Source organism: Bacillus sp. FSL M8-0071, assembly GCF_037975455.1.
GTDB classification, from domain to species: domain Bacteria; phylum Bacillota; class Bacilli; order Bacillales; family Bacillaceae; genus Bacillus; species Bacillus subtilis.
In genome coordinates this window covers 517,449-574,018 of the sequence record NZ_CP150256.1, presented here as the reverse complement: position 1 = coordinate 574,018, position 56,570 = coordinate 517,449, and the positions used below count along the sequence as shown (strand labels likewise).

Genomic DNA, 56,570 nt, shown 5'->3' with positions numbered 1-56,570 from the left:
CCAATGATGTAATAACAGTTTTCAGCTGTACGCACATCCAGCACCTGATGCAATCTGTAATCTAATAAACAAGCCATGCCTGTCGACTCTATAAAATGATCCATTAGCGAGGTAATTCTTTCTTTTAAAACACCGATTTCTTCTGATTTGCTGCGGAGATCGTCAATAGCTGAACGTGCATCAGCTAATGTGCTTTTCACTCTTTTCATCGATTGTTGTATGATTTCCTTCGCTCTCTCTGTGTTGCCTTTGGCGAGATGAACATGAATCGCATCCAGCTGCATATTTAAACTGACAAGACCTTGAGCAAGCGTATCGTGTAAGTCTCGGGCCATCCGCTGTCTTTCGTTCTGCAGCGTCAGCTGTTCTACCTGCTGATGAGCCAGCTCCAGCCTTTCAAGAGTCAATTGAGCTTTTATTTTTTCATCGACTTGGGCAAAAAATGTTGCGGCATAAGTGATGATGACAATCATGATCGGCGCAGCAATAACAATAAAATGCAAAACTTCACCTTTATGAAGGTGATACGCCGAATTTATGACCAGCAGCAGCAATAGATAAAGAATGGGAATCGTCCTTCTTCTGTCTGCCATTCCTAAAATCTGTCCAATCAAAAATGCATAAAGGCCAATGATGACCAGCATAAGGTAGCCAGTCATGAGATTAGCAAGTGTAAAGGTGATCAAACCTTGTATCACAAAATACAGAACCACCCTTTTCTTAACCCAGCGATATGAGTGCCAATGAAGCAAAGCAAAAATGGCGATTAATATGGTAAACGCATAAAGCAATAAAATGGACCAGCCCCCAGAAACAAATTGCAGCACGATAGAGGCTATATAGATCATGAGAATAAAAGCCAGGCCCGGCACTCTGAGTGCAAGCATGTTTAATGCCCGCCTATCATGTGAGTAATATTTATCTTTAAAAGGATTCCTTATAAGCAAACCTTATCCACTTCCTTTACCTGTTTCACCGAATAGAGATTCATGAAAATCGAACCCATATTTCAACGTGCAAACATACATGTATCCAATCATTTTATAGGAAGAGAAGGAACACAACAATATCAGGTGCAGGGAAACATTAGAGTTTCCAACAAGTGATCATTGCCCAAACGTACATGAACGTTCTGCCTCTATGTACGTTTTATCTTTTCAAATTTACCTTTAAAATCATAAGGAACTTACTATTCATTAAAGGAATGATCATCATTGAAATCGATTGATCTCACAATTTTATCATTAAAGAGAAAAGGAATCCGGACCGAAAAGGTATTAAAAAATCAGAACCCTGATCGATTAAGCCATATGACAGACAAAAATGCGCAACCAAAAAGCAAGGAAAAAGAGGAATGAACATGTATTGGTTTCTAGGTGCTTTATTATATTTTCTGATCGGTACTTATATATTCATTAGAGTCACTAGAGACAGCCAATCAGGCTCATGGATACTGCTTGCATTAGCAGCCCCACTCATCATTGCTGGCTACCCTTATTTTTATTCAAAGAAACTTCTTTCCAAAAGACGCTGAAACAGCTGTCATTCAAACCGCACATTGGTAAAATGATCAATACCGGGATACAATCTAGGTATTCAATGGAAAGGAGTCTTGCCTTATGAGTCAAAGAGTGTCCTACTATGAGATTGCACCTGAAGGTATGAAAATCATGATGGATATGGAGAAATACACGAAACAATCCTCAATTAGCCGAACGACGAGAGAACTAATCAAAATCAGAGTCTCTCAAATCAACGGCTGTGCCTTCTGCATAGATATGCATACGTCCGATGCCCGCAAAATGGGAGAAACTGAACAGCGAATTTACTGTTTACATGCTTGGAATGAATGTGATTTTTACTCACCTGAAGAGAAAGCGGCTCTCGAACTATCTGAACACATCACGCTCATTCCATCTAAAAGGGTTCCTGATGAGCTATATCATCGGGTGCGGGAACATTATGATGAAAAACAATATGTTGACCTTGTTCTCATCATTAATCAAATAAACAGTTGGAACCGCATCTCTATTGCAATGGGGAATCGAGCTGCTTCAAAATAAGAAGAAGGAGTAAGATTAGAACAAATCTTACTCCTCCTAGATATCGTGCCTCATCATCTGGTGTTTCCGCTTCAAAGTCCTAAATCTTCACGTTTAGGTGCTTTTCAAACGCGATTTTCCCGCTTTGTGTAATCCTAATCGCTCTCGTTTTAGGCATACGAACGATCCATTCTTCTTCTAACATGCGCACCAATAGGGCGTTTCCTAATGCTCCTGCAATATGATGCTGCCGTTCACTCCAATCCAAACAGCAGCGGGCAAAAGCTCTCCTCTTATTCCGTTGTTGCTCTTCATTGATGCCTAACTTCGAAAAGAATAAAGCCCCCTCTGAGGTCACTTTAAAGTTTAAATCAACTTTTTTTAACATCCCCTTCTCAACTAGTGAATGTGCCATTTGCACGCCCACATAACCTGCCAAATGATCATAACAGGTACGGGCGAAATGCAAGTCCTTTTTCTCTTTTGACTCTTTTAAAGATTTGATTTTTGCTTTAGGCGCAATATGAAGCAATTGTTCGATCACATTTGCAGCATCTGAGTCAGCCAATCTGTAATACCGATGTCTCCCATGCTTCTCTACGCTAATCAGCTTTGCTTCAAGCAATTTATTCAGGTGAAAACTGGCGGTTTGAGGTTTAATGTTAGCGAGATATGCAAGCTCTCCCGCAGGGTGTATCCTTCCATCCATCAGGCTGAGAAGAATGGAAGAACGCGAGGGATCTGATAGCAGCGAAGAGATTTTTGCAATATTAGGATTCATGATTTTCCTCCTTACATTCATATTTCGATGATAGTTGAAATGTTAATCCTTTACAATATAAATGTAAGCGTGAAAGGAGGAAAAAACGTTGGACATCAAAAAACAAGACACTCGTCGATTTAAGGAAATCAAACCCAAGATCATGTATTATGGTACCTCGACATTTCTTCTAACCACATTGAATGAGGATGGAACCACTAATATTAGTCCTATGTCTTCTTCTTGGGCTCTTGGACATTATATAATCCTTGGAGTAGGACTGGGAGGAAAAGCCATCGACAATTTGGAAAGACACAAAGAGTGTGTCATAAACTTGCCTGGCCCGGAATTATGGGAAAACGTTGAAAGAATTTCATCTTATAGCGGAAAAAAAAGCATACCGCCTTTAAAGAAGCAGCTCGGATTTACATATAAAAAAGAAAAATACGAGGCAGCAGGGTTAACGCCTTTACAATCAAAAACAGTATCACCAACACGAATCAAAGAATGCCCTATCCAAATAGAAGCCGAAGTGAAACACATTCGGCTTCCAGAATATGAATCGTCATTCGCAATTGTAGAGACGCAGGCACTACATTTTCATGCCGAGGAAAGTATCATTCTGGACGAAAACCATATCAACCCTTCCAAATGGAGCCCGCTTATCTATAATTTCAGACACTACTTTGGTTTAGGAAGAGAAGTCGGAAAGACTTTTCGTTCAGAGACATGATCATTTTAAGACCGAACCATGATTTGGTCTATTCTAGTAACCCTTGTTATTATCAGATCAAGCGATCATTAGGCTTGATCTCTTTTTTAGTGAAACATCCATTTAAGGATATAAAAGTTACCTGCTTGCCAATTCTTTAATCATTAAACCCAGCTCATAAATCCCCTTTTGAAGGTCTTCAAGAGATGCATAAGCATATGATAAGCGAATATAATTCCCTTTTTCCTGAGCATAGATACTGCCGAGATTGAGCAGAATCCCTTTTGATAAGGCTTTAGTATAAAGTAATTTCATTGATATGGAAGGCAATATTTTTATCCAGACAAAAAACCCTCCTTTTGGGATATTCCATGTCGCCACATCTTTCAAATGAGTTTCTAAAGCACTCAAGACCAATTCTCTTCTCACCTTTAATTGCTGCCTAACCTTTTCTACATGCTGCTGGTAGTGGCCGGAAGTAAACCACTCTGCCGCTACTCTCTGGGATAGCGAACTGGATCCGTAATCTGTTTGCATTTTAATGTCAGATAAACGTTCAATCACCGGTTCCGGTCCGACGATCCATCCAATCCTCAAACCTGGGCTTAATGTTTTCGATAAACTTCCTATGTACAGTACGTGTCCATTTTTATCAATTGTTTTAATAGGATATGGCGGAATTTCATCGATCCATAACTCACGATAAATGTCATCTTCAATAATAGGAAGCTGTGTATTCTCACTTACTGTCAGGATCTCTTCACGCCGCTTTTTAGACATAAGAATACCAGTCGGATTGTGAAAACATGGATTTGTATATAAGATAGCCCTTCCCCGCTCTCCTCTTGTTAAATGAACATTTTCAGGCAAAAGTCCTTCATTATCCATAGGAAGTCCAGTCAGCTTCATACCAGCTGATTGAAATACGTGTAATGAATAAAGGTAGGAGGGCTGATCAAGATAAACGGTTGATCCCCTTTGTAACAGCCCCATTGATATCAGCTGCAAGGCTTGCAACGCTCCTGAGACAATCAGAATGGAAGAAGATGAGACGTTGATTCCAATGGTTTTTAAATAGTTGCTTAATGCCTCCCTCAAAGGTAAGTAACCTTTTGGTTCTTCATATCCGAATGCCTCCATGTGTTGAGATACCTTCCCCATCATTTCTTTCATAACAGCCAAAGGAAAAATCTCAGCTGAAAGTTCACCTTTACTGAGCTGTATAAGGTCTGTATTTGATTCTGATTGATTTATCTCTTGAACGATTTTTCGGCTTGGCATCTGAATGCCAGAGGTGACATATTGATCCCAATCGGGAGCAGAATTCTTAGCCATCAGTGTCCATGTGTTGTTGATAACAACTGTGCCTTTCCCCATTGTGCCTTCTATTAGCCCATCGGCCATCAATTCCTCTAACGCTGTAATCACTGTGCTCCGATTTACCTGAAAATCTTTTGCAAGCGTGCGCTGGCTTGGAATCTTGCTTCCAATCGGCCACTCTCCATTTCCTATTTTCTCTTTAATAAAATGAACGATTTGTCTGTACTTAGGGAGCTTATTCATCTTTTTTTCTTCTGGAAAGCTCATAGAATCGGTCTCCTTAAAATAAATTGGTTGGGTCAAAATCTATTGAACTGGTTGAAGCCATATCATCAAATCTTTATTAGTATAGAAACACATTAAATAACTGGTTGGTTTTTGTAAAGAGGAGTGAGAGGAATGCGAAAGAAAACAGTTCAAATAATGATATCTCATAGTCTCATGATTGGTTTATGGGCATCTGCTTTTCCGGGAATTCGCGCAGGACTTGAAGGGTACACGCCAGAACACCTTGCTTTATTTCGTTTGTTAATCGGCTCTATGGCATTATTGCTTTTTGCTGTTTTGACTCAGATGCGCCTACCCGACTTGAAAGACATTCCTGCCATTTTTCTTTTAGGGTTTTTAGGATTTGCACTCTATCACATTTTGCTGAACATCGGTGAAAAAACAGTTAGTGCCGGAGTTGCAAGCTTACTCGTTACTACGGCACCGATCTTCTCAGCCATGCTATCCCGCCTGTTTTATAAAGAGCATTTTGGATTTGCGAAATGGCTTGGCTCTATGATCAGTTTATTGGGTGTATTATTGATTGCATTTGGGGCGGGAGACTTTACATATTCAATGAGCGGTATCTTGGTCATCCTGCTGGCAGCATTTTCGGAGAGTATTTATTTCGTTTTTCAAGCCCGCTATATAAAAAAATATGGTTTTATTCCATTCGTTACATTCACCATTTGGGGCGGAACAATACCTATGCTTGTGTTTCTGCCAGGCTTAGGCGAAGAGATGATGAACGCTTCAATAAGCGCAACTTTGTCTATCGTTTACTTAGGATTATTGCCGACGGTTATTCCTTACTTCGCACTAGCATATGTCACTTCACTCGTCGGTGCTTCAGAAGCAACCCTTTCACTTTATGTTACACCGGCTTTAGCCTTGATCATATCTTGGCTCTGGATCGGCGAGATACCCACACTGCTCTCTCTGCTAGGCGGAGTGGTTACAGTTGGCGGGGTATGTTTTACCTACCTAAAAGTAAATAAAATGAATAAGATTTTCATCACCCATTTTTCTGCTAAAAGGGTAAAAAAACTCTAAAACAAAAAAGATACCAACATCGGTTGGTATCTCCTTTTAAGGTTCTTTCATTAAGGTTAGCCAGAGTAGTAAATAGTGTATTCCGTTACCGTCTTAAACCCTAGTTTAGCTGCTAATGCAATGGACGAATTGTTGCAAATATCACAATCCCAGCTAGGAACAATCCCATTTTCCATACAAAACGCTATAAACCTATTTGCTACGCAATAAGCTAACCCCAGTCCTCTATATTCTTCAAGTGTATAGATATCCATTTCCGCTCGATTATGCCCTAAAAATATAGAGGTACACTCACTTACTACGTGATTGCCATGTAATACGGCAAATCCAAAACCTTTTGAAGCAAACTGTGAGACAGAATTCCAATACTCCTCATAATACGCGCTGTTAAACGCTGTGCTATGTGAAATGATGTCTTCGTCAATTCTTTTCAATACAAGCCCCTTTGGCAGTTGCAAAGTCTTTTTGAAAGATTTTGGTTGATAAGAAAATGCAGCTCTTCTCATTTGGTTTAAGTCATCTTTCAGTATGGGTTTCAGTACGCTATCCCATGTATCACTGGAAGAAAACAAGGTAAATCGTTTTGATGATTTCACTTGTTCTTCATAATATCCTCAATGAAATCATGAAAATCCCGATTCCCTTGGTCTCCCGCAATAAAATAAATGCCTGATTCAGTTCCTATAAAAAACGATTTAGGAAAGGTTTGATCATCTGCATAAACAGCTCCCGGAATGGTTTGGTCTAATATTGAATAGACAAATGTGGGACAATATTTGTCATCAAACATTGTTTTTAAGCTACTGTATTTTTCTTTTGTTAATTCCTGCAAAACAGACAACTCCTTTAAAACACCGTCTCCTTCATGATTCTGTTCACAAATCAATTTTCCTCTGTCACCAGCTAAATAACTTCCCTGTTACGAATCTCAGACTAATAAAAACAGGTGTCTGCACTCAGCTCGCAGACACCTGTTGAACAACACATTGCATTATATAACCCAAGGAAACGCTAGTATATCGATTCTTTATTCCCCAGTTACAGCAAACTGTTTTAAACGGTCACCAATTTCATCACGGACCCTTTGGAAACACTTCTTCTGTTCCGTGTGCTTTTGTCGGATCATCAAATTTATCCGATGTTTGATTTGAAATATCAATCCCTGCTTCTTTCATAGCTTTGACAGCTTTCAGATGTCATCCATGACATTCGATTTCAGCGCTATACTCATTCCACTTGTCCCCAAGATATTCTCTCCCCCACCCTTCAGCCATTTGGCTGCGGCAAGAGTTACCTGTGCATTATTTTCCTTGATATAGTGACCTTGTCCTTTTAGAAACAAGAATGGATTATCAGCAGCCAAATATACAGGCCGACAAGTGTGATCAATAAAGTGGGTATCGTGAGGATAATTCCTGTTTTAAAATACGTGCCCCAGGAAATCTTCATACCTTTGTGCGAAAGAACATGAAGCCATAATAATGTCGCCAAGGAACCAATCGGTGTTATTTTAGGTCCTAAATCTGAACCGATCACATTTGCATAAATAAGCGCTTCTCTCATCATCCCATGTGTATCTGTACCGGCAATCGCCAATGCGTCAATCATAACAGTCGGCAAGTTATTCATAATGGAAGAAAGAATCGCCGCAATAAAGCCCATTCCAATTGTCCCAGCAAACAATCCTTGATCAGCTGCGGCTTGAATCACATCTGAAAGGACATCCGTTAATCCGGCATTTCGGACACCATACACAACAACATACATGCCAATTGAAAAGAATACGATAGCCCATGGCGCCTCTTTCACCACTTTCTTTGTATGGACGGCCGGACTCTTTTGCGCAGCGATTAAGAAAATGATCGCAATGCTACCCGCTACCACTGATACAGGGATAGAAAAAAATTCACTTGCAAAATATCCAATTAACAGCAGCCCTAAGATATACCATGACAGTCTGAACATGTTTTGATCTTTAATTGCTTCAACAGGTTTTTTAACCTCAGTCAGATCATAGCGTTTTGGTATGCTTTTTCTAAAGAAAAGGTAAAGTACAATGATGCTCGCCAGCAGCGAAAACAAGTACGGGACAACCATTCTGGATGCATAATCAATAAACGTAATATGAAAATAGTCCGCTGAAACAATGTTGACCAAATTGCTCACTACTAAAGGAAGCGAAGTGGTATCCGCAATAAATCCGCTGGCAATGATAAAAGGAAAAACTAATTTTTCATTAAAATGTAATGCTCTGACCATCGCTAATACGATTGGTGTCAATATAAGAGCTGCACCGTCATTTGCAAATAACGCGGCGACAATAGCTCCTAATAGAGATACATAAACGAACATCCGCACACCGTTTCCTTTTGCAGCCTTAGCCATATGAAGCGCTGCCCATTCAAAGAAACCGATATTATCAAGAATTAACGATATCAGTATGATGGCCACAAAAGCCAAGGTCGCATTCCAAACAATCCCTGTCACAGTTAACACATCATGAAAATTGACAACACCTGCTATTAGAGCTAAAACTGCGCCTCCACAGGCTGACCACCCTATAGATAAATTTTTCGGCTGCCATATGACCAATACTAGAGTTAATAAAAAGATGAATACTGCCAAAATCATTGATGTCAATCTAATGCCTCCTTACTGGCAACACGCTTGAGTTTTCTTTTGTTTGATATGGTTTAACAATTCATCCTCCTGATCGATTTGATGTAAGATCAATTGCAATGTATCAAACTCAGGACAGGAACCATTTATTGAATAATAACGCCATTGGCCTCTTCTGTCCTCATTCACAAAACCTGCGTTTCTTAATTTCCGCAAATGCTGGCTTATGGCGGGCTGGCTCATTTCGAACATATCAACCAATTGACAGACACAATATTCTTTTTCAAGAAATAATCTCATCATTATAAGCCTAGTTTGATCACTAAGTGTTTTCAAACAACGAGTCATCGCCGCAACATCAATCGTCATATGAGCTCCTCCTTCCCAAATCAATATATAAGCAAATCATTATATACACGCCAAATGATTATACATTCCCCTTTACGTTTCCATATGTAGCGCTCCGTATATCTTAAGGATCAAAACTTCGAACAAAACCTGAGTCGCTCCCCGCGTTTCCTTAGCGCCCCCGTCATTATATAAACTTTTATTTATATAAACAATCCCTTATATTTGGAACATCAAATATTCCGGTATAAATATTAGACTATTTCAGTTATGGGAGTGGTCATAGAGCCCAAGCTGAAACTAGACAATCATCTGGATATTAAAAAACAGGTCTCTTTAGAGGCCTGTTTACATTGCAAGTATTTTTCCATTGCCATGACACCTACATAATGGCCATCGTTTTCCCCTGTTCTTTAAATACTCCAACTTTGCGATATTCCATTGAAGTATAGAACCCTTGTTCCAATCGATGAAAAGGAAATGTAATAATATGTATTCACGATTGAATGACTTCTTTTTCGACATCCGATAAGAGAACTTTTCCCTCGATGATTCCGCTCAGCAACAAAAATCTTATCTTTCACTGTGCGATTAGAGAGAACCAATTTGTCATATAAACCGTAGCTTTTGCAGTTCTTATCAGCTACATACTCTCTGTAGCAGAGGTAGCTTGAACTCCCTTAAACGCGTTCATCACCAAATCATGCACATAGGAATCATTCACCTCATCCCCTGTTATAAGCAGACGATAGAAAATTGGTCCGTAAATGAGATCTATGCTTACTTCAATATCAAGATTCTCTCTCAATTCACCTTTCTGAATTCCCTTTTCTAGAAGGCCTTTCGCTTGGAGGCGGCGAGGCTGGAAAAATCGCGTGCGATATTCTTCTGCCAATTTTTCATCCAACTGCCCTGCCCCTATTAATTCCTTAATAACGGTTCCTTCCCGGCTTGTCAAAAACCTAGCTAAATTCGTGGCGTGGGTTACTATATCTTGTACTGACGACCCTGTATCAGGCACAGGCAGCCTGTCCGTCGCTGTCGAAAGAAAGCTGTCCATGATAACGGCAGCTTTGTTAGACCACCATTTATAAATCGTTGCTTTACTCACTTTCGCACGCTCGGCAATTTTATCGACTGTCACCGCATCGAAGCCTTTTTCCAGCAATAGGCCATAGGCTGCAGATAGAATCGCCTTATGCGTTCCTTCATCACGCGGCCGCCCTCGTTTACTCTGCACATGAATCATTCCTTCCCGAAATATAAACTATACGTTCAGTATACTTAACCTAAATAAAAAAGAAAACAGAAATCCATTTACAAAACTGAACGTTTAGTATATTATTTTCATTAATCAACAAAACTGAACGTTCAGTTTATAAAATCACTTGTGTTGAGAAGTCATGATTACACTCAAAAAACCACTTAAAAAGGAGTTCATTCTTATGGCTAATGGAAACAAACAAGCAGGTCAGAGGATCTCACCCAGTTTAACCCTTCTTCTCGCAACAGCATGCGGTATCATTGTTGCTAATCTTTACTATGCACAACCCTTGGTCGGATTAATTAGTAAGGCAATTGGACTTTCTCCAGGCAGTGCTGGATTGATCGTCACACTCACCCAAATCGGATACGTTGCCGGCTTACTATTCCTTGTCCCTTTAGGAGATATTATCGAAAACAAAAAACTTGTCGTTGCATCGCTCCTTCTAAGCGCAGCGGCTTTGACACTAACAGCATTTGTGAAGCATGGAACACTGTTTTTAGCAGCTGCGTTTTTCGTCGGATTGGGGTCAATCGCAGCCCAAGTGCTTGTTCCATTTGCATCATACCTTGCATCAGACGCTGCACGCGGCCGGGTTGTTGGCAATGTCATGAGCGGCTTATTACTCGGTATTATGCTTTCCCGTCCGATATCTAGTCTAGTCGCTGATATCTGGGGGTGGAATGCAATATTCGCTTTGTCCGCCGTGGTAAGTGTTATCCTGGCCATCGTATTATCAAAAGTGCTTCCTGCCAGAAAACCAACAGCAAATACAAACTATACTGCCTTACTCGGTTCAATGTGGAAACTGCTGCGCACGACTCCAGTCTTACGCCGCCGTGCCATCTATCATGCGTTTGTATTTGGAGCTTTCAGCTTGTTCTGGACTACCGTTCCTTTATTATTGTCGGGTCCTGATTTTCATTTTTCTCAGAAGGCAATAGCACTCTACGCATTGGTGGGCATTGCGGGTGCAGTCGCTGCACCAATAGGCGGCCGGCTGGCTGATCGAGGCTTGACCCGGCTTGCCACTGGAATCGCTCTCGGTGTTGTCGTTGTCTCTTTATTACTGCCGCTCATGATTCAGAGCAGCTCCCCCGTCGGTATAACAGTTCTAGTGGCCGCAGCTATTCTGTTAGATATGGGTGTATCTGCAAACCTCGTGCTCAGTCAACGTGCTATTTTTTCGTTGGCGCCTGAAATTCGCAGTCGATTAAACGGATTATTCATGGCGATCTTCTTTCTAGGCGGTGCGATAGGGTCATCAATTGGAGGATGGGCATATGCCTCAGGCGGATGGAGTACAGCATTATGGATTGGAATCGCTTTTCCGGTCATCGCTTTGCTTTATTTCATCACAGAGAAATAAGTATTTCACCAAAAATAAGCAGTCAGGACCAAGCAAATAGCTTATTTTTGGTGGCTTCTTCTTTTTTTGCTATATGTTAAAATCCCTCTGTTGAACAAGAAAAAATCCTGCTTGGTGAGTACAGGATTTTCCAAAATCAATCTTTATGTTAAATCGACACCCTCCAGCTGTTTCAAATACCTTTGCAGGCGAACCTTCGGGTTTAATTCTATATTTGTAATATGCTTTACATACCGATTCGCACTTTCGGCAATTTCTTGGTCACTGATTGTATTGGCGCGATATTCGGCAAAGGAAGGCAGATAGGTCATGCCTACTAAATGGGCAGATGCTTGGAACGGTTTTGTCAGCTCGCTTATCGAAAACAAGTTATATCCGCCGGCTTGATAAGAGTGTTCAGGTGAACCGATGGACATGGCAGTTACCCACTCTTTCCCCTTCAATTTATTTCCGCCGGGACCATGAGCCCAGCCAAACGTAAACACTTCATCAAACCACTGTTTTAAAAGCGGTGGGCTGCTGTACCAGTATAATGGAAACTGAAAAACGATACGGTCATGGGCCAGGAGCTGCTGTTGTTCAAATTCCACATCAATTGGTTGATCGCGATATTTTTCATAAAGATCATGGACAGTTACATCTGGTTCACTTAAAACGGCTTCTTTCCACTTTTTATTGATACGAGAGGATTCTATATTCGGATGTACAACGAGTACGAGTGTTTTCATATGATCCATTCCTTTCATTCCTTAGATGTGACATCATTATATGATGTATATTAAAATATAAAAAGTACGCACATTGAATGTATATAGTATCAAAAAGTATACTATTAGGAGTGAACAGCTTGAGAAATCGTAAACTCGGCATTGATTATTCTTCTGATGACTTTGAAGGATGTCCGGTGGAGACAACATTAGATATCATCGGAGGTAAGTGGAAAGGCATTCTTCTTTATCATCTCATTGACGGTAAAAAGAGGTTTAATGAGTTTCGAAAACTATACCCAAAAATTACCCAGCGTATGCTCACGCTACAATTAAGAGAATTGGAACGGGATGGCGTGATTCACCGCGAGGTTTATAAACAGGTCCCTCCAAAAGTCGAATACTCTTTAACTGAGTTTGGAAGAACATTAGAACCTGTTATCCTGCACATGAAGGACTGGGGAGAAAAATATAAAGACAGGATTGATAAGCTCGAAGCAGCACGTAAAGCTGAAGATAAAATCTAATAACCAGAAAAAATACCAAGGGTTTTGACGCCCTTGGTATTTCTGTGATTCAGACCTTCACCGGTGACACCCACAAGCCCTCAAAAAGTGTTTTTGATTACATTTACCGGCGATATGTCAGTTACCGTTAAAAAGGTCATTCTATTTTTTAATGATGATTAAGACTTCTAAAATTGCTGCCCTTCACTTCAGCTACGTCATATACGGTGACAAAGGCGGATTTATCAATATCATTAATAATTTCCTTTAGTTTGGTTTCTTCTAAACGGTTGATGACACATGTGATTTCTTTAAATTTCTCGTGGGAAAAACCCCCGTAAGCTTCTTTATATGTGGCGCTTCGGCCTAATTGATCACGTATTGTCTCTACCATTAATTCAGGTTGGGTTGTAATAATTTGAAAGGTTTTAGAGCCGCTTAAGCCTTCCTCCACAACATGAATCACTTTGGATGCAATGTAGTAAGCAATGACTGAAAGCAATGCCCCTTGTAAGCCAAATACTGTGGAAACAAAAATAAACACAAATAGGTTTAAGAATAGAATGAGATCGCTCGTTCCGAATGGCAGTTTTCGGGATAGCAGCACAGCAAGCATGTCAATACCATCTAATGCGCCGCCATTACGCAGCGCCAGCCCCATTCCAAATCCAAGGATAATCCCGCCGACAACGGTAATTAAAAGGGTATCTCCTTCTATGATAGCGGGTGTGTGGTGGAAAAAGCTTGTCCCCGCGGCAAGCGATACGATTCCGATAATTGATAATAATGCAAAGCTTTTCCCAATTTGCTTATATCCTAACCAGACAAATGGAATGTTGATCACAGCAATCAAAATCCCCAGCGGCAAGTTGAATAGCTGTGAACCAACGATGCTAAGACCCGTCACCCCTCCATCAGATACACTGTTTGGAATGAGCACTGTTTCTAGTCCATATGCCGCAATGATTCCTCCAATGATAACCATGATGATTTGGAGAATCATTTTCGCTTTAAATTTCTTATGTTTTTTGGTTGTATTCATACCATTCCTCATTTCTCAAATATTTCGTTATATTTAAATATACCATAATAGATATTTTCAGCTAAAAACATGCATTTTTTAAAATAAAGTAATTAACAGTAAGGTAACCCTCTTTGACTTAGAACATTCATGTACCGTGCCGCCTGTTGAGCAAGCGGCCCCTTTCACTTCAGATCGTGAATCGCCCTCAAACTTCAACACCGAAAACCCTGAATTATTCTGTTATGATACTAAAAAAAGGAGGTTTGATTACAGTGAATAGCTTGTGCCGCAGTAAACAAGCCCCATTTGAATACACCTTATCTCTTATAGGGGGCAAATGGAAAATGAGAATACTCTATGAGTTAGGGTGTGAAAAAACGATGAGATACGGCGAGCTGAAAAGGGCTATGCCCTTCATCACCCATAAAATGTTAAGCGCACAGCTTAAGGAATTGCAAACTGACGGCCTTATTCATCGGTCTGAGGTTTCTCAAACCCCACTGAAAGTAGAGTATTCGTTATCTGACAGAGGGCGATCTTTGTACCCCCTCATAGATGAAATGTGTAAGTGGGGAATGGCACAAGGAATGCCTCATATGTAAAGCTACTTACAAAAAAGTGCGTACTTGTTTCCCAATGAGAGGAATTTTATACTGAATGAAAATATTTCTTAGGAGGAAATAATGACAAAACAAGTCTATATCATTCATGGCTACAGAGCCTCCTCAACAAATCATTGGTTCCCTTGGCTGAAAAAACGTCTGCTCGCAGATGGGGTCCAAGCAGACATTTTAAACATGCCTAATCCGCTCCAGCCAAGACTTGAGGATTGGCTGGATACACTCTCTTTATATCAGCACACTTTACATGAAAATACGTATTTGGTTGCTCACAGCTTAGGGTGCCCCGCCATTTTGAGATTTTTGGAACATATTCAATTGCGAAAACAGCTTGGCGGAATCATTCTTGTTTCCGGCTTTGCCAAATCATTGCCCACTTTACAGATGTTAGATGAATTTACACAGGGATCGTTTGATCATCAAAAAATCATCGAGTCCGCGAAGCACCGTGCTGTCATTGCTTCTAAGAACGACCAAATTGTTCCATTTTCATGGAGCAAGGAGCTGGCACAACAAATTGACGCTGCGTTATACGAAGTCCAGCACGGGGGTCATTTTCTAGAAAATGAGGGGTTTACTTCTTTGCCTATTGTTTATGATATTTTAACCTCTTATTTTTCAAAAGAAACCCGCTAACATCTTTCACCCATCTGCTTCAATCGAGCCCGCGAAAAGCGGGCTTTCTGAGTTATCGTTTGATCAATACAGATAACTCACCTTCAAACACTTTTACTTCTTTTTGATTATAAGTAGATAGCAATACTGTGAGTATTCCCAATTCATTTCTCTTTGGCTGCTTATCAAGAACCTCAACAATTGTAAACAATTCATCATCCGGATATACGGGTTTTATGAATGTCATATGATTCATCTCTGTTCCGGCTATAATATCGTCTCCATAGAAACCTTCTTCAATCCAAAGTTTAAAAGATATGGCCAGTGTTTGTATGCCGGAAGCGATAATTCCATTAAATCTGCCTTTACTCGCTTTTTCTTCATCTACATGCATATACTGAGGGTCAAATTCACCCGCAAACCGCATAATATCATCTTTTGATACTTTTAATGATTTCGTTTTGAAGACCTGGCCAACTGTAAACTCATCTAACTTCATTCTTACACCTCTATTTTTCAATTGTCTATTTTGTTTATTTTAGCACTGTGATGAGCAAATAAAAAATTCTGTTTTTCGCTAAACAGACATATCGTGGGCTGGACTGCTGGCACTCATCATATACTTAAAAAATATTGAACAGCTCTCAACACTTAGTTCCGTCACTTGGCCGTTTTGCTAAACTGAAAGCTCCCTCATATCTTCCAGGCAGCCTTCAGTTTTTTTATGCCTTCTCTTATGTCGGATTCAGAAACCCCTGCAAACCCGAGCGAAACCGTTTTTGTAGGAGGATGATGTTGATAAGAAAGAGAAACAGGATAAATTTTTACTCCATGTTTTTTCGCCTTCTCAATTAACTCTTTTTCACCAAATGGCAAATAAACGTCAAGTAAGATACGAAGCCCAGAGTTTTCTCCGCGGATTCTGACATGCTCTCCTAATTCCCTTTGCACTGCCTCTAATACAATGGCTCTTTTTTTGCGGTAAAGTTTTCTCATTCTGTTGATGTGTTTTTGCCACTCTCCATTTTTTATAAATTCAGCTAGGGTTAGCTGACTGTGGCAGGACACTGTCTGCTTATATAAGGACGTGATTTCATGCCCCTTTTTTAAAAGAGGCGAAGGAAGAATCATATAGCTGATACGCAGCGAGGGCAAAAGAGACTTAGAAAAAGTGCCCATATAAATGACACGGTTATGCTGATCAAGCCCTTGCAGAGAAGGAACCGGCTGTCCTGTGTACCTAAATTCCCCGTCATAATCATCCTCTATGATAAAGGATTGATTTTCGGCCGCCCATTTGAGCAGCTGAATTCTTCTGTTGATCGTCATGATTGTTCCCAGCGTAAATTGATGGGAAGGTGTGACATATACAAGGTTTGGCTGCTGTTCTTTGATCTTCTGTATACAGATTCCTTCCTCATCGACTGGTATCGGAACAATATTCATGCGATTGGCTTCAAAAATTTTGCGTGCTCTTGGATAACCAGGATCCTCATACCCTATAGAAATATTCGGCTCAAAAACTTGGCACAAGATTTGCAGCAGAATAGGGTTCCCGGCACCTATAATCACTTGTTCAGGGCCGCAATGAACACCCCGAGATTGATACAGGTACTCTGCAATGAGTGTTCTCAGCTCAAACTCTCCTAAAACATGTCCCGGCCGATAAAGCTCGTGTCCATATTGGTCTAAGCTATTGACCATGCTTTTTCGCCATGCGGAAAAAGGGAAGTAAGAAGAATCTACATTTCCATAATGAAAATCAATCCATTGTTTATTTTCTTCTGCTTCTTGTTGGATGGGTGTTGTGCTTGGCATTCTATCATAAGCAAAATCAGAATCATGATAATCAGCAAACCACCCGCTTCTTGGCTTGCTCACAATATAGCCCTCAGCAGCGAGCTGTTCATAGGCACGTTCTACAGTCGTTTGGCTGATGGAAAGCTGATTCGCCAGGAGTCTTTTTGAAGGAAGCTTCATTCCTTTTTGAATACGGCCCCGATGCATATTTTCTTTAAAATACCGATAAAGCTGCTGATAAAGCGGAATATCCAGAGTTCTATTCAAAAAAGGCGTGATATCCATTTGCACGTTGTTCTCCTAACTGGTATGCATTTTTTTATGAAAACTGGCCGTTTAAAAAAGGCCAATTCCAGTTTATAGTCATTGTAATCCTTAGCTGCTGGTTTTGTTAAGAAAATACAGACAATGAACAAGAAAGATATGTGGAGTGATTGTAATGAACAAACGAACAAATGGCTGGATAAATGGTTTTATAGGCGTACTCATTTTCAGCGGCTCGCTGCCTGCGACCCGTTTGGCTGTGTCAGACTTCGATCCGTTATTTCTCACAGTTTGCCGTGCTGCGATAGCTGGTGTACTGGCGGGAGGTCTCCTTCTCATCTTCCGGCAGCAGCATCCTGCCAAAAGAGATCTCATTTCATTGTTAGTGGTAGCGTTCGGCGTAGTGATTGGTTTCCCGTTGCTGACAGCTTTAGCGCTTCAGCATGTCACATCCGCACACGCCATTGTCTTCATTGGACTTCTTCCACTCGCAACGGCGGCCTTCGGCGTACTGCGCGGGGGTGAACGCCCCCGTCCCGTCTTCTGGATTTTCTCAGCTGCCGGCAGCTTGTTAGTAGCAGGTTTCGCCCTCATTCAGGGGGGAGGTTCATCCCCGCTTGGCGACGCGTACATGCTGGCTTCTATTGTCGTATGCGGTCTTGGTTATGCAGAAGGGGCCAAACTTTCACGGCGTCTGGGGAATTGGCAGGTGATCTCATGGGCACTCGTTCTGTCGCTTCCTCTTATGCTGCCATTGTCGTTCTTTTTTACGCCGGACTCATGGTCGGCGATCGGCGTTCCCGCACTGCTCAGTCTTGCATATGTATCCTTATTCAGCATGCTGATCGGCTTTGTGTTCTGGTATCGAGGTCTTGCCCAAGGGGGAATTGCAGCGGTTGGGCAGCTCCAGCTTCTCCAGCCTTTTTTTGGACTGCTGCTTGCCTCAGTGATTCTGCACGAGAAAGTAGGCTGGGCACTCGTAGCAGTGAATATCGCCGTTATCATGTGCGTTGCAGCAGCTCGGCGATTTGCAAAGTAAGGCAGACCTTTAAGCATAAACTTCAAAAATGCATGAAGGTATAAAAATACCAAGGGTTGCTGGCCCTTGGTATTTTGTATGCGATCGAAGTGCCTAGACAAATAAGTCAACACCCATTTCCTGCCTCCATTATAAAATCCTCTCTAATAAATCCCCCACTTTTTCTGCCATGACACGAGGCGGATAAGGCATTTCGTTTTTTAACCACCATTCCACTACCCCTACGTAAGCATTTGCTATAAATTCAACAATGACATCTTCACTTTGGCCGTAATTCTTGCCTTTCGTTACATCTACATCTTTCCTGAACTCTTCGATATTAAACTTAAGGAACTGACTGCGAAAATATCGAGCGCCTTCACTGGCTAACATCGTCGAAAAGAATAAATAATTACTCTCAAGGTATTCCATGCAGTGTACAGTCGATTCAATCCAGTCCATTTCAGCTGCCGACTCACAAAAATCTCCCATATTGTTTATATGCTCTTCCATAATTTTTTCTAATAGATCAAATTTATCTAAGTAATGAAGATAGATTGTTCCCCGGTTTACATTTGCCCTTTCAGAAATTTCCTTAATCGTAATATGATCAAAACTTTTTTCAGTCATCAGCTCAATCAGAGCTATTTTAATAGCCTCTTGGCTTTTGGTTATTCTTCTATCCACTTTGGACATAGCTTTTCACCAAACTTTCTTAAGATAATCAACAATTTAGAGTGGAATGTTGAATAATCAACAAATCGCCTGAATGTAACCATTGTACACACCAAGTTTTTATTTACAATAATAAACAAATGTTGATTAGTGAATCATGCTTTTTTCTCGAATGAAGTCATTGTCCATTTTAGTTAGTTGAGAATTATTTTGTAAACACAAAGAAAGGGTGTTATTTCAAAATGCAGAGAAAATGATGAAATTAGATCACTTATCCTAAAGGTACTCTAAATTCAAATTTGATCTGCAACCCAACTATAAATCCGTCAAGAGGCAGACTTTAATGAGGTGAAGAATGATTAAAAGACAATTTACGATCATTAAGGAAACAGGGTTTGCGAGACCGGCTACCCTGTTAGTCAGTATAGCTCATCGGTTTACATCAGACATTTTTCTTGAATACCAAGGGAAAACTGTTAACCTCAAACAATCACCCAAATCCATAATGGATATTATGGATTTAGGAATTAAACCCGGAACCAAAATATATATACACGCAAATGGAGCCGACGAAGCGAAGGCAATTCAAAAAATGAAAGAGCATTTACTAAAAAACGATTATATACAGTAATCAAAATCTATCGTAGTAGCGAGATTGTTATCGTTGATTTATTTATTTTGCGACAAAACAGCTTTTCAGATCATGCGTTCATTTTTCTTCTGGTGATCATTCAACCTAAAATACAAAAATTAAAAAGGATCTACAAACGAAAATGGAGGGTTTATATATGTGCAGCAGAACATAATACCAAGGGCAGTTATACCCTTGGTATTATTGGATACCGAAAGAACTTAAATCTCTACAGGTGCTTATAAGCTATAAATGGCTAGTCCCGTGGCATTTCTATGTGCTCCGTTTATGCTTAAGGGTGTTCCACATTTTAATGGATACAATAGAAACCAAAACAAATGATGCGACAACCAATACAGTTCCCATTAATGACTCACTAAAATTGATCACAATGAAACTCGAAAATATCAATAAAGGGATATTCGTAACGATAACCGTTAAAATGTAAGTGGTATACTTGATTCCTACAGCTGCCGATAAAAAACAAACGACATCTGTTGGAGCTATTGGACAAATCATCCCCAGCGCCAAAAACTTATAATTGTAAGTCTCCAATAATTTTTTCAACTCTGGATATTTACGTTCTAAATCCTTCATCATGTTCCCGCTTGAAAACATTCTTGAAAAAACGTAAACCAAGGTTTCGCTCAAAAAAATGCCAGCTATCGACAATATAAAGCTCACAACCGGATCAAAGCATACTCCCCCAAAAAACATGAGAGTCACACCTGGAATAAAAAAGAGAAGTCTAATGATCCAGAGCGCAATAAACAGCAGCATTGCGTATTTTGTATTCTCCGATATAAATTCCTGTAAATCATCCATATCGAGTGACAGTAAATGAAATTCCTTTGCTATATAAATGGCTAAAAACCACAAAGCTAAAATAAGAAATTTACTTTTCAATTTCTACACTCTCCTCACTTTCCATACCTACATGATAAGCAATAAGAATGAAGAAACTCTCCGTAAAATTCTTAAGGTTTCTTAAGTTTTATTCTAAAGAAAAAAGCTTATGGAAACTTTCCTCCATAAGCTTTTATATACACAAGGGGTGTTCGACAATAAAGCTCATCCAGCCCTCTCTATAATCCGCATGGATATTACCATTATGAAGCTCAACAATTCTTTTTGAAATGGCTAGCCCAAGGCCGCTTCCTTGTTGATCTGTTCTCGCCTTATCACCCCTGAAAAACCGTTCAAACAATTTGTCTATATTGTCAGCCGGAAAACCCTCAACTTGATTAGAAATTTTCAAAAGTGCTTTGTCACCAATGATCTCAAGGCTTATGAATAATTCAGATGGTTTCCTGCTGTATTTTATCGCATTCATAAAGAGATTATCATAAACGCGAACCATCTTTTCTATATCCATTACAACAGGTACATTGTCTTCTGCAATTGATTTTTGAACACTTAGTCGTTCCTTTTCAAAAATGGGAATGTATTCTCCTATTATTTGTTCCAATAAACCTGACAAATCAGCTTCTTTACAGGTTAACTTAACGTCCGGGCTCGATAAATGCGTATACTCAAACAGTTCATCAATCAGGTATTTCAGTCTTTGCGATTTCGAATCAATCGTTTGAAGATATTCCTGAAATTGCGCTTTACTGTCGTATTGCCCTTTTTTTAATAAATCCAAATATCCGATAATTGATGTTAATGGTGTTCTTAAATCATGGGATACATTTGAAATCAGTTCACTTTTCGACCTTTCTAACTGTCTTTCGTGTTCAAACTTTTTTTCTAACTCTTTGGACATATCATTAATGTTTTGTGCAAGCCGGGTCAATTCATCCCTACTTTCAATCCTGATGGTCAAGCCTAATTTTCCATTAGCAATATGATGAACACTCTCAGTAATAAGCTTCAAATATAATATTTTTTTCCGTGCCATGATAAAAAAAACTGCAATAAAAGTAAGAATAGCTGCCGAAAACTGAAGCAGTATCATAAAATAGCTGCTCCGGATGCTAAACTCTTTGAGATAATTCATCTTTTGTAGATAGACGTTCGATAATATAATGAGTGCCATCATACCCAATGAAACAAGAAAACTAATTGCAATCGCGCCAAGAAGCTTTGCAACCAGCTTATTTCCAAACTTTCTCATATTTTATATCCCGTTCCCCAAACAGTTTTGATGTAAATGGGATGTTTGGAATCCTCTTCTATTTTATCTCTGATTTTTGTAATGTGGACCATGACAGTGTTGTCCGACTTAAAAAAGTCTTCCTTCCATACTGCTTCATATATCTTCTCCACACTCAGAACCATTCCTTTGTTGATGCAAAGAAGTTCGAGTATATCAAATTCTTTTGGGGTCAGCCTCACTTCCCGGCCCCGCACCCATACTTGCCGTGTATCTGTATTTACGGTCAAGTCACCAATTTCAATGATGTTCTTCGTGCTGCTTGTATCAGTATTGTATTTTTTATATCTTCTTAACTGAGATTTAACCCTGGCGATTAATTCTAATGGGTTAAACGGTTTTGATAAATAATCATCGGCACCAGCGGCAAGTCCCTGAATTTTATCCATATCCTCCGATTTTGCAGAAAGCATGATAATAGGCAGATTTCGTTCTTGCCTAATCTTCATACATGCTTCAATTCCATCCATGTTGGGCATCATAATATCCAAAATCATGAGGTCAAATTCTTTTTGTCCCAACAGGTTTAAAGCTTCGATTGCGTCTTTAGCCTTTTGAGTGTGCAGGCCTTCATTTTCTAAATAAACAGAGATGAGATTTCTAATGTCTTTGTCATCATCAACAATAAGAACGTTCGACTCCATATAATTCCTCCAAATCATTTTGCGGCATCGAGCAGCTAAAGACATAAGCCGGCGGTACATTTCTAAGCTCTCTTTTTACATCTATTTTGGTAAAAAACTGTTCAAAAAACGGTTTTTTCAACGTAGTGTATTGAAAAGTAATGAATTCACCATCTCTTTTTAAAATCTTTGCGGTATCTAATAAAATGTTGGCTGAAACAGTTTTTGGCAAGCTTGCAAAGGGAAGGCCAGAAATCACATAGTCTATATAAGGCATACCATAATCCTTTACATACTGGCTGCTATTTTCAGCAGATCCATTTACAATGAATACATTCTTTTCGTCTTTAAATGTCTCTTTCAATAGTAAATAAAATTCTTCATTTTGCTCCACTAATAAAATAGTCGTTTCAGGTCTTCTTTTTTCAAGCAGTTTTTTTGTGAATACACCCGTACCCGGCCCATATTCGACAATGTATGCAGCCTTCTTGAAATCAATTCCTTCCACCATTTTATCTCCAAGATACCTTGAACTAGGAAGGATCGCACCAACAGTTCTCGGATTCACTATATACTGAAATAAGAATAACAGGCGTTTCATATCTAATCTCTCCATTTGTTTTGCATTTATATCCCACTTTACATTCAAAACCTGAAGAAAAAGGGGCAAAACTTCTTAAGAATTCTTAAGTTTTCGCGATGTTATTCAAGATCGTTTCCTCTTCTTAAACAGTTTTCAATATCATCCTATCTATTCCATGGTAATATTTAGATACATAAACTTATATATGAAGCTGACCTGAGTTAATGGAGAGGAATGAAAGAATGAAGAAACGCAGAAAGATATGTTATTGCAATACTGCCCTGCTGCTCATGATTTTGCTTGCTGGATGTACGGGCAGTAAGGATGAAGAAGCACATCAACCTTCTGCTGTGCAAACTGACGAAAAACACACTGAGCCTGAAGAGAGAACCAAAATACGCAAGGATGAAGCGGAGCCAATAACAGAATCAGAAGAATCCGCAACAAAAGCTGCAAATGATACCTCTTCAGCAGAGGAGAAAAGCAAAGAAGACAATGTATTGGCAGCATACTCTTCGGAAAAAATTGAATATGCCAGAGTTTGGCTTCAACTTGGACCTAATCAAGAGATAGATGAATTAAATGTTCGACATATTTCGGCTGGCGAGCCAATTAATCCTAATGATGATACAAGTGCCAGCTATCCAGAAGATGTAACCCAGTTAGCAGGTTCTCGTTTAGTGGATGGATCAGTCACTTATCATGGCAATGGGGATGGCACGATTCATGTATATAATGTGCCTTTACGATGGGATTCTGCTGATGATGTAGAAAAAGGCGTCATGAGGGAAGTGACTGAGAATATCATAAAAAACAGAAAAACAGTGTATGTTGATACAGGTGACAATGAAAAAATCAAGCGGCTCATTGATATCATGATGATTCATTAATCAGTATTCGTTTGTCTGTACCTGACTAAATACAATGGTTAATAAGGAAATAAGATATATTAATATAAAAACAAAGTTTGAAGTGCAGTAACTTGCTGAAAAATCTTCCGGTTCTATTAGTTCTCCTAGGCATTCTAAATGTGATGAGCCGTACCATTGAGCTATTTCTAGGTGTTGCATTAATATTTTATAGCGCTGCTAGTGGCATACAATGTTAATCTAAAGAAGCATTTCAGCAGTAAGTGAATGTTGTCCTAAGAAAAAACAAGCATCTTACTATGCTTGTTTTTCTTCTATAGAAAGGATCTTATTACGCTATGATGCTATTCCTTTAGCCTGAACCTTGGCGTGCCTAATCCTTTAATCCCTTTCCATCGAGAATTTTTTGCACATATTTTTCGACTCTCGATTCTCGGGTTTTGGATTGTTTGGCTTGAGAAAAATAAAGAGTGTATGCTCTTTGCCGTCCCGGGGTCAATGCTTCAAAAGCAGTTTTCAAGGCAGGGATTTCATCGAATTTTTTTTGAAGTTCTTCAGGAATGTTCAATTCAATATTTTTGTTAACATCCACTTTCAAACCGGCTTTTTCAACTTCAATGGCTTCGTGAATATAGGCTTTCAAAATGTTTTCTAGCTCATTTATTTTCTGAACATTTGTAAACCGAATCTGGCGCGCCGCCTGTACATTCTCCGTTTGTTGAATGAGAATTCCATGGGCATCCTGTAATAAGGCGCCTTTGTGGAACAGAAGCGCACAATATTCTTTAAACCCATGTATTAAAACGACATTTTTATTATTGTATGTGTAACAAGGATGCATCCACTTAAAATCTTCAGTCAGCTCACAGTCAAGAATGATGGTTCTCAACTTCTCAAATTCTTCCTTCCACTTTTTCGCTTTACTTAAAAATTCATCAACCTTCGGATTCGTTCTGCTATTTGTCATGAAGGAATTCCCCTCTTTCCAAGCTTTTTACATTTACGTGAATTGATAATAATGAAGTCCAGTTTTATTTTTGACATCTCGGTATTTATTTTATTCTTCTATAGGTTCCTTCTCTTATTATTCAATAGATTAAGCTTAAAGTGAGGATGATGCAACAACAAAAAATATCATGGGCTATATCCATGTCCACAACATAAAAAGAGAAGGCCCACAAAGCCTTCTCATCTTGTTTTATTATTTCACTGACAATCTGAAAAAATAACAATTCAATTATTATATATCTTTTTTATTCTTGCCAATGCATAAGGTTACGGCAACACTAGCTATACTGACTAAAGTTCCTGCAATAGAAACTAGAATTGTCAAAAAGCCATTGGGAATAAGAAATCCAATTGGAATGAGCCCCAGAAAAGTGAAAACGATAAAACATTGGTATACACCAGATATTATTCTTACAACCAAATTGCCAAAAAAGGACATGACTAATGGAGGGATAAATAAAAATACAACGATCCCAATTGAGATCATCAAGATAAGAGGTTCATCAAATGAGATGACATGATCTCCAGGCGACTCTTTAGCGGCCGCTAAAACAACAAGTATAGACATCATTAGTGTAACAAAAACAAGAGAAAACCTTTTTAACAACGTTATGACTCCTTTACCTAAAGCGAGTAATCCTGCCTTTTTCAAATCCGATAACCATTTTATGTGATTCAATTAAAGAATATGCAGTGAGTGACACAGCTATAAGGAATCCTGGTCACAAATCTTTATACCAAAATTGCTGATTTAGATTTAATGGAGCAACTATAGTTAGTTAGATTATTAGACGACGCAATAGACTTTATCTAACAATATAACAAATTAATGTAAATTAAACAATCCTATCCTTTATCGTCCCCTAAACCATACCACCACTGGAATGAGTAATAAGGACAACATCCCTCCAGTAAATGATAATGCTAGGTAACTTGACCCTGCCACAATCATTCCAGATAATGCTCCGCCAGCAGCTCCTGACAACGCAATCAGAACATCCACTGTCCCCTGCGTTTTAGCTCGTGTGGCACTATCAGTTGAATCTACAATAAGGGCAGTCCCGCTTATCAAACCAAAATTCCACCCTAATCCGAGTAAAGAAAGAGCAATGACGAGAAGAACCATAGAATCTCCCGGAGCAAATGCTGCTATTACACCTGCCAAAAGCAACGTTGTTCCAGAGGAAATAGCCATTGCGGTACGTCCCAACCTATCTACAAGAACACCTGTAACCAGTGAAGGGAGATACATAGCACCTATATGAAAACCAATAACAAGCCCTACTGCCCCCAAGTCATGCCCATGATGTCTCATATGAACCGGTGTCATTGTCATAATAGCTACCATTACTATTTGAGTAAGAACCATAACTGTTGCCCCAACGATTATCCCTTTTTTGTTTTCTGTATGCTCAGCTGCCGCCAAATGTCCTTTATCACCAGGCTCTTCATTTGCCGCTTCTATTGTTCTTGCTATAACTAATGGATCTGGACGAAGCATAATGAAAAGGACCACACCTGCTAACATATATGCTGCTGCGGCTAAAATGAAAGGGCCAGCAAGTGATGGAACACCAATAGAAAGAGCGAAATCCCCCATCACATTCACTAAGCTTGGACCTGCCACTGCGCCAAATGTAGTAAAAACCATCGTAATACTAACAGCAGTCGCTCGCTGCTTATGATTTGCTAAGTCTGTACCAGCATAACGGGCCTGTAAATTAGTGGCTGTACCAGCACCGTAAATAAGCAACGAAATAAATAACAAGAAAATACTATTTATGATTGCTGCCATAATAACGCCTATTGCTCCAAGTCCGCCAATCATAAAGCCAGCTGAAAGACCTGTTCGACGGCCATAACGTTGAGAAAGTCTTCCAACAATTAATGCAGATCCTGCTGATCCTAAAGTAAATAAAGCAGAAGGAAGACCAGCAAACGCATCAGTGCCAAGCATTTGCTGTGCAATAAGCGCACCGACAGTCACTCCTGCCGCCAGCCCCGCACCGCCAAAAATTTGTGAGATACTCACAACGAATAGTGTACGCTTGTATAACGATTTTTGTTTTTCTGGTGAACCGATGTAGCTTTGTAATGAAGCAGTTTGTACATCTATTGCTTTTACGCTGTCCTTGTCTAACATCATCTGACCTTCCTTTCTAAAAGCCAATTTTGTATAAACCTCCCTCTAGATGTGGATCATCATAACACGCACAAAAAAGCCATACAATGTCATAATTGTATGGCAAACAATATTAGGTAAGATCGTCTAGCAAACGTCTCAGGATCATTAATCCTTGTTCAAGCTCTTCAAGTGTTTTTGGTGCACAGACAGAAACCCTTACAGCCCTTTCAGGACAACTATTTCCCACTACAAAGCGTTCAGCCGCATACACTTGCACGCCATGTCGAGCAGCCAATTCTTCAAATTCGGCACCAGACATTTTACCCGGTAACAACAACCAACGAAAAATGCCTGTTTCAACACCTAAACATGTATATCCCGCAACATATCGGTTTACGAGTTGATTTCTGCGAATGGTTTGTTCACGATGACTCTCAATTAAGACTTCAAATTGATTTGATACAATCGTGCGAGCAGTAAGTTCAGCTAATAGCGGGGAAACGGTTATATTTAAATTATAAAGCGCCTTCGATATTGGCTCCTTATATTGTCTCGGCACTGCTACATAAGCCAAACGCAGGCCTGGCGCTAACGATTTTGATAAACTTGCAATATGAATAACCTGTTGCGGTGCGAATGAGGCGAGTGCCGGAAGCGGCTTTTTGCTAAGAAGATGGTACGATGCATCCTCAATAACAAACAGATTATATTTCTTTGCAATGTCTGCAACCATTCTTCGATTCTCAACAGACATAAAGGAAGTCGTCGGATTATGATAATCCGGGATTAAATACAAACCTTTAATATTTTCATTTTTACACGCATATTCAAGTGACTCCGGACTCATTTCATCGTTCTCTGATTTTATCGGTACGATTTGCACACTAAGCAATGATGCAACAGTTTTTAAACCAGGGTACGTATGATGGTCAACTCCGATGCGGTCTCCAGGCTTACAAAGACTCGCCAATGTCGCTGCAATCGCATTTTGCCCTCCATTTGCAAATAAAATGTGATCAACGGATGTTTCAAATCCGCCTCTTTGGATGAGCTTTACAGCTGCATCTTTTTGCCAAAGGCTTTCGCCTGCCCGGCCGTAGCTAAACCATTTTTCATAATCCTCCTCCTGAATCATGTTTTTCAGTTGGTGTAACAAGGGCTCATATGAAGCGTGATCTGGAAGTATTGCTCCCATTTCAATTAAATGTGTCGGCTTTGTATCCTCAAGTAAATACGCATTCGACAACGCATCATACGATACAAATGTGCCGCTCCCTACAGTCGCACTCAGCAGCCCCTTTAACTCACACACTTTAAATGCTTTGGAAATCGTACTCACATTTAAATCTAAATAATCAGCCAATTCTCGCTGCGGAGGAAGTTTTGTTCCAGGTAATAAAACTCCGTTTAAAATATCCTGTTCCAATTGCCCTGCAAGTGCTTTATAAATAGGCTTTTCAGCTTTATCAATCGATGGCTTCCAGCTCATCGGATAATTTTCAAAAGAATTGATAGGCATGATACGCATCCTTTTTCACTCAATTATATGAATGTGCCGTTTATAAGACAATTATAACTTTCTTTTATTGATGCCTTTTTATGAACAGCATGCTTCAATAAAACCTGTACAAATACAAGTGAATCACTTACTTTATTTCATATAAGTCATCCTGCAAAACTGTGCACAGAATGTCGGATAAATACATTTCACTCCTGTTATTCTTTGGTTAAAGGAGGCCAAATAAATGGATTTGCTTAAAAGTATGAATAGGGCGTTAAAGTATATTGAAGAAAACCTCACTAATGATATTGATTTTCAAGAGGCAGCAAAGCTTGCTTTCTGCTCTGAATATCATTTTAAAAGGATGTTTTCCTTCCTTGCAGGTATTTCATTATCGGAATATATTCGTCGCAGACGTCTTACTCTTGCAGCTTTTGAACTGAAAGACAGCAATGTAAAAGTGATTGATATTGCAATAAAGTACGGTTATAACTCACCTGATTCTTTTGCACGGGCATTCCAAAATTTACATGGCATAAACCCATCAAAAGCCAGACTTAATGGCCATTCCCTTAAAGCTTATCCACGAATGACCTTCCAGCTAACAATTAAAGGAGGAAATGAAATGAACTACCGTATTGAAGAAAAAGAGGCATTTCGCATCGTTGGCATTAAAAAAAGAGTTCCTATTATTTTTAAAGGGATTAATCCGGAGATTGCATCTATGTGGGAAAGTTTAGATGAAAAAGCAATAAATAAACTAAAAGAGCTTTCTAATGTAGCACCATCAGGCCTCATTAGTGCATCCACCAATTTTTCTGAAGGTCGGACAGAGGAAAAAGGAGAGCTCGATCACTATATTGGCGCAGCCACAACGAAACAGTGTCCAGATAATTTCTCACGGCTTGAAGTTCCTGCCTCAACATGGGCTGTATTCGAATCAATCGGGCCATTTCCGGATACACTGCAAGAAGTATGGGGACGCATTTATTCCGAATGGTTTCCATCGTCAAATTACGAACAAATAGAAGGTCCAGAAATATTGTGGAACGAGCATAAGGATGTAACATCACCATCTTTTAAAAGTGAAATTTGGATACCAATTACAAAAAAGAAAAATTGAAGGTTCTTGAAGAAAAAATACCAAGGGCGTCAAAACCCTTGGTATTTTTGATATTGCCGAGAGGGCTCAAACTCCACCAGTGTTTTTCATTGTCGGACCGGTCATGTAAGCAAAAAAAGCCCCTATATATCCCGATTTGCGTGATTCCTAATCTTTAATATCGATTTTTCACTCTCCATAGAAGGCTCTTTATGTAAAGCCAATATTAAAGTTATCCCTATAATACAAATAGCACCAATCCATTGAAAAGAACCAAATGGCGCTTTTAACCAAACGACAGTTGTTACAACAGCTGATAGAGGCTCTAGACTGCCTAGTAGGCTTGTTTCTTTTGGAGAGAGGCTTTCCAAGCTTTTTATGAAGAACCAGAACGCAATCATTGTTCCAAATAATATCACAAATAAAATATATGCATACGCCTCAGCAGTTAATCGTTGAAAATCCAGTTGCCATGGCGGATGGATAAAACCCAATGCAAAACCGCCAATAATCATAGCCCAACCTACAACGACAAGAGAATCAAATTTATTTAATAAACCAACGGCATACAAAGTATAAAAAGCTGCCGCGAATCCTGATAAAACTCCCCATACTACTGCAGCTGCCGGCACTGAAAGTTGAGACATTGAACCATTTGTTAACAAAAAAAAGCAACCCACTAAAGCAAGTACAACAGTAATGATATCTTGTTTGGTAAGAACCGTTTGTTTTCGCAAAAGCGTGTAGATAATGACGATTACTGGGGATAAATATTGCAATAATGTAGCAACGGCAGCATTCCCATGTTGAATGGATGCCATATATGTGTACTGCACAGCTAGCATTCCCAATAGGCCAAAAATAAGAAGCTGGCCAGCCGACGCTTTGTTTCTCCAAACCTCAATAACCTGAGACCGATCCTTTCTGAACAGTTGCAGCATTAAAAGTAACATTCCAGCAGTAAGCAAGCGTGTCGTTACAAGCCAATTGACATCAATTTGATATTCTTGAAAAAGTTTTTTGGCTACTGTGCCTCCAATCCCCCAACATGTCGCCCCTGTGATAACATAGAACAATCCCATTCTTCTATTGGAAGTAATCATACATGACTCCTCACTAATAAATATAATAATAGTGTTATAATAAATGCAAAACATGATAAAAAATACTCAAATTGAATGAAAAAATATAAGTATATTGAGGTGAGAATGTCTGAGTGAAGAATTTTGTGATCGATCAAAATTTAAAAGAATTAACAGAGCATCGAACGGTAGAATTACCAATTGCCTGTTACGAGACAAGGATCAATCAAAATATAAATGGCTATATTCCGCTTCATTGGCATGATGAAATCCAATTTGTTTTGATACTAAAAGGGATAGCTCTCTTTCAAATAAATGAAGAAAAAATAGAGGTTCACGAAGGGGATGGATTATTTATCAATAGCGGCTGCCTGCACATGGCCGAAGAAAAGGAAGGCTCGGATTGTACGTATATTTGCTTGAATGTGTCACCCCATTTCGTTTTGTCTCAGGAACTGTATTCAAGCTATGTTCAGCCCTATATGTTTTCAACCAATTTGCCCTATTTATTTTTGGCTGGAAATCAACAGTGGGCAAAAAATATTCTAGATGCTGTTAAAAAAATAAATCAATTGATTCAACAAAAGACATCGCTCTATGAGATTGACATTACGATGCAATTAACGTTAATGTGGAAAAACCTGGTCGTTAATGGTTTTCAATTAGAGTACGATCAATCTGAAATGATAAAAAGTCATCGAATGAAACAAATGTTAAACTGGATCCATCTCCATTATGCTGAAAAAATCACATTAGAGGACATTGCAAAAGCTGGCCAACTGAGCCGTTCTGAATGCTGCCGTTATTTTAAACGAATGCTGAATAAGACGCCATTACGTTATGTAATGGATTATAGAATTCAAAAAAGCTTATTATTACTGCAACACCCTGAATCCAATGTGACAGAAGTGTCTTATCAAGTTGGATTTAACAGTACCAGTTATTTCATAAGTAAATTTCAACAAGCGATGAATATGACGCCATTATCATACAAAAAAATGAATTCATAAAGTTTATTCTATTAATAAACGGAGTCCTCTTAAGATGTTTACGGCTTTAAAACCAACATTGTATAATGATAGTCATTCTTGAAAATCGAGGTGATCATAACATGTTTTTAGCTCCACTATTTGAAAATGATGTTCCAGTAGCACTTCTCCGCCCTTAATGGAGTAAAGTGACTACTTCTCTCCGTTAGGGCATTTATTGACCTAATTTTAAATACGGAGGGAACAAAAAAATGAAAAATACCCTGTTAGGTTCTATATATTTAGCTTTAGCCGCTAGTATCTGGGGTGGCATGTATGTTGTGGTTAAGGTTGTTGTCGCAGTAATTCCGCCTTTTGAATTGGTTTGGATCAGGTACGTCATCGCCATCCTTGCGCTTCTTATTGTTGGTTTGATAAGGAAACAATCTTGGAAAATTCATAAGCGCGACCTTTTATTAATTGTTGCCATTGGAATTGTTGGCAACACCATTTCAATTGTTACACAAGAATATGGAACGATGTTGTCTTCAGCACAAATGGGAGCAATTATTACGTCCTCCACACCAGCGTTCATGGTTATTTTTGCTCGTCTATTACTTAAAGAACCATTGAATATAAAAAAAGGAACTTCAATAATTTTAGCGACCACAGGCGTATTATTTATTGTTGGAAACGGACATATTGATACCTCTAATCAGCTTGGCGGTATTTCTCTGCTTGTTGCAGCCCTTACATGGGCACTGATGTCAGTGCTTATCAAACGCGTGCCAAACAGCTATTCGCCTATACTTGTTACCACGTATTCAACTTTTGTGGCCATTGTGGCACTAACTCCTTTTGTAAAACCTAGCACGATTTTTACGCCACTACTGCTTGACCCTAAAATTCTAGGTGGCCTTTTGTATTTGGGAATTGTTTCAACAGCTTGTGCATTTTTATTGTGGAACCACGGCTTACAATTATTAAATGCCTCAAGTGGAGGCCTCTTTTTCTTTTTTCAGCCTCTGGTTGGAACCTTACTCGGATGGATTCTGCTTGGAGAACAAATAGGCGGGACATTTTGGATAGGTTCGTTTTTAATTCTGAGCGGTGTTTTATTAGTCATTAAAGAGAAAGAAAAAGAAGTGAAGTCATAACAAAAAAAAGCAAACTATTTTATATAGTTTGCTTTTCAATTAACCTTGTTCTTTCCCCTTCACTTCTTTATGTTCTGGTCTTCATTTATAATCTCTCCTTTCTTTATTTTTCTTCTCACCTCAATACCCATTTGAAGGTTGTCAATTTCCCTGATAATAATGCCAATTTGGTGGCTAAATGTTTATCAACAAACCTTTTTCTGTTCGCAAGATAAGTGAAAATGCATCATTAAGTAAGTGGGCCGTTATCCATATCAAATCGATAAAGAAATTAGAACTTAATCATGTATTTTTAATATTTTTAGCTGACATTTCACAAATATCGTTCCTTCTTATTTCTACTCAAATCATTTCTGTGATGTCATTGAGCCAATGAAAAACTGCTCACACGGATCAATTGACCTTTTCCTGATTGGAAATCCGACACGTTCCCTATTGTTTTTGCTTGATCTGTTTTTTCAAAAAAGTTATTGACATCAAAAATTCGATCATGTTATTATTAAAATTTTGATATTACACCTCCATATATGGTAATCTTAAGAAGGATACCATATATGGAGGTGGATGATATGTTTCAAATTGGCGATAACATTGTTTATCCAATGCACGGAGCAGGTATAATTGAAGCCATAGAAGAAAAAGAATTCTTAGAGGAAAAACAACAGTATTATGTCATAAGAATGTCAATCAGTAATATGACAGTTATGATTCCAATGAGTAAAATATTGAGTTCGAATATACGACCAGTTACCGATATACTTGCATTAAAACACATTATGCACATTTTTCAGCATGGAGAATCAGATAGGTTACTGCCATGGAAGCAAAGGTACAAAATAAACACGGACAAAATAAAAACAGGTGAAATACAAGAAGGCGCTGAAGTTGTACGTGATTTAATGCGTATGAAGAAAGAAAAAGCACTTAATGCAAGCGAAAAAAAAATGTTGGATAATGCATATGAATTTTTGATTAGTGAACTGGAAGTAATTAAAGGAATCACTGAAAAGCAAATAAAAAGTTTCGGTTAGATAGTGTATTGATCCCAAAAAATATTTCGGAATATTATGATGAAAAGCAAATCTTCTCTAACTTATGTTTAGAACATTAACGACCTCTTTTGTTATTCCTACATTCTAATCCATTTTTATTATTTACATTTCTTCTGCGAAGATTGAAGTTTTACCAAAAAACTCAATAAAATAGTCACTTGTTATTAGTATCCTGATTCACACTGGCACGGACAAGGAGCCGTAAGGATGGAAGAGAGGTAGGGCTTTCATTGTTTTAGGTATCTCTAAGTGATTATTTCCAGAAGAAAAAAACAATCGATCTCCTCATTATTTTTAAGAATTTCTTATATCCACTGCCACATTGAATAATAATTGTTTATCTTCTTCTCATAAAAGAGATATGCGAGTTGATAACATTTAGATGAAACCATTTTTATAATTCATCTAATCTTACTTAAATGAACGAACAGGTTAGTGAAAAAAAGAGTCAGTTATCTATATTTGAACAAAAAATTAAATATTTTATATACATTCCGCATATTGTCAATCCAGTATGTTATACTGTAAACAAACCTTTGAAGTTTTAAATCTTTTTCTATTACCTTGTAGCATCTCCCTACTCGAACGTTGAGTAGGGTTTTTTTATTGAGTATGATATAGACATAAAAAAACAGGCCCTATATAAAGAGCCTGTTTGTATAAACGATTGAAGATTAAGCTTTTTGAACGTTAGCAGCTTGAGCTCCACGAGCACCTTGCTCAACGTCGAACGATACTTTTTGACCTTCGTCTAAAGATTTGAATCCGTCACTTTGGATTGCAGAAAAGTGTACGAATACATCGTCTCCATTTTCGCGTTCGATAAAACCAAAACCTTTTTCTGCATTAAACCATTTAACTGTACCTTGTTCCATTTTTGTTGCCTCCTAGTGTGTAACCACACAGTATATACTATCCTTGCCCAAAGTATCATCAAGACGAAAAGTCAATCTTCATACTATCCTTTACACCGAACAAAAATAATTCTTCTTTATTATATCAGGAATCGGAAATAACTGCAAATTATATTTCCGATTTATTCATGGCATTATTTGTTAAACATGTGTATACCAGTGCAGAATAAGAGGCCTATTAAAAACTTTGGTTTGAAAACACCATGAAAAATGAATCACGAGTGTCTTCAAACCTTTTTCTTTGCTTAATAGTACTTAGCTCAGCTGTTTCTTGTTCAAGAGCAAGATAATCTTTTAAAAGCAGGGCTGTTCACTTGTAAAACTTTGTTTCTGCAGATGTTTCCAAACAGTCACTCATGGATATACCCATTCTTTTTTCCTCAAACAATCAATGTTCACGGTCAAATAAATCGATCCCCATGGGGGAGCATTGAGAGAGTTTGACCCGATAATGTGCTGGGTATAATCTTCATACGCCTTTTGTATCCCGGCTGACTCTGCTAATAATAAACTGGAAATCAGTTTATCATTTCCAATAATTTCACAGATGAATGGGAAGGATACTTATCATATATGGGGTGTATCACGTTGGGCCTTCTAAGGCTATAAAACGTTTTCTACACTTAGAAGATCACCAGGGAAGGGGAAACTTTTTAATATGAAAGAACAAAACCTAAGGACTTTGAGAAAACTGGTTACACCTTATGAAAAGTCCGATTTACACAAAAGCATTTGTCAAATCATTAACACATTGGTACCATTTTTCCTATTATGGTGTTTGGCATATAAGAGCTTGTCGATTTCTTATTTCCTTACATTAGCGATTTCTGTTGTTGCGGCAGGTTTTTTAGTGAGAACCTTCATCATCTTTCATGATTGCTGCCACTATTCCTTTTTTAAGAACAGAAAGGCGAATCGAATCCTTGGAACATTAACAGGAATTCTGACTCTGCATCCTTTTGATCATTGGGCACACGACCATTCTGTCCATCATGCGACAAGCAGCAATCTGGACAAACGCGGAACAGGCGATATTTGGGTACTGACGGTTGAGGAATATAAGGAAGCCTCAACTAAGACCAAAATAATGTACCGATTGTACAGAAATCCGTTTGTTATGTTTATTATCGGGCCGATTTACGTTTTCGGGATTGCCAATCGTTTTAATCGAAAAGGGGCAAAACGCAAAGAACGGATGAATACGTATGTAACGAACCTGGGGATCGTCGCTTTGGCAGCACTTTTATGTTTGGCTGTCGGCTGGCAAAACTTCCTGCTGGTTCAGGTGCCGATTTTTATGATATCGGGCTCTCTCGGAATTTGGATGTTTTATATTCAGCATACGTTTGAGGATTCTTATTTTGAAGAAGATGAGCATTGGGAATATGTAAAAGCAGCAGTTGAAGGAAGCTCTTTTTATAAGCTTCCAAAAGTCATGCAGTGGCTAACAGGCAATATCGGTTTTCATCATGTTCATCATTTAAGCCCGAGAGTCCCAAACTATAAGCTTGAAAAAGTGCATAACAACACTGAACCATTGCAAAACGTTCCGACTATTACACTGGCAACAAGCCTTAAGTCGTTAAAGTTCCGCCTATGGGATGAAGAAGGCAAAAAATTTGTTGGTTTTAGCCACTTAAAAAAAGCTTCTAAAAGCCAAGTATCGGCGCGGCTAACAACGGATTAAAATAAACTCCCCATAATCGCAGAATAAAAGTGCAGACTCGCGCAACGATGTTGTGCAGAGGTCAGCACTTTTTTAGTGGACTCCACAATGTGGTACAGCCGTATTTTCCGCAAAAAAATAACGCCAAAGATGGTTAAACCCTTGGTATTATTGGGGGTGCGGCCGAGAGAACTTGAACCTTTACGGGTTATTCACCCCACTGGGCCCTCAACATGGTAAATTCATATCACTGGTTATGAAAGCTTATTTTCATTACATTTTCTAACTTCATTTTACTTCATTTCTAACGGTTTATATGAATTGTGGTTAATAATTGGTGAGCAGAGACACTATCTTTCTCGGTAATTGAATTTACAAAAAATCTTTTTTATATCGAACGGCTAGATAGATTGCTGAAGCGAAGAATGCAATAGAATACTTAAATAAGAAGAAAACTTGCCACATATATTCTTTTGGGAAAAGCAAGTCGCAAAAAATTAGTGCACATAACGTACAGAGGCTACCTTTTAAAGCGATTTGGTTTGTTCTTTCGTCAGTCTTACCCATTTTTTTAGTAAATACGAATGTCAGAATCAATCCGACTACAAGCAATACAAACCCACTGCCAATAAGAATATTCCAATTTCCCGGAGAATGTTCAGCCCAGGACTTTAAAGGAGAAAAAATTGCGTTAGTGATCGTATCTGTGATCGAATTCATTTTCATTTTTGATCATTTCCTTTCTCATAAGTAAAAATCTCGTTTACATCCACATTAAAAAATTCGGCAATTCGAAAAGCTAACAGCAGAGTCGGAACATAATTTCCTTTCTCCATTACAAAGATGGTTTGTTTGGAAACCCCGACTTTCTTTGCTAATTCTTGCTGAGACAATCTGGCAAGTACACGATATTCATAAACCTTATTTGAGATCGAATCACCAAAATCTTTCTTCATGACCATCACCTCTTGAACCAAATTATAAATCGACCTTATATAAAAGTAAAGTAAACTTATACAAAAACATAAAATACTTTTATGTTCACTAAGATTATTTTGATTTAATTATGGACCAGAATGCAGAAAGAACCTGACGAAAAAGGCTGACGAAAATTCGTCAGCCTAATCTTTGATATTCTGAATTTCTCAAATCTGTTTTCCATAAATAATATACCGCTTTGGTGCATTACCGATATATGAAAACGGGTAACAAGTTGTCAGAATGAGCTCCTCTTTGTTATGCTGCAGGGTAATAATAGACGTATCTTTTTGTCTACAATTTTTGTTTTGTCTATTTCATATGAAAAGCTCCCATATGGCAACAGAACCTTTAATTGATCACCTTTTTTTAGTTCCCCTGTCCGGCGGAATACGGTAAGTATCCCGATGACCCGATAGAACAATTTGTCCGTTTTCATCTGGATAATAACTGCCTTTGTAGTGGCCGACTCCTTTTTCCAAATCATCCGCATCCGTTCCTTCTACAGTCCGAAGCTCTGCGTCTATTTTTGGAATCTCAAGGACACCGAGAAATTATGGACAAGAAATTGCAGCCCGTTGAGAGGATTTATTTTATTGTAAATGAACAATTTGGGAGCTGTAGATTTAGGAACTGTTAAGATACGCCCTGTAACTCTCTTTCCGAGTATCTACACTAAAAGCAACCATAAGTCATCAAGGGCGTTAGTCATTCGCAACATATAAACCTATAAAAAAAGAAAGCTCCTTTCCTTGAAATTAAGGATAAAGCCTTCTAACCTTATTTTATTATTTCAGCTAAGATTTAACTTCTTTATTCCTATCAATAAAGGTTACTACAACGCTAACTATGCTGATTAAAGTTCCTGCAATAGAAACAACAATGGTCAAAAAGCCATCGGGAATAAGAAATCCTATTGGAATGAGCCCCAGAAAGGTTAGAACGATAAAACATTGGTATACACCAGATACGATTCTTACAACCCAGTTACCAAAAAAGGACATGACTAACGGGGGAATGAATAAAAATACCACTATCCCAATTGATATCATTAATATTCGAGGCTGTTCAAATGAAATGACATTATCTCCAGGAGAATTTTTAGCAGCCACTAGCATAACAACTATAGACATAATTAGTGTGAGTAAAACCAGAAAAAATCTTTTTACCATCGTTATAACTCCTTTTTATAATTACTTTAAAACCGGGTTATCCGTCTTTTTCTATAACCATTTTATGTTCTCAATCAAAGTATATGCAGTCAAATTACAGCTAAAGTAATATTTATTACTACTTATCAAAACATAACATCCACAGACTATGCCGAATAATTAGCTGCTTTTCAGTTTAACTAATGCAAAAAGTATTCCTCATCTTACATTGTTAAGATTACACTAAATTTGTAAGGTATCTTAATTCATTTAACATAAATGATTTAGATGATGATATTAAATTTACTAATAAATAGATTAAAGGGGCGAGCTCGTAATTTAGTTAGTTAGCCAATTTTTGGGCTGACACAAATCGCCTGTACTTTTCATGGGTAAGCATTAATTGGTCATGAGTTCCTTTACCAGTAATCACTCCTTGGTCTAAGAAAATGATTTGATCTGCTTTTTTAATTGTTGCTAATCTGTGAGCTATTATTACTGTAGTTCTATTTTTCATTAATTCTTCTAGTGAATTCTGTATTTTTCTCTCACTCTCACTGTCCAAACTTGCTGTTGCCTCATCCAATAATAGAATATCAGGATCTTTAATAAAGTTTCTTGCAATATCAATTCGTTGACGCTGACCTCCTGACAACTTCACTCCTTTTTCGCCAATTATTGTGCTATAACCTTTATCTAACAACATAACAAATTCATGGCAATTAGACAATTTAGAATACTTAATAATTTCATCTTCACTAATTTCTCTTTTGATTCCATAAGTAATATTATCTTTTACGGTGCCATTTATCATTGCGTTGGTTTGCATTACATATCCAATTTTATTCCGCCAATCTGATAAGTTAAATTCGTTAATCGGTATTCCTTCGAGTGATATGCTCCCATTACTTGGGGGTAATTCATACAAACGTGCAATTAAATTGAAAATAGTACTTTTACCAGAACCAGACGGTCCTACAAAAGCAGTAACCTTTCTACTTGGGATATCAAAAGTTATTTCATTCAAAATCGGTTTATCATCATATTTGAAACTTACTTCTGAAAATTTCAAATTTTGATTGCTGAAATCAATATCTAAAGCATTCTTATTGGACTCTAGCTCTTCTTTGTGCTCAAGTAGAATTTCACTTAATCTTTGGCTAGCTCCTATCGCACGCTGATAGTCTGTAAGTAACGTTGAAAAATTAGTCAAAGGGCCTGATAATTGTATGACATAGAAAATCATAGCTACTAGGGTGCCAGCAGATATTACACCCGTTGAGACTCTTATACCGCCAAATCCCAGAATAATTCCTATAGTCAGTAAAAGGATGAGGCTAGTTAAAGGTTGTATAATTGAAATGATCTTAGACTCTTTTAACCCTAATTTATATATTTCAAAAAGGTTGTTATAAGCATTTTTCAATTCTTGATTTTCTGTATTAGATATCTTTACAAGACGTATTTCTGTTAAGACACGCCCTAATAAACCACTAAAGCTTGCGACTTCGGATTGTGCTTTTTTTGAGATTTTCCTTACCATTCCGCCTAAAGGGATAATTATTGCTAAAAATATAGGCACTATAATAAGAGTTATAAGAGTCATTTGCCAATCCATTCTTAATAAAATGATAACAGAGCCTAAAATAGTGATTATAGAAGGTATTATATTGGGTAATTTTTGAGATACAAAAGTGTTGATAACATTGGTGTCGTCTGTGATACGACTCATTATTGAACCACTCTCATTATTATCAAAGAAAGAGGTTTTTAATTTGATTATATGTTCCCAGAGCATAAAACGAATTGCCATAATCATTTTTTCACCAATTTTACTGAGCAAATATAACCCAATACCACTCAAGATCGCGTTAATTAAAAACATGCATAAAAAAATTACTATAAATCTCCAATCAAAGGTGTTCTCAGAAAATTTATCAACAACCTTACCTGTAAATAGAGGTATAAACAAACCACTAATGCTGCCTATAGATGAAATAGAAATAGCAAACAAAATTAATAATAATGGAAGTTTTATTTTACATAATAAAAAGAATAAGGGGTTTTTAGGTCTCATAATAATCTCCTTTTTTACTTCGGATATCCATATTCAAAAAAATATTAGAAAAGTTTCTACCTACACTCTTAATTGAGGGAGATAAATAATTAAGAGTTAGACTCAAATACTTTTTTGATGTTCATCACAGGGAGCCACATATAATTAGTATTGTTTATAATACCTTGTATTACGAGCAACAATCCTAATGAACCGGAAAATATATCATTTGATAAACGATACCCAAAGTCTCCAGGAGTATATATTTCGACCTTTCCTTTAAAGAGGTGTAGATCTAAAGTTTTCAAATTATCAGCATTTATACCCCGGTTATAATATTTATCAATTGCATTACTAACAGCCATTATCCCGGCAGTACCTCTAAATAATCCACAATTATAAAAACACTTCGATTTCGCTATTTTGTAAATACCTTCCAATTCTTTCTCCCATAAATCCTCCTTTAAAAGTAAACTTAATTCAATTAATGCCAATCCCACTCCAGCGCTTCCACCATCTAAATAAGGGACTACTCTAGTGATATCTTCTAATTGATAAACGCCGTAATCATCGAATTTACCAGTGATCAAATCTTTTTCAATAGCTTTTTTCGATAAAATAAGCCATTTATGATTTTTAGTTCTTTTATATAAAGAAGAATAAAAAAGTGAAACACCTGACCAACCATTAATAAGACCACGAGGTATTATATCCATATCATAAGGAACGATTGAAACGTCTTTTTCTAATAATTCCTCTAGCCGGTTTGCAATTTCTATAGATTTGTTAAGATATTTGATAGAGTCTTTTTCATATGAAAGGCCTAAAAAAGCTAAACCGATTCCAGATAGTCCGGATGATAACGTTATATCACTGTTATTTTTAAAATGATTAATGCTATCAAAAAGATGTTTTGCTTTGTCATAATAACCTGATTCCCATAAACTAGTGGCTATTCCAGCCTTGCCAGTTAATAGTCCATTTTCCATCTTCAATAAATCGTTTAAAGATTGATTACCTACCCATTCGTTTAGTTTTTTATTTTGTATATTTGTTCTATTAAAGGCTAATACAGCTCCAAAACCGCCAGTTAAGATATTAAATAATCCATTTTCTAATTCATACTGTCTAATATCTCCTGGGATTACCCTTTCATCAACAAACAAATTATTTATTATATTATTTTGAAGTAACATCTTTACTTCATTTAGTGACATTTCTTTAATATGGTTATGTTCAACATTCAATAAATCTTTAGCTGGATTTGCCTGAACTTGAGAACAAATTTTTTGTATTTTATTAATTATTTTTATAGCTTCGATGCCAAAATAATTTTCAATATATTTATCATGTGCCTCTAAAATTTTTGAAGAAATATCTTGAACTGGTCCGATAGGTAAAAATAAATATCTCGATATTCTTAGTAACGCAAACCAATCCGCTTGTTTTCTCGTCATATTAGGCCCGCCAGTAAAACCAAATGTTTTTAAACCCGATGGTACACTATCATCAATAAAACTTGCAGTCTCAAAGTCGATCAATCGTATATTTTCGTCTGATGTGATAATAATATTTGAGGGCTGTAAGTCTCCTATCCCTATTCCTTGATTATGTATTTCAGTTAGAGCATCTATTAATTGATTCAAAATTTTTAATACTGTTTTTAAGTATTCTTTATTTGTTTCATTCGTATAAAAAGGATATTTTGTTGCAAGCCAAGTTCTCAGTGATGTGCCTTCAATATATTCCTCTAAAATAAAATTATGTTCCCACGCCTTAAAAAAATCATATATTTTTACAGGGTAACGCGTTCCTTCAAGTTTTTTTAAAATCATCGCTTCATTTTTTATTCTTGTAAAGGCATCAATTCCCAGACTATCTAATCCAATGTTTGGCCTTCCTTCCTTAAGGATAACTTTTTTGTCTAGTTTATCTAGGGCTAAGTAGACTCCCCCTCCATTACTATAATGAATTGCATGGATAACCTCTATATCATCTAATGGAGTAGGTTCAGCTATTTCGTTTTCTAATTTATTATCCATCTCTCTTATTGGAGCAGGTTCAGTGATAAATTTGGGTATAGAATAATGAGGACTTCTTGAGTCTTCAACTAAGTCACCAGAAGGACTTTGAATAGCAAATACCTTTTTATTATTTTCATAATAATACATACTTAAAAATGCACCATATCTAAAATATACATTACTTTCGTACCATCTTTTATCAGTTAAAATATAAGGGCCTCTAGGAAGAGTATCTAGCAGACTGCTTAATATTTCTAACAAATTTAAAAATACTTGTTCATTTGGCGGGAAAATTGTAATAAACTTACCCGCAGCAGACCTATTGCTGTATTTTGAATTTTTAATACTTAATTCCCATAAGCTTTTAACGTATTTAAAAGAGATTTTGTAATCGAATAGGACATTTGATACAATTTCTAATGTTTTTTCTGCAGAATCTATTGTAGTACTTATATGTATCTTCCAACCTTGCATTGGAAGTTTATGCTCTTTGTTTATAACATGAATCCAATGATTTTCTCTTATGGTTTTATAATTATTAGGTATATTAGAAATATACAAAGCCGATTCCCTGTTAGGGGTATCGGGCTTTGTATAAAAAGAATTGTTTGTCGAGATAAAGTATTTGAAGTATCGTAAGTCCATATTTACAACCCTCTCAAGAGATTAGTTATTGCAAAAAGCTGCACTCATGGTACTGACAGGAAGAGGAGTTAAACAAAAAGCTATACTAGCAGGTGAAATAAGTGATTGACCTTCAACAGTTCCTGTCGCTCCTGCAGTATATACTGGACCACTTTCTAAGCTCTGCAATTTCAGGATATTACTGATTTGCTTTCCTCTTGACATTTCATCCAACTCCTTTTATATTTTTTAAATAGTTTATTGTATTTACTTTTTGGGTAATACAAAGAAAAGAGAGGATGATCCCCTCTCTTTTCTTTAAGTAGGGTTGTCCATAATCATTAGTTACCACAGAAATACAAACTAACTGTACTGATCTTATCGCAGCCTAAGCTTACTGATGATTTGCCTTTTAATAGAGTAACCTCTTTATCAAGCGCTTTATGCTGAAGTGATAATAACTTTTTCATTTGTTTTACCTCCTTTAGTCTAAACAGTGAGTAATCTTTAGTTACCGCAGAAATACAAACTTACTGTACTGATCTTATCGCAGCCTAAGCTTACTGATGATCTACCTTTTAATAGAGTAACCTCTTTATCAAGTGCTTTGTGCTGAAGAGATAATAGCTTTTTCATTTGTTTCACCTCCTTTAGTCTAAACAGTGAGTAATCTTAGTTACCGCAGAAATACAAACTAACTGTACTGATCTTATCGCAGCCTAAGCTTACTGATGATTTGCCTTTTAATAGAGTAACCTCTTTATCAAGCGCTTTATGCTGAAGAGATAATAGCTTTTTCATTTGTTTCACCTCCTTTAGTCTAAACAGTGAGTAATCTTAGTTACCGCAGAAATACAAACTAACTGTACTGATCTTATCGCAGCCTAAGCTTACTGATGACTTGCCTTTTAATAGAGTAACCTCTTTATCAAGTGCTTTGTGCTGAAGAGATAATAGCTTTTTCATTTGTTTCACCTCCTTTAATGAACTTGTCTATTTCAAAGAGATTCAGATTATTGTTTTTAGGTAACGGTAACCAACTATTCCATTTATCACTATCTATATCAGAAAGAGCAAGTAGTAATCCGCTGTTTCCTGTTTGTAAGTCTAAAGATAGTCGGTAACCATACTCTCCTGGACTTAAAATTCCTTCTTGTTTCTTATACAGGAGATAATTCCCGAGTGCTTTAATGGTATATTCTAATGAGCCTGTATTTACCCCTTCACATTTCATTGCATTCGCAAGAATAATCATTCCTCCCACACCTCGAAAGATGCCACTTGCAAATGTGCTATATAAGTCTGTAACATTAGTTAGTTTTTTGAATAGTTCAGTATTACTTTCTGTCATAAAATCAGGAAGATTTTTATTGAATTCAAGCATAATTAATGCAATCCCAGCTGCACCTTCACCAAGATATGGTATCAACCTTTTATAGCCCAATGAATATTCTTTTATTTGTGCTAATTCTAATTTAGAATCAATTTCAATGTTTTTGCTTATTTCTTTATTGAAAATTTCGCTAGCCAGCTTTATTAAGTCATTGTCATTTGTCGCCTTGCCTAACATTAGAATATACAAGCTGATTCCAGACCAGCCATTTAACAAGCCATACGGCATTGCATAAGGATCCCTTACAGTGATGGAGCAGTCTTCTTTATAGGCATCTATTATTCTATTTCCTATTTTTATAGAGCGATCTAGAAAGCCTTTTTTCTGAGTAATGCTATAAAAGGCAAGGTAGTTTAATCCAATTCCCGATAATCCGGAAAACAGTGTTAAATCTGAATCTTCAGTATCTGGCAAAGGCATTGTCTCTAACAGTTTAATTGCTTCTTCTTTATATCCAATATCGTATAAAACGGACAATATGCCTGAGATACCATTAAATAAACCGAGCGGGAAATTTTTATATGTTTCCGTGTCTAAATTCAATATTGTCTCCAATACATGATCAACCCATTGATAAACTGAATCGGATAGAGTCCCTGTTCTATCCAAGGCCATTATTCCACCAAATCCTCCATTAGCGATTGATAGACTGCCCATTTTTTCAATGAATTGCCTGATATCTCCGGATATTAAACTTTCTGACTTAGGTTTTAAATGACTCATAATTCCAGCTCGCAAACCTTCAGTTATCTCATTAACATTCTTGTAGTTTATTTTCATTGGTGGAATTGTTAAAGTAGCAGCTTCACTTAATTTCTTGATGGTTGGTAATGTCTTCTCTTGAATTTCTTGAATTTTATTTAAAACTGCATCCCCAAAATTCTCTCCAATCCATTTATCTTGATTTATTTCAATATCAATTGACAGATCAGATAAATTTTCTATCGGTAAAAATAAAAACCTGCAAATTCTAAGTAATGCATACCAATCTGCTTGCTCAAAAGTTTCTGCTTGATCCGTAACGTAACCAGGAGTCATTAAGGCGGGGATGTATTTGCTTTCGGGAGTTACAGCAGTTTCTAGGTCTATTAATTTGATTGAGTAATCCTCTAATACCAATACATTATTTGGCTGTAAATCTCCGAGTGCAATCTTACTTCTATGAAGATCTTTTAAAGCATCAATCAACTGATCTATCACATGCATCATGCGTTCCATATAAATATCTTTATCTTCTTTATATGAAAACGGAAAGTTTTGAGATACATATTCCATAAGAGAAATTCCTGATACATGTTCTTCAATCAAATAGTTATTTTCCCAAATCTCAAAGTAATCGTAAAAATCAACTATGTAAGGCTTCTCACTTAATTGCTTTATTGTTTCAGCCTCTTTATAAATTCGTTTAAAACCATCTAGTTTCAACCGATCCAAACCTGAACCAAGTCTTCCTTCTTTCATAACAAACGTTTTCCCGTTTTTTTCAACTTTATATACTCCACCACCATTGCTAAAATGCAGTGCAGAAATAACATTGTATGAATCAAACTTCGATGTGTCTTCTTTATCAAGTTCTGCATCAACTTTTTTAGTCATGATTTGTATTTCAACAGGTTCTTCAACAAAGTCAGGAACTTCATAATATGGAGCACGGACATCTGGAATTAATGTGCCATCAGGTCGCTGAATTGCTGGAACATTTTGTCCATCTTTATTCACATACATAGATACAAATGCTCCATAACGAAAGAAGACATTTGAATACTTCCAGCGTTTATCATTCAATATATAAGGACCTTTTTTTAAAGCTTTAGTCAGATTATCTAAATCTGAAAGTAATGTTAGAAAAGTCTTGTTATCGTAAGGATAGATTGTAATGAATTTACCCGAAGATGCTCTGTCTCCGTTTTTAGAGTTTTTGAATAATAATTGCCTTTCATTAGGAACAAATTTAAAGGATATTTCATTTTCAATGAGATATGGAAGGACAATATCTAAAGTCTTTTGTGCCTCATCAATATCTGTAGTGATATGTATTTTCCATCCTTGTTTGGGCATCTTTTTCTTTGTGTTAATACAATAACTCCAATTAATATCCGTGTTTTGTTTCCACTCTTCAGAATTTAAGTTTGGGATACGATAATTGTTTACTATTTTATTCGGTGTTACCAATTCATAAAATAAATTGCCTGGGCTCAAAAACTCAACATATCTTAAATCCATCAAAATCCCTCACTTTAGGCTAGAATAATTTTTTCTTGCATCTCACTTGTCAATAACTTGTTTAGTATTCTTTCTGTATCTTTAGTCCAAATAGACGCCCAAACCTTATTTTTGAAACTTTTAATTCTTGCAGATGTAACACCAATCTGGAATTTTTCATTATCACTTTCAAAAAACCAAGGACCGCCAGATATCCCATGTTTAAGTTTGGATCTCATTCCAATAAGCTGCTCTTCTTTAAAAAGAGTTAAATCTAAATCTCCTTTAGAGTATTTCTTCTGAGATTTAAAAAATGAAATTGGGTAGCCTGCTAATGTAACCGCTTTATTATGCTCTTCTATCATCCCACTTAAATCAAAGTTAGGAATAAAAGCAACATTCCTCATGCTTTCAGGCAATTTAATCCATCCAAAAGCATAGTCATAAGTTAACCTATGAGTACTAATCCATTTTTCAGGTATTACTATATTTAGTACATCATATGATTCTTTCATTCCACAGTTCTCTACTTCTATTGATATGTTTTTAGCTATTTCATTACTGCCTACATCGTATAGGCAATGAGCTGCAGTAGCAACAAAGAATTCATCTTTGTATATGATAATAGATGCGCTACCTAATGAATTCACTTTTGATTTTCCTAATTGAAAACTAAGTTTACATATATTATCCATGACTCATTACCTTTCTATTTCTTTTTTTTCTTTTTTAGGCAATTTAAGTTATTTATATTGTAATACCCTATGGGAAATATTACAATGGAGAAAAGTGAAAATTTTCACTTTTTTTACAAAATCATAATCAAAAAGGAGGTGTTATAATGTCTGATAAAATTTTGTCACTTCAAAAATTATCAACGAAAAAAAGTGACAGCCCTGATAAAAAGTCAGTTCTCAGTATTTTTATTTGTGAGGGTGGTCAAGGCAGCTCAGTAAGTCTATACGCTTGTACTTCCATAGGTGGTTTTTAATGAAGATTTCCATTAGGTTTTTACTATTTCACAATCTAATGAATAAACTGGAGGTATAGCATTATGAAAAAAGTTCTTTCACTTCAGAAACTTTATGACACCGATATACCTAAGAGTAATAAAATTCAATCCAATGTGAGTATTGGCTGTTTAGGCAGAAGTAACATAAGTTTGTTTATTTGTTAATTTATAGTGAAGTTTATATCATCTTGCTGTCCTTAAAATTTTAAAGGGCAGCTTCTTTATAGCCCTTTTTATTTAGGTTATATCGTGCAAATTAGATCAGAGGTTTGGAGGCGTACCAAAGTAACCGTAGTTAGACCAAGGTGTATGAATATGGAGCAGAAAAGTGAATTGCTACCATATGCAGGGGTTAATGGTATAGGTTTTACTCTGTGCAATCTATTCAAAAGAAAAAAAGAGAGCAAAGTACAGCTTCATTAATTCATCAGTTGAAATAAAATAACCTGCTCATCTAACCAGGTTATTGGGAACGCGACTGATAGAAGGTAGAGTTACGAGAATGGTGTCCGTTTAAGGAAGTTATAGAGGAAGATCGCCCATTCTTTTTATCAATATTGGACTAAGAATATCTAGTTTAGGGGGGATAGAAAGCTAAATAAACAAGTACGGGTGGAAAACGCAAAAGATCTCCCCACAAAAAGATTTTAAACTTTACACAATCGCCTTTGAACCCTTTTTAAAGTTTGTATAGACTTTCTCTAATTTTAGTGACCTTATATGGACGACAATCGCATCGTAACTTGGAACCATTCCATATAGCTCATTGACATATATTTACATCATATATTTTCCTATTACTCAGTAATTAAGATAATCTCTTTTTTCATAATTACCTATCAAATGAATAGATGTTTTCCTATTCGTTCCCTTAACATTCTCTCTTTAATAAACAAGTCCCTCTTTGCTATTCACATGATTTTATAGTAGCGGTTCTTAAATTGAGAAGGAGTTTAACCAACCTGACTTCACAGCTAAAGTATTCCCATGTCAAATTGTTAATTGATCAAAGAGAAGATTATATCACAATAAAAGAACGACTTGGACATGCTCCCATCAGAACAACAACTGATTTTTCTTGCATCTCTTTTCCAATAAACAAAAAGAAACTGCTGATAAGCTGGATGCATTATTATAACAAGTGGGTAAAAAGGAGTAAACCTTAAAATTAAAAGAGAGCATAAAAAAATACCAAAGGTCTACAACCCTTGGTATCATTGATGCGGCCGAGAGGACTTGAACCTCCACGGGTTATTCACCCACTAGGCCCTCAACCTAGCGCGTCTGCCATTCCGCCACGACCGCGTGATCATTAAATTGTGTTATGCTGGTTTAGTAGGCTCTTAACCTAGTAAAACAGATTTGCGTGCACTTTGTAAATAAAGTGCGGGTGAAGGGACTCGAACCCCCACGTCGTAAGACACTAGATCCTAAGTCTAGCGCGTCTGCCAATTCCGCCACACCCGCAAAAAGACAAATGGTGAGCCATGAAGGACTCGAACCTTCGACCCTCTGATTAAAAGTCAGATGCTCTACCAACTGAGCTAATGGCTCTTACTATTAGATTTCAAAAATAAAAATGGCTGGGCTAGCTGGATTCGAACCAACGCATGACGGAGTCAAAGTCCGTTGCCTTACCGCTTGGCTATAGCCCAACGAAATGGAATGACCCGTACGGGATTCGAACCCGTGTTACCGCCGTGAAAGGGCGGTGTCTTAACCGCTTGACCAACGGGCCGATGGTTGAGAACTTATATCGAAATCTTATGGCGGAGAAGGAGGGATTTGAACCCTCGCGCCGCTTACGCGACCTACACCCTTAGCAGGGGCGCCTCTTCAGCCACTTGAGTACTTCTCCAATATGGCTCCACAGGCAGGATTCGAACCTGCGACCGATCGGTTAACAGCCGATAGCTCTACCACTGAGCTACTGTGGAATAATGAGACAAGACTTATTATATCAGCCTTGATTTACAGTGTCAAGAGGTAAATATTTTTATTTATCTCTCGTAACGACTTTTATAATGTAACATAGGCTTGCCATATTCGTCAACCTTTTTCACGAAAAAATTCTTTTTATTTTCCCGCGGCATTTTCCGCACCTGTATCTGTCAGGGTTCATGGCGCGCTTCTTTATATACTGTTGGCCGCAGGCCGTACAGATATACATATAAGTTTTTTTGTTTTCCGCTTTTTTCTTAAGGGGTGTACAGAACCTCGGCGCGTTGACCTGCTGCAAAAGCATTCTAAAATCTCTGTCTCTGTGCTTGTACCCTTTTCCTTCAAGGTGGAGGTGATAATGGCAGAGCTCGTGCTTGATAATGCCGATCAGCTCCTCCCTGCCGTGTTCAATCAGATATTTTCTGTTCAATTCAATGTTATGGGAGGTTAACAGGTACCTGCCGCCAGTGGTTTTAAGCCTGTCATTAAAAAGCGCCTGATGGCGGAACGGCTTTTTAAAATACGTTTTAGAAATATCCTCTGTCAGCTTTTGAAGCTCTATATTATCCATAGTGCACCTCACTTAAAAAACATTGAACGGGACAATTCACCGTTCGCATACAATATGGTAATCACCGTCCCTCTTATGATAAAAGCTGAGGAGGAATGAGCCTATGCCAAATTGGCTTAAAAAGCAGATGCAAAAAGCGTTCCTTGAAAAAGATAATTACCAAATTAAACTGCTGAATCAATGCTGGTATTTCTATAGGAAAAAACACTGCTCGTAAGCAGTGCTTTTATTTTACCATAGACAGCGATACTCTGCCTTTTTGTACATCTACGCCGTCAACCCAAACTGTCACAATATCGCCGACAGATACGACATCAAGAGGATGCTTGACGAATTGATTGCTCAATTTTGAGATATGCACAAGCCCGTCTTGTTTGACTCCGATATCAACAAACGCTCCGAAGTCCACTACATTGCGCACGGTGCCCTGCAGTTCCATTCCCTCTTTCAAATCTTCCAGCTGAAGGACGTCTGTTTTCAGCAAAGGCTTAGGCACCTCATCGCGTGGATCGCGTTCCGGCCTTGTCAGCTGTTCACAAATGTCTTTCAGAGTGATTTCGCCGATTCCCAGCTCTTTTGCCGTTTCAGAGAGCGCCAGCTGATTGATTTTGTCCTTCAATTCCGCCGTGCCGATATGTTCTGTTGAAAGTCCGAGTTTTTTCAAAAGTGCTTTTGTTTCTTTATAGCTTTCCGGGTGGATGCCTGTTCTATCCAAAGGCTCTGTCCCTTCCTGCACTCTTAAGAAACCGATACATTGTTCATAGGTTTTCGCACCGAGCCTTGGGATGTCCTTCAGTTCTTTTCGATTTGAAAACTTTCCGATTTCCTCGCGTTTTTTGACAACGTTGCCTGCTACAGACTTCGATAATCCAGCTACATATTGAAGCAGCGCGGCGGAGGCTGTGTTGACGTTTACTCCAACCTGGTTTACGACAGTTTCGACGACAAACCGCAGAGATTCATTTAAGCGTTTTTGGCTGACGTCATGCTGATACTGTCCGACACCAACAGACTTCGGATCGATCTTAACGAGCTCCGCGAGCGGGTCTTGAAGTCTCCGAGCAATAGATACGGCACTGCGCTCTTCAACCTTAAGGTCAGGGAATTCTTCTCTGGCAAGCTCAGAAGCCGAATAGACGCTTGCTCCCGCTTCATTGACGATCACATAATAAATTTTGCGCGGCATGTCTTTGAGTACATTGACGATGAATTGTTCTGTTTCTCTGGATGCTGTGCCGTTTCCGATCGCCACCATCTCGACTTGATACTGCTCAAGAATCTTTTTCACTTTTTCATGGGCTTCTTTTGTTTTGTTGACTGGCGCATGCGGATAGATCACATCAATTTTCAAGACTTTTCCGGTCTCATCTGACACAGCGAGCTTACAGCCAGTTCGAAAGGCTGGGTCAACACCGAGAACGGTTTTGCCTTTCATCGGCGGCTGCAAAAGAAGCTTTCTCAAGTTCTCTGAGAAAATATGAATCGCCTGTTCATCAGCTTTTTCTGAGAGCTCTTTCCTGATTTCACGCTCGATTGCCGGCTGGATCAGCCTTTTATAGCTGTCTTCAATTGTCTCCTGCAAAATCTCTTTTACGGATGTTGAGCGATTTTTGATGATTTGTTTTTCTAAATACGCCTTAATGTGATCCGCAGGCGGTTCGATCGCTACCTTTAAAATATCTTCTTTTTCGCCGCGGTTCATTGCCAGCACCCTATGCGGAACAACTTTTGCAATTGGCTCTTCATACTCGTAATACATTTCATACACATTTTTCTCATCGGTGTCTGCCGACTTTCCGGCTGCAGACTTAATGGTTCCTCTTTTGAAGGTTTCCTGGCGAATCCACTTTCTGAAGGTCGGCTCGTCTGAGATTTGTTCCGCAATAATGTGCTTGGCGCCTTCAATCGCTTCTTCTCGTGTGAACACTTCTTTTTCTTCGCTGATGTATTGGTCTGCAGTTGCTGCCAGATGATCATCTTGGGGAAGTGTCAGGATATAGTCGGCAAGCGGCTCAAGGCCTTTGCTTTTGGCGACTGTCGCCTTTGTTTTACGTTTTTGTTTATAAGGGCGGTAAAGGTCTTCCACTTCCTGAAGCTTCACCGATTGCTCGATTTTACGTTTTAGATTATCTGTCAGTTTATCCTGCTCTGCAATCAGCCTGATGACTTCTTCTTTTCGCTGATTCAGGTTTTGTATGTATTGCCAGCGTTCAGAAATCGTCTGAATCTGAACCTCATCCATTGAACCCGTCTGCTCTTTTCGATACCGGGCAATAAACGGGACTGTATTGCCGTCCTCAAGCAGGCGGATGACACTTTCAACGTGTTTTTGTGATAAACCTATTTCTTTCGCAATTTGCTGTTTTAAAAGGGCTGACGTTTCCATGTAACCAAAGCCTCCAATTTTGTCGTTCTTTCTCTAGTGTATCAAAAACCGAAAAAAACACATAAAAAAAGACAGCTGGCGCTGCCCGTATCTTTACTCATGTTTCAATAGTTCCTGTAAGCCGCTCAGAAAATTCTCTTTTTTCATCGCAGCTGCAAAGAAGGCTTGATCAATCTTCTCAACAATTGGCAAAGCCGCTGTTACTTTTTCTCCTCCTATTTCTGTAAGAGACAGGAGGACCTCTCTTTTATCCTGGGGATTTTTGCTTCTTTCGATAAATCCTTTTTTCTCAAGCGTCCGCACAACCTCCGAAACCATCATGATATTGGTCTGGCTGAAGCTTGCAAGTTTTTTTTGCGTGACGGTTTCTCCGTGAGCAATCATATACTTGCACGAGGTCAGCAGAACAAATTGAACGTGGGTCAGGTCAAACTCAGCCAATGCTTTTCCTACTTTCCGCTGCCAGCTTTGCGTGGCCTGCCATAATAAAAAGCCCGGGCTTGTGTTCGGACCGCTAAATTTAGAGTGCCATTCCACTTATGTTAACTCCCATCGCTTGTGCTATTGTCAAAAAATCTTTTTTGCTTATTTCAAAGTGTCCTCTGCGAAATAAAAAGCCAAGATGCTTGGTTTCCTGAACAAATTCAAGCTTTGATTTAATGTCGTAAAAACCGATTTTATGGCATGGATAATAGTCTATATCTAATCGGTATGGAATAAAATTCGGAGCCATTTGATACGGATAGATGTTTCCGCTTTTTACTTTGCCGATCGCAGTAAAGCTTCGCAGCAGTTTGCCGTCTGGATATGCGTCTCTCGGAGAATAATAAATCAGCCAATCTCCCTCTTTCATTTTGGCGAGCGGGGCTTTTTTTCCATGGCACAGCTGTGCAAAACCGCCGGCAGCGCCTTTTAATACATGCTGCTCTGACACAACGCCGATCCAGTAATTTGTGTTCATTTTATCACTCCTCCGTAAAGATGGACAAGCCTGCTGACAGCCGTCGGCATGTCTTTAGACAGTTCAGTCCCAATGATTTCTCCCCACTTTTTTGCTTCAGCGCCTTCTAATACAATTCCATATGTGATACACAAATCTTCTTTTTGCTTTTGAAGCACGTGAAAAAACTCCATTATTACATTGCTATGCGGGCATGTTGACCATGACAGAAAACGCCCGATGTTTCTCCACATGCTCAAGCCATAAGAGAATTGTTTTTCCTTGCAGAAGCAATGTTCCTTCCGTTCCATTTTGAAATTGTCCTTTCAAAGAATCTGATGCAATACCCGTCTCCCATTGATCCATTGTTTCTGTTTCCTGATAACAGTTCCAGGTTTTCCCACATCCACATCAGCTATCGCTGTGTATTCATAATTCCACATCCCATAAGCTCCCAGAATGATAAGTTCACTTATTAATTATAATAAGCGCACTTATTAATAGTCAACCGCAAAAAAAAGAAGCCGGCATTCCGGCTTCTTCTTGTTCTTATTCTCTAGGACAGCTGTCCGAGAATATAGGTCAGGTCATCTTTTCTCGATGTCGTATACATTTTCAGCGAATTCGATATTTCTTCTACCGATTGGCCTTTTTTCAAATGGGAGCGGATATCAGGTACGTTGAGTCCATCTGTATGTATAATGAACTTTGAACCCTTTTCATAGGTGGCGGTGTGCGTTTTGTATTTTTGCGGCTTGCCTGATAAATAGCCCGAAATCGGCAGAGGATAAAAGCTTTCACCAGACGGGGAATGCAGAATAAACCGTACATTTCCGACAGAGCAGTACGTAAACTGCCTTTGCTCAAAATTGATTTTCAGGATAGATGCTGTAGCGCCTCTTTTGTTTTTCATCGCCTGATTACAGCGTTCGATAATGCTTTCTACGTCTTCACTCGCATAGTTTTCCACTAAGTCTTTGATGGCTGCAGAGGATTCGTTAGCAAGTGATCCACTTCCCAGTCCGTCAGCAACCGCGCAAATTAACTCCTTATCATCAGCTTTCATAAAAAAGCTGTCACCGCAAATCGATTTCCCTTCTTTATTCAGTTGATATACTAGAGTTTGAATATGCTCGTTTTCTTCAACCTGGATCATTACATTAACTCCATCGAGGGATCTTCAATCAAGGCCTCTCTGAGCTTCTTCACAGCTTTGCGTTGCAAGCGCGAGACGTGCATTTGAGATATACCGAGAATGTCCCCAGTTTCTTTTTGGCTTTTGTTTTGTATATACGTAAGGTCTATGATTTGTTTTTCACGGTCTGAAAGGACATGAAGCACGCTTTGCAGCATCAATTGCTGGTTGACCCGCTCATATCCGTCCTCCTGTGATCCGACGATATCAAGAATCGTGACGGTGCTTCCGTCCGAATCCGCTTCAATGCTGTGGTCAACGGATAAGGCTTGGTAGCTTTTGCCCATTTCCATCGTTTCAAGAACCTCTTCTTCAGAAACATCGAGGAATTCGGCAATCTCTTCCACTTTCGGCGATCTTTGTGTTTCAGTGGTCAGCTGATCAACCGCCATTTTGATTCTTGGACCCAGTTCTTTAATTCGTCTCGGCACATGAACGCTCCATGTTTTATCTCTGAGGAAACGTTTAATTTCACCGATGATTGTCGGAATTGCAAAAGCTTCAAATGATTTGCCGACAACAGGATCGTATCGCTTAATCGCGCCTAGCAGCCCGATCATGCCGACCTGGCGGAGATCCTCGTGGAAGCTTTTGCCTTTTGAATATTTTTTCGCAAGCATGTCAACCAGATTTGTATACACCCGCACAAGCGTTTCCTGCGCCTGTTCATCTTGCTTTGTTTGGTAATCGCTTATGAGCCGATCGACTTCATCTTTAGTTAGTTTCGTAGTTTTTGATGGTTGTGTCATGATCAACTCGCTCCCCATTTAAATACTTTGTCATCGCTACGGTGACGCCGGAGTGGTTTTGCACTCTGACTTCATCCATGAGCGTTTCCATTAAATATAGACCGAGCCCTCCTTCTGATAATTGATCAACTGTGTGCGAAGGTGTGTACGGCCCTAGATCCTGCTGCTTTTGATCAAAGTCAAAGCTGTCTCCTTCATCCGCCACAATAACCTCTAAACGGTCTTCAAACACACCGAATCGTATTGACACTTCCCCATTTTTATCTTCTTTATAAGCGTGCTGGACCGCATTTGTGCACGCCTCGCTGACTGCGATTTTCAAATCTTCAATTTCATCGTACGTATAGCCCATTCTGCTTGCGACCCCTGACAGTGTCAGTCTTATAATTCCCACATATTCAGGTTGGGCCGGCACTTTCATTTCGATGTAATCAGCGTTATTCTTCATTGCACTCCACCTTCTGACTTTGCAGAAATATCAATGATGTCCTTCAAGCCTGTAATGTCAAACAGTCGGATCAGCCGTTCAGAAAGATTTTCAAGTTTCAGCGAACCGCCTTGTTTTTTCACCATTTTAAAGGTCCCTACAAAAACGCCCAATCCGGTACTGTCCATGTAGCTGACATCTTTCAGGCAAATTCTTAAGTCAGCTCCTTGTTCTGCCAGAGGAACGAGCTTCTCTCTAAGCACCGGGGCTGAGTATACATCAATTTCTCCTGCAATGTTTACTTGTATATCATTCTCGTTTTGCTTCACATCAACATTTATATTCATTCGTATCACCTCAAATTTTCCTTCAAATCACTAGTTGCTTTATACCCTGGTCTGACAGACGTTAAACCTTTCTCCGCAAAACAATTAACGTAAAATCATCGTGAAGCTGAAAATCCTGCAATTTGAGGAGGCTGTCATAAATGTTTTTGACCATT

General features: G+C 38.2%; 63 protein-coding genes, 7 tRNA genes and 4 pseudogenes (2 of these 74 cut by a window edge). 20 read left to right on the top strand and 54 right to left on the bottom strand.

Annotated features, from left to right (window positions below):
* Positions 1-947, bottom strand: partial view of a two-component system sensor histidine kinase YdfH gene (ydfH, locus tag MKX71_RS02990; RefSeq protein WP_015252722.1) — the 5' portion only. 277 nt of this gene lie to the left of the window's left edge; the window shows 947 of its 1,224 coding nt (coding positions 1-947); it begins with the start codon at positions 945-947; the stop codon falls past the left edge of the window.
* Positions 948-1,214: 267 nt separating this feature from the next.
* Between ydfH and MKX71_RS02985 the strand changes: the two genes are divergently transcribed.
* From MKX71_RS02985 to MKX71_RS02975, 3 genes are all read left to right on the top strand, one after another.
* Positions 1,215-1,358 carry a hypothetical protein gene (locus MKX71_RS02985; protein ID WP_003243880.1) on the top strand — a complete coding sequence of 48 codons (144 nt, stop codon included), beginning with the start codon at positions 1,215-1,217 and terminating at the stop codon, positions 1,356-1,358.
* Positions 1,355-1,534 (top strand): hypothetical protein, encoded by a 180-nt coding sequence (locus MKX71_RS02980; RefSeq protein ID WP_010886421.1) that lies wholly within the window; start codon positions 1,355-1,357, stop codon positions 1,532-1,534. Before MKX71_RS02985 ends, MKX71_RS02980 begins: the two co-directional genes overlap by 4 nt.
* 85 nt (positions 1,535-1,619) lie before the next feature.
* On the top strand, positions 1,620-2,063 hold the full coding sequence (locus tag MKX71_RS02975) for a carboxymuconolactone decarboxylase family protein (protein ID WP_339231720.1): 444 nt from the start codon (positions 1,620-1,622) through the stop codon (positions 2,061-2,063).
* A 79-nt stretch (positions 2,064-2,142) separates the two neighbouring features.
* Here MKX71_RS02975 and MKX71_RS02970 read toward each other — a convergent pair whose 3' ends face one another.
* On the bottom strand, positions 2,143-2,823 hold the full coding sequence (locus MKX71_RS02970) for a winged helix-turn-helix domain-containing protein (protein ID WP_198879000.1): 681 nt from the start codon (positions 2,821-2,823) through the stop codon (positions 2,143-2,145).
* Positions 2,824-2,911: 88 nt separating this feature from the next.
* On the opposite strand from MKX71_RS02970, the gene MKX71_RS02965 reads away from it, so the two are divergent.
* The gene (locus MKX71_RS02965; RefSeq protein WP_015252724.1) at positions 2,912-3,535 is read left to right on the top strand and encodes a flavin reductase family protein; all 624 of its coding nucleotides are present in this window, start codon (positions 2,912-2,914) and stop codon (positions 3,533-3,535) included.
* A 117-nt stretch (positions 3,536-3,652) separates the two neighbouring features.
* Here MKX71_RS02965 and MKX71_RS02960 read toward each other — a convergent pair whose 3' ends face one another.
* Entirely contained in the window at positions 3,653-5,101 is a 1,449-nt protein-coding gene (locus tag MKX71_RS02960; RefSeq protein ID WP_339231719.1) for a PLP-dependent aminotransferase family protein, read from the bottom strand.
* Between the two features lie 132 nt (positions 5,102-5,233).
* Between MKX71_RS02960 and MKX71_RS02955 the strand changes: the two genes are divergently transcribed.
* Entirely contained in the window at positions 5,234-6,154 is a 921-nt protein-coding gene (locus MKX71_RS02955) for an EamA family transporter (RefSeq protein ID WP_339231717.1), read from the top strand.
* A gap of 56 nt (positions 6,155-6,210) precedes the next feature.
* On the opposite strand, the pseudogene MKX71_RS02950 reads toward MKX71_RS02955, so the two are convergent.
* The 5 genes and pseudogenes from MKX71_RS02950 to MKX71_RS02930 form a co-directional block, all read right to left on the bottom strand.
* Positions 6,211-6,995 (bottom strand): annotated as a pseudogene (locus MKX71_RS02950) (GNAT family N-acetyltransferase).
* 186 nt (positions 6,996-7,181) lie between these two features.
* Positions 7,182-7,428: pseudogene (locus MKX71_RS02945) on the bottom strand (hypothetical protein).
* 58 nt (positions 7,429-7,486) lie between these two features.
* Positions 7,487-8,794 (bottom strand): arsenical efflux pump membrane protein ArsB, encoded by a 1,308-nt coding sequence (locus MKX71_RS02940; RefSeq protein WP_014478962.1) that lies wholly within the window; start codon positions 8,792-8,794, stop codon positions 7,487-7,489.
* Between the two features lie 12 nt (positions 8,795-8,806).
* Positions 8,807-9,142: a metal-responsive transcriptional regulator AseR gene (aseR, locus tag MKX71_RS02935; protein WP_014478961.1), complete on the bottom strand. Its 336-nt coding sequence runs from the start codon at positions 9,140-9,142 to the stop codon at positions 8,807-8,809.
* A gap of 622 nt (positions 9,143-9,764) precedes the next feature.
* On the bottom strand, positions 9,765-10,361 hold the full coding sequence (locus MKX71_RS02930) for a TetR/AcrR family transcriptional regulator (RefSeq protein WP_020425115.1): 597 nt from the start codon (positions 10,359-10,361) through the stop codon (positions 9,765-9,767).
* Positions 10,362-10,566: 205 nt separating this feature from the next.
* Between MKX71_RS02930 and MKX71_RS02925 the strand changes: the two genes are divergently transcribed.
* Positions 10,567-11,754, top strand: a complete 1,188-nt coding sequence (locus MKX71_RS02925; protein ID WP_122895060.1) for an MFS transporter — start codon at positions 10,567-10,569, stop codon at positions 11,752-11,754.
* A gap of 143 nt (positions 11,755-11,897) precedes the next feature.
* Here the strand turns inward: MKX71_RS02925 and MKX71_RS02920 are convergent, their stop codons facing one another.
* Positions 11,898-12,491, bottom strand: coding sequence for an NAD(P)H-dependent oxidoreductase (locus tag MKX71_RS02920; RefSeq protein ID WP_015252732.1), 594 nt, complete (start codon positions 12,489-12,491; stop codon positions 11,898-11,900).
* A gap of 110 nt (positions 12,492-12,601) precedes the next feature.
* Here MKX71_RS02920 and MKX71_RS02915 point away from each other — a divergent pair, with 110 nt between their 5' ends.
* Positions 12,602-12,988, top strand: coding sequence for a winged helix-turn-helix transcriptional regulator (locus tag MKX71_RS02915; RefSeq protein WP_003242640.1), 387 nt, complete (start codon positions 12,602-12,604; stop codon positions 12,986-12,988).
* A 148-nt stretch (positions 12,989-13,136) separates the two neighbouring features.
* On the opposite strand, the gene MKX71_RS02910 is transcribed toward MKX71_RS02915, so the two are convergent.
* Positions 13,137-14,009, bottom strand: coding sequence for a YitT family protein (locus MKX71_RS02910; RefSeq protein ID WP_024572357.1), 873 nt, complete (start codon positions 14,007-14,009; stop codon positions 13,137-13,139).
* Between the two features lie 254 nt (positions 14,010-14,263).
* Here MKX71_RS02910 and MKX71_RS02905 point away from each other — a divergent pair, with 254 nt between their 5' ends.
* Together MKX71_RS02905 and MKX71_RS02900 are read left to right on the top strand one after the other, a co-directional pair.
* Positions 14,264-14,593 carry a winged helix-turn-helix transcriptional regulator gene (locus MKX71_RS02905; protein WP_128422546.1) on the top strand — a complete coding sequence of 110 codons (330 nt, stop codon included), beginning with the start codon at positions 14,264-14,266 and terminating at the stop codon, positions 14,591-14,593.
* 81 nt (positions 14,594-14,674) lie between these two features.
* The gene (locus tag MKX71_RS02900) at positions 14,675-15,247 is read left to right on the top strand and encodes an alpha/beta hydrolase (RefSeq protein WP_086343495.1); all 573 of its coding nucleotides are present in this window, start codon (positions 14,675-14,677) and stop codon (positions 15,245-15,247) included.
* A gap of 52 nt (positions 15,248-15,299) precedes the next feature.
* Here MKX71_RS02900 and MKX71_RS02895 read toward each other — a convergent pair whose 3' ends face one another.
* A complete protein-coding gene (locus MKX71_RS02895) occupies positions 15,300-15,725 on the bottom strand; it encodes a MaoC family dehydratase (RefSeq protein WP_339231716.1) in 426 nt (141 codons plus the stop codon).
* 194 nt (positions 15,726-15,919) lie between these two features.
* A complete protein-coding gene (locus MKX71_RS02890; RefSeq protein WP_273796161.1) occupies positions 15,920-17,311 on the bottom strand; it encodes a PLP-dependent aminotransferase family protein in 1,392 nt (463 codons plus the stop codon).
* Positions 17,312-17,465: 154 nt separating this feature from the next.
* Here MKX71_RS02890 and MKX71_RS02885 point away from each other — a divergent pair, with 154 nt between their 5' ends.
* Positions 17,466-18,329 (top strand): DMT family transporter, encoded by an 864-nt coding sequence (locus tag MKX71_RS02885; protein WP_251233433.1) that lies wholly within the window; start codon positions 17,466-17,468, stop codon positions 18,327-18,329.
* Between the two features lie 129 nt (positions 18,330-18,458).
* Here the strand turns inward: MKX71_RS02885 and MKX71_RS02880 are convergent, their stop codons facing one another.
* Positions 18,459-19,004, bottom strand: coding sequence for a TetR/AcrR family transcriptional regulator (locus MKX71_RS02880; protein WP_015252737.1), 546 nt, complete (start codon positions 19,002-19,004; stop codon positions 18,459-18,461).
* 334 nt (positions 19,005-19,338) lie between these two features.
* Between MKX71_RS02880 and MKX71_RS02875 the strand changes: the two genes are divergently transcribed.
* Complete coding sequence (locus MKX71_RS02875; RefSeq protein WP_042977066.1) at positions 19,339-19,614, top strand: HPr family phosphocarrier protein; 276 nt, start codon at positions 19,339-19,341, stop codon at positions 19,612-19,614.
* 273 nt (positions 19,615-19,887) lie between these two features.
* On the opposite strand, the gene MKX71_RS02870 is transcribed toward MKX71_RS02875, so the two are convergent.
* The 4 genes from MKX71_RS02870 to MKX71_RS02855 all read right to left on the bottom strand — a co-directional run bounded on the left by MKX71_RS02870 (position 19,888) and on the right by MKX71_RS02855 (position 22,993).
* Complete coding sequence (locus MKX71_RS02870; protein WP_029317366.1) at positions 19,888-20,520, bottom strand: VTT domain-containing protein; 633 nt, start codon at positions 20,518-20,520, stop codon at positions 19,888-19,890.
* Between the two features lie 133 nt (positions 20,521-20,653).
* Positions 20,654-21,730 carry a HAMP domain-containing sensor histidine kinase gene (locus tag MKX71_RS02865; RefSeq protein ID WP_029317367.1) on the bottom strand — a complete coding sequence of 359 codons (1,077 nt, stop codon included), beginning with the start codon at positions 21,728-21,730 and terminating at the stop codon, positions 20,654-20,656.
* Positions 21,727-22,413, bottom strand: coding sequence for a response regulator transcription factor (locus MKX71_RS02860; RefSeq protein WP_029317368.1), 687 nt, complete (start codon positions 22,411-22,413; stop codon positions 21,727-21,729). The genes MKX71_RS02865 and MKX71_RS02860 overlap by 4 nt, the downstream gene beginning before the upstream one ends.
* On the bottom strand, positions 22,388-22,993 hold the full coding sequence (locus MKX71_RS02855; protein WP_029317369.1) for an rRNA adenine N-6-methyltransferase family protein: 606 nt from the start codon (positions 22,991-22,993) through the stop codon (positions 22,388-22,390). The genes MKX71_RS02860 and MKX71_RS02855 overlap by 26 nt, the downstream gene beginning before the upstream one ends.
* Positions 22,994-23,217: 224 nt before the next feature.
* Here MKX71_RS02855 and MKX71_RS02850 point away from each other — a divergent pair, with 224 nt between their 5' ends.
* Entirely contained in the window at positions 23,218-23,865 is a 648-nt protein-coding gene (locus MKX71_RS02850) for a hypothetical protein (protein WP_339231713.1), read from the top strand.
* A 352-nt stretch (positions 23,866-24,217) separates the two neighbouring features.
* Here the strand turns inward: MKX71_RS02850 and MKX71_RS02845 are convergent, their stop codons facing one another.
* The 4 genes from MKX71_RS02845 to MKX71_RS02830 form a co-directional block, all read right to left on the bottom strand.
* Entirely contained in the window at positions 24,218-24,811 is a 594-nt protein-coding gene (locus tag MKX71_RS02845; RefSeq protein ID WP_339231712.1) for a YdeI family protein, read from the bottom strand.
* Between the two features lie 273 nt (positions 24,812-25,084).
* Positions 25,085-25,459 (bottom strand): hypothetical protein, encoded by a 375-nt coding sequence (locus MKX71_RS02840; RefSeq protein WP_014478947.1) that lies wholly within the window; start codon positions 25,457-25,459, stop codon positions 25,085-25,087.
* A gap of 246 nt (positions 25,460-25,705) precedes the next feature.
* On the bottom strand, positions 25,706-26,998 hold the full coding sequence (locus MKX71_RS02835; protein ID WP_339232030.1) for an MFS transporter: 1,293 nt from the start codon (positions 26,996-26,998) through the stop codon (positions 25,706-25,708).
* A gap of 109 nt (positions 26,999-27,107) precedes the next feature.
* Entirely contained in the window at positions 27,108-28,496 is a 1,389-nt protein-coding gene (locus MKX71_RS02830; RefSeq protein WP_069322393.1) for a PLP-dependent aminotransferase family protein, read from the bottom strand.
* Positions 28,497-28,722: 226 nt separating this feature from the next.
* Here MKX71_RS02830 and MKX71_RS02825 point away from each other — a divergent pair, with 226 nt between their 5' ends.
* A complete protein-coding gene (locus MKX71_RS02825; RefSeq protein WP_069322392.1) occupies positions 28,723-29,601 on the top strand; it encodes an AraC family transcriptional regulator in 879 nt (292 codons plus the stop codon).
* 122 nt (positions 29,602-29,723) lie between these two features.
* Here MKX71_RS02825 and MKX71_RS02820 read toward each other — a convergent pair whose 3' ends face one another.
* A complete protein-coding gene (locus MKX71_RS02820; protein WP_339231710.1) occupies positions 29,724-30,683 on the bottom strand; it encodes a DMT family transporter in 960 nt (319 codons plus the stop codon).
* 113 nt (positions 30,684-30,796) lie between these two features.
* On the opposite strand from MKX71_RS02820, the gene MKX71_RS02815 reads away from it, so the two are divergent.
* The 3 genes from MKX71_RS02815 to MKX71_RS02805 all read left to right on the top strand — a co-directional run bounded on the left by MKX71_RS02815 (position 30,797) and on the right by MKX71_RS02805 (position 33,818).
* Entirely contained in the window at positions 30,797-31,672 is an 876-nt protein-coding gene (locus MKX71_RS02815) for a helix-turn-helix domain-containing protein (protein ID WP_339231709.1), read from the top strand.
* 230 nt (positions 31,673-31,902) lie between these two features.
* Positions 31,903-32,787, top strand: a complete 885-nt coding sequence (locus tag MKX71_RS02810) for a DMT family transporter (protein WP_029317376.1) — start codon at positions 31,903-31,905, stop codon at positions 32,785-32,787.
* 569 nt (positions 32,788-33,356) lie between these two features.
* On the top strand, positions 33,357-33,818 hold the full coding sequence (locus MKX71_RS02805) for a CarD family transcriptional regulator (protein ID WP_339231707.1): 462 nt from the start codon (positions 33,357-33,359) through the stop codon (positions 33,816-33,818).
* Between the two features lie 695 nt (positions 33,819-34,513).
* Here MKX71_RS02805 and cspC read toward each other — a convergent pair.
* Positions 34,514-34,714: a cold shock protein CspC gene (gene cspC, locus MKX71_RS02800; RefSeq protein ID WP_003234247.1), complete on the bottom strand. Its 201-nt coding sequence runs from the start codon at positions 34,712-34,714 to the stop codon at positions 34,514-34,516.
* 697 nt (positions 34,715-35,411) lie between these two features.
* Here cspC and MKX71_RS02795 point away from each other — a divergent pair.
* Positions 35,412-36,440, top strand: coding sequence for a fatty acid desaturase (locus tag MKX71_RS02795; protein WP_041336973.1), 1,029 nt, complete (start codon positions 35,412-35,414; stop codon positions 36,438-36,440).
* 351 nt (positions 36,441-36,791) lie between these two features.
* Here MKX71_RS02795 and MKX71_RS02790 read toward each other — a convergent pair whose 3' ends face one another.
* The 12 genes and pseudogenes from MKX71_RS02790 to MKX71_RS02735 form a co-directional block, all read right to left on the bottom strand.
* Positions 36,792-37,145, bottom strand: a complete 354-nt coding sequence (locus MKX71_RS02790) for a hypothetical protein (RefSeq protein WP_029317379.1) — start codon at positions 37,143-37,145, stop codon at positions 36,792-36,794.
* Positions 37,142-37,375, bottom strand: coding sequence for a helix-turn-helix transcriptional regulator (locus MKX71_RS02785; protein WP_003240464.1), 234 nt, complete (start codon positions 37,373-37,375; stop codon positions 37,142-37,144). The genes MKX71_RS02790 and MKX71_RS02785 overlap by 4 nt, the downstream gene beginning before the upstream one ends.
* Positions 37,376-37,564: 189 nt before the next feature.
* Positions 37,565-37,945, bottom strand: a pseudogene (gene srtA / locus MKX71_RS02780) (sortase SrtA); the annotation flags it as partial.
* A gap of 249 nt (positions 37,946-38,194) precedes the next feature.
* On the bottom strand, positions 38,195-38,569 hold the full coding sequence (locus tag MKX71_RS02775; protein WP_029317380.1) for a hypothetical protein: 375 nt from the start codon (positions 38,567-38,569) through the stop codon (positions 38,195-38,197).
* A 322-nt stretch (positions 38,570-38,891) separates the two neighbouring features.
* On the bottom strand, positions 38,892-40,625 hold the full coding sequence (locus tag MKX71_RS02770; protein ID WP_029317381.1) for an ABC transporter ATP-binding protein: 1,734 nt from the start codon (positions 40,623-40,625) through the stop codon (positions 38,892-38,894).
* Between the two features lie 89 nt (positions 40,626-40,714).
* Positions 40,715-43,273, bottom strand: a complete 2,559-nt coding sequence (lanKC, locus tag MKX71_RS02765; protein ID WP_029317382.1) for a class III lanthionine synthetase LanKC — start codon at positions 43,271-43,273, stop codon at positions 40,715-40,717.
* A gap of 21 nt (positions 43,274-43,294) precedes the next feature.
* Entirely contained in the window at positions 43,295-43,477 is a 183-nt protein-coding gene (locus MKX71_RS02760) for a hypothetical protein (RefSeq protein WP_029317383.1), read from the bottom strand.
* Between the two features lie 116 nt (positions 43,478-43,593).
* Positions 43,594-43,722, bottom strand: a complete 129-nt coding sequence (locus tag MKX71_RS02755; RefSeq protein ID WP_187290712.1) for a class III lanthipeptide — start codon at positions 43,720-43,722, stop codon at positions 43,594-43,596.
* A 37-nt stretch (positions 43,723-43,759) separates the two neighbouring features.
* Positions 43,760-43,888 (bottom strand): class III lanthipeptide, encoded by a 129-nt coding sequence (locus tag MKX71_RS02750; protein WP_187290710.1) that lies wholly within the window; start codon positions 43,886-43,888, stop codon positions 43,760-43,762.
* Between the two features lie 36 nt (positions 43,889-43,924).
* On the bottom strand, positions 43,925-44,053 hold the full coding sequence (locus MKX71_RS02745) for a class III lanthipeptide (protein WP_187290712.1): 129 nt from the start codon (positions 44,051-44,053) through the stop codon (positions 43,925-43,927).
* Between the two features lie 127 nt (positions 44,054-44,180).
* Positions 44,181-46,868: a class III lanthionine synthetase LanKC gene (lanKC, locus tag MKX71_RS02740; RefSeq protein ID WP_339231706.1), complete on the bottom strand. Its 2,688-nt coding sequence runs from the start codon at positions 46,866-46,868 to the stop codon at positions 44,181-44,183.
* A gap of 14 nt (positions 46,869-46,882) precedes the next feature.
* On the bottom strand, positions 46,883-47,497 hold the full coding sequence (locus MKX71_RS02735; protein ID WP_224912735.1) for a trypsin-like serine protease: 615 nt from the start codon (positions 47,495-47,497) through the stop codon (positions 46,883-46,885).
* A 191-nt stretch (positions 47,498-47,688) separates the two neighbouring features.
* Between MKX71_RS02735 and MKX71_RS02730 the strand changes: the two genes are divergently transcribed.
* Both MKX71_RS02730 and MKX71_RS02725 read left to right on the top strand, forming a co-directional pair.
* The gene (locus MKX71_RS02730; RefSeq protein WP_153801663.1) at positions 47,689-47,838 is read left to right on the top strand and encodes a hypothetical protein; all 150 of its coding nucleotides are present in this window, start codon (positions 47,689-47,691) and stop codon (positions 47,836-47,838) included.
* A 998-nt stretch (positions 47,839-48,836) separates the two neighbouring features.
* A pseudogene (locus MKX71_RS02725) lies at positions 48,837-48,997 on the top strand (site-specific integrase); the annotation flags it as partial.
* Positions 48,998-49,080: 83 nt separating this feature from the next.
* Here MKX71_RS02725 and MKX71_RS02720 read toward each other — a convergent pair.
* The 8 genes from MKX71_RS02720 to MKX71_RS02685 all read right to left on the bottom strand — a co-directional run bounded on the left by MKX71_RS02720 (position 49,081) and on the right by MKX71_RS02685 (position 50,371).
* Positions 49,081-49,164 (bottom strand) — tRNA-Leu (locus MKX71_RS02720).
* An 80-nt stretch (positions 49,165-49,244) separates the two neighbouring features.
* Positions 49,245-49,326, bottom strand: a tRNA-Leu gene (locus tag MKX71_RS02715).
* Positions 49,327-49,337: 11 nt separating this feature from the next.
* A tRNA-Lys gene (locus tag MKX71_RS02710) sits at positions 49,338-49,413 on the bottom strand.
* A 26-nt stretch (positions 49,414-49,439) separates the two neighbouring features.
* Positions 49,440-49,514 (bottom strand) — tRNA-Gln (locus tag MKX71_RS02705).
* An 11-nt stretch (positions 49,515-49,525) separates the two neighbouring features.
* Positions 49,526-49,597, bottom strand: a tRNA-Glu gene (locus MKX71_RS02700).
* Positions 49,598-49,626: 29 nt separating this feature from the next.
* Positions 49,627-49,717: transfer RNA gene (locus tag MKX71_RS02695), tRNA-Ser, on the bottom strand.
* A gap of 4 nt (positions 49,718-49,721) precedes the next feature.
* Positions 49,722-49,796 (bottom strand) — tRNA-Asn (locus MKX71_RS02690).
* Between the two features lie 122 nt (positions 49,797-49,918).
* Complete coding sequence (locus tag MKX71_RS02685; protein WP_003234309.1) at positions 49,919-50,371, bottom strand: SprT family protein; 453 nt, start codon at positions 50,369-50,371, stop codon at positions 49,919-49,921.
* A 103-nt stretch (positions 50,372-50,474) separates the two neighbouring features.
* Here MKX71_RS02685 and cmpA point away from each other — a divergent pair, with 103 nt between their 5' ends.
* Positions 50,475-50,588 carry a cortex morphogenetic protein CmpA gene (gene cmpA, locus MKX71_RS02680; protein ID WP_003225207.1) on the top strand — a complete coding sequence of 38 codons (114 nt, stop codon included), beginning with the start codon at positions 50,475-50,477 and terminating at the stop codon, positions 50,586-50,588.
* Between the two features lie 9 nt (positions 50,589-50,597).
* Here the strand turns inward: cmpA and MKX71_RS02675 are convergent, their stop codons facing one another.
* From MKX71_RS02675 to rsbU, 11 genes are all read right to left on the bottom strand, one after another.
* Positions 50,598-52,757, bottom strand: coding sequence for a Tex family protein (locus tag MKX71_RS02675; RefSeq protein WP_339231705.1), 2,160 nt, complete (start codon positions 52,755-52,757; stop codon positions 50,598-50,600).
* Positions 52,758-52,850: 93 nt separating this feature from the next.
* The gene (locus MKX71_RS02670) at positions 52,851-53,294 is read right to left on the bottom strand and encodes a MarR family transcriptional regulator (RefSeq protein WP_003246643.1); all 444 of its coding nucleotides are present in this window, start codon (positions 53,292-53,294) and stop codon (positions 52,851-52,853) included.
* Positions 53,278-53,718 carry an EVE domain-containing protein gene (locus MKX71_RS02665; RefSeq protein WP_003246529.1) on the bottom strand — a complete coding sequence of 147 codons (441 nt, stop codon included), beginning with the start codon at positions 53,716-53,718 and terminating at the stop codon, positions 53,278-53,280. The genes MKX71_RS02670 and MKX71_RS02665 overlap by 17 nt, the downstream gene beginning before the upstream one ends.
* The gene (locus tag MKX71_RS02660; RefSeq protein ID WP_147797771.1) at positions 53,715-53,951 is read right to left on the bottom strand and encodes a hypothetical protein; all 237 of its coding nucleotides are present in this window, start codon (positions 53,949-53,951) and stop codon (positions 53,715-53,717) included. The genes MKX71_RS02665 and MKX71_RS02660 overlap by 4 nt, the downstream gene beginning before the upstream one ends.
* Positions 53,902-54,063: a hypothetical protein gene (locus MKX71_RS02655; protein ID WP_003246653.1), complete on the bottom strand. Its 162-nt coding sequence runs from the start codon at positions 54,061-54,063 to the stop codon at positions 53,902-53,904. The genes MKX71_RS02660 and MKX71_RS02655 overlap by 50 nt, the downstream gene beginning before the upstream one ends.
* Positions 54,024-54,140, bottom strand: a complete 117-nt coding sequence (locus tag MKX71_RS02650; protein ID WP_003246539.1) for a hypothetical protein — start codon at positions 54,138-54,140, stop codon at positions 54,024-54,026. Before MKX71_RS02650 ends, MKX71_RS02655 begins: the two co-directional genes overlap by 40 nt.
* 113 nt (positions 54,141-54,253) lie before the next feature.
* The gene (gene rsbX / locus MKX71_RS02645; protein WP_003246608.1) at positions 54,254-54,853 is read right to left on the bottom strand and encodes a phosphoserine phosphatase RsbX; all 600 of its coding nucleotides are present in this window, start codon (positions 54,851-54,853) and stop codon (positions 54,254-54,256) included.
* On the bottom strand, positions 54,853-55,641 hold the full coding sequence (sigB, locus tag MKX71_RS02640; RefSeq protein ID WP_003246715.1) for an RNA polymerase sigma factor SigB: 789 nt from the start codon (positions 55,639-55,641) through the stop codon (positions 54,853-54,855). The genes rsbX and sigB overlap by 1 nt, the downstream gene beginning before the upstream one ends.
* Entirely contained in the window at positions 55,607-56,089 is a 483-nt protein-coding gene (rsbW, locus tag MKX71_RS02635; RefSeq protein WP_003234299.1) for an anti-sigma B factor RsbW, read from the bottom strand. Before rsbW ends, sigB begins: the two co-directional genes overlap by 35 nt.
* On the bottom strand, positions 56,086-56,415 hold the full coding sequence (gene rsbV, locus MKX71_RS02630; RefSeq protein ID WP_003234298.1) for an anti-sigma factor antagonist RsbV: 330 nt from the start codon (positions 56,413-56,415) through the stop codon (positions 56,086-56,088). The genes rsbW and rsbV overlap by 4 nt, the downstream gene beginning before the upstream one ends.
* Before the next feature lie 61 nt (positions 56,416-56,476).
* Positions 56,477-56,570 carry the end of a phosphoserine phosphatase RsbU gene (gene rsbU / locus MKX71_RS02625; protein ID WP_003234295.1) on the bottom strand. The gene runs 914 nt beyond the window's last position, so 94 of the gene's 1,008 nt are visible here — the last part of the coding sequence; its start codon lies off the right edge, out of view — the gene reads right to left on this strand; it ends in the stop codon at positions 56,477-56,479.

Coding starts and splice junctions, on each gene's coding strand:
- MKX71_RS02895 (WP_339231716.1), bottom strand. CDS start 15,725: ATGAAGTTAGATGAGTTTACAGTTGGCCAGGTCTTCAAAACGAAATCA.
- cspC (WP_003234247.1), bottom strand. CDS start 34,714: ATGGAACAAGGTACAGTTAAATGGTTTAATGCAGAAAAAGGTTTTGGT.
- MKX71_RS02885 (WP_251233433.1), top strand. CDS start 17,466: ATGAACAAACGAACAAATGGCTGGATAAATGGTTTTATAGGCGTACTC.
- MKX71_RS02675 (WP_339231705.1), bottom strand. CDS start 52,757: ATGGAAACGTCAGCCCTTTTAAAACAGCAAATTGCGAAAGAAATAGGT.
- MKX71_RS02660 (WP_147797771.1), bottom strand. CDS start 53,951: ATGTGGAGAAACATCGGGCGTTTTCTGTCATGGTCAACATGCCCGCAT.
- rsbV (WP_003234298.1), bottom strand. CDS start 56,415: ATGAATATAAATGTTGATGTGAAGCAAAACGAGAATGATATACAAGTA.
- MKX71_RS02750 (WP_187290710.1), bottom strand. CDS start 43,888: ATGAAAAAGCTATTATCTCTTCAGCACAAAGCACTTGATAAAGAGGTT.
- MKX71_RS02730 (WP_153801663.1), top strand. CDS start 47,689: ATGTCTGATAAAATTTTGTCACTTCAAAAATTATCAACGAAAAAAAGT.
- MKX71_RS02865 (WP_029317367.1), bottom strand. CDS start 21,730: ATGAGAAAGTTTGGAAATAAGCTGGTTGCAAAGCTTCTTGGCGCGATT.
- MKX71_RS02925 (WP_122895060.1), top strand. CDS start 10,567: ATGGCTAATGGAAACAAACAAGCAGGTCAGAGGATCTCACCCAGTTTA.
- MKX71_RS02850 (WP_339231713.1), top strand. CDS start 23,218: ATGAAGAAACGCAGAAAGATATGTTATTGCAATACTGCCCTGCTGCTC.
- MKX71_RS02770 (WP_029317381.1), bottom strand. CDS start 40,625: ATGAGACCTAAAAACCCCTTATTCTTTTTATTATGTAAAATAAAACTT.
- MKX71_RS02650 (WP_003246539.1), bottom strand. CDS start 54,140: ATGTGGAATTATGAATACACAGCGATAGCTGATGTGGATGTGGGAAAA.
- MKX71_RS02970 (WP_198879000.1), bottom strand. CDS start 2,823: ATGAATCCTAATATTGCAAAAATCTCTTCGCTGCTATCAGATCCCTCG.
- MKX71_RS02980 (WP_010886421.1), top strand. CDS start 1,355: ATGAACATGTATTGGTTTCTAGGTGCTTTATTATATTTTCTGATCGGT.
- MKX71_RS02795 (WP_041336973.1), top strand. CDS start 35,412: ATGAAAGAACAAAACCTAAGGACTTTGAGAAAACTGGTTACACCTTAT.
- MKX71_RS02760 (WP_029317383.1), bottom strand. CDS start 43,477: ATGTCAAGAGGAAAGCAAATCAGTAATATCCTGAAATTGCAGAGCTTA.
- MKX71_RS02875 (WP_042977066.1), top strand. CDS start 19,339: ATGATTAAAAGACAATTTACGATCATTAAGGAAACAGGGTTTGCGAGA.
- MKX71_RS02845 (WP_339231712.1), bottom strand. CDS start 24,811: ATGACAAATAGCAGAACGAATCCGAAGGTTGATGAATTTTTAAGTAAA.
- MKX71_RS02685 (WP_003234309.1), bottom strand. CDS start 50,371: ATGGATAATATAGAGCTTCAAAAGCTGACAGAGGATATTTCTAAAACG.
- MKX71_RS02880 (WP_015252737.1), bottom strand. CDS start 19,004: ATGTCCAAAGTGGATAGAAGAATAACCAAAAGCCAAGAGGCTATTAAA.
- rsbX (WP_003246608.1), bottom strand. CDS start 54,853: ATGATCCAGGTTGAAGAAAACGAGCATATTCAAACTCTAGTATATCAA.
- MKX71_RS02900 (WP_086343495.1), top strand. CDS start 14,675: ATGACAAAACAAGTCTATATCATTCATGGCTACAGAGCCTCCTCAACA.
- MKX71_RS02785 (WP_003240464.1), bottom strand. CDS start 37,375: ATGAAGAAAGATTTTGGTGATTCGATCTCAAATAAGGTTTATGAATAT.
- cmpA (WP_003225207.1), top strand. CDS start 50,475: ATGCCAAATTGGCTTAAAAAGCAGATGCAAAAAGCGTTCCTTGAAAAA.
- MKX71_RS02825 (WP_069322392.1), top strand. CDS start 28,723: ATGGATTTGCTTAAAAGTATGAATAGGGCGTTAAAGTATATTGAAGAA.
- MKX71_RS02855 (WP_029317369.1), bottom strand. CDS start 22,993: ATGAAACGCCTGTTATTCTTATTTCAGTATATAGTGAATCCGAGAACT.
- MKX71_RS02955 (WP_339231717.1), top strand. CDS start 5,234: ATGCGAAAGAAAACAGTTCAAATAATGATATCTCATAGTCTCATGATT.
- MKX71_RS02775 (WP_029317380.1), bottom strand. CDS start 38,569: ATGGTAAAAAGATTTTTTCTGGTTTTACTCACACTAATTATGTCTATA.
- MKX71_RS02665 (WP_003246529.1), bottom strand. CDS start 53,718: ATGAACACAAATTACTGGATCGGCGTTGTGTCAGAGCAGCATGTATTA.
- MKX71_RS02745 (WP_187290712.1), bottom strand. CDS start 44,053: ATGAAAAAGCTATTATCTCTTCAGCATAAAGCGCTTGATAAAGAGGTT.
- MKX71_RS02910 (WP_024572357.1), bottom strand. CDS start 14,009: ATGAATACAACCAAAAAACATAAGAAATTTAAAGCGAAAATGATTCTC.
- MKX71_RS02960 (WP_339231719.1), bottom strand. CDS start 5,101: ATGAGCTTTCCAGAAGAAAAAAAGATGAATAAGCTCCCTAAGTACAGA.
- MKX71_RS02890 (WP_273796161.1), bottom strand. CDS start 17,311: ATGGATATCACGCCTTTTTTGAATAGAACTCTGGATATTCCGCTTTAT.
- sigB (WP_003246715.1), bottom strand. CDS start 55,641: ATGACACAACCATCAAAAACTACGAAACTAACTAAAGATGAAGTCGAT.
- MKX71_RS02820 (WP_339231710.1), bottom strand. CDS start 30,683: ATGATTACTTCCAATAGAAGAATGGGATTGTTCTATGTTATCACAGGG.
- MKX71_RS02975 (WP_339231720.1), top strand. CDS start 1,620: ATGAGTCAAAGAGTGTCCTACTATGAGATTGCACCTGAAGGTATGAAA.
- aseR (WP_014478961.1), bottom strand. CDS start 9,142: ATGACGATTGATGTTGCGGCGATGACTCGTTGTTTGAAAACACTTAGT.
- MKX71_RS02805 (WP_339231707.1), top strand. CDS start 33,357: ATGTTTCAAATTGGCGATAACATTGTTTATCCAATGCACGGAGCAGGT.
- MKX71_RS02860 (WP_029317368.1), bottom strand. CDS start 22,413: ATGGAGTCGAACGTTCTTATTGTTGATGATGACAAAGACATTAGAAAT.
- lanKC (WP_339231706.1), bottom strand. CDS start 46,868: ATGGATTTAAGATATGTTGAGTTTTTGAGCCCAGGCAATTTATTTTAT.
- MKX71_RS02920 (WP_015252732.1), bottom strand. CDS start 12,491: ATGGATCATATGAAAACACTCGTACTCGTTGTACATCCGAATATAGAA.
- MKX71_RS02790 (WP_029317379.1), bottom strand. CDS start 37,145: ATGAAAATGAATTCGATCACAGATACGATCACTAACGCAATTTTTTCT.
- MKX71_RS02830 (WP_069322393.1), bottom strand. CDS start 28,496: ATGCCTATCAATTCTTTTGAAAATTATCCGATGAGCTGGAAGCCATCG.
- rsbW (WP_003234299.1), bottom strand. CDS start 56,089: ATGAAGAATAACGCTGATTACATCGAAATGAAAGTGCCGGCCCAACCT.
- MKX71_RS02655 (WP_003246653.1), bottom strand. CDS start 54,063: ATGGATCAATGGGAGACGGGTATTGCATCAGATTCTTTGAAAGGACAA.
- MKX71_RS02810 (WP_029317376.1), top strand. CDS start 31,903: ATGAAAAATACCCTGTTAGGTTCTATATATTTAGCTTTAGCCGCTAGT.
- MKX71_RS02835 (WP_339232030.1), bottom strand. CDS start 26,998: ATGATGTTAGACAAGGACAGCGTAAAAGCAATAGATGTACAAACTGCT.
- MKX71_RS02755 (WP_187290712.1), bottom strand. CDS start 43,722: ATGAAAAAGTTATTATCACTTCAGCATAAAGCGCTTGATAAAGAGGTT.
- lanKC (WP_029317382.1), bottom strand. CDS start 43,273: ATGGACTTACGATACTTCAAATACTTTATCTCGACAAACAATTCTTTT.